Annotated in this window: 49 protein-coding genes and 1 other RNA gene (2 of these 50 cut by a window edge); 32 read left to right on the top strand and 18 right to left on the bottom strand. The window is 45.8% G+C overall.

Annotation, left to right across the window (positions count from 1 at the left end):
- The 4 genes from SHEWANA3_RS13965 to pspF form a co-directional block, all read right to left on the bottom strand.
- Window positions 1–536 carry the 5' portion of an ABC transporter permease subunit gene (locus SHEWANA3_RS13965; RefSeq protein WP_011623240.1) on the bottom strand. It extends 355 nt beyond the left edge of the window, so the window shows 536 of its 891 coding nt (coding positions 1–536); it begins with the start codon at window positions 534–536; the stop codon falls past the left edge of the window.
- On the bottom strand, window positions 523–1,554 hold the full coding sequence (locus SHEWANA3_RS13960) for an ABC transporter permease (protein WP_011623239.1): 1,032 nt from the start codon (window positions 1,552–1,554) through the stop codon (window positions 523–525). Before SHEWANA3_RS13960 ends, SHEWANA3_RS13965 begins: the two co-directional genes overlap by 14 nt.
- Window positions 1,554–3,179 carry an ABC transporter substrate-binding protein SapA gene (sapA, locus tag SHEWANA3_RS13955; protein ID WP_011717541.1) on the bottom strand — a complete coding sequence of 542 codons (1,626 nt, stop codon included), beginning with the start codon at window positions 3,177–3,179 and terminating at the stop codon, window positions 1,554–1,556. Before sapA ends, SHEWANA3_RS13960 begins: the two co-directional genes overlap by 1 nt.
- A 69-nt stretch (window positions 3,180–3,248) precedes the next feature.
- Window positions 3,249–4,337 (bottom strand): phage shock protein operon transcriptional activator, encoded by a 1,089-nt coding sequence (pspF, locus tag SHEWANA3_RS13950; protein WP_011717540.1) that lies wholly within the window; start codon window positions 4,335–4,337, stop codon window positions 3,249–3,251.
- A 177-nt stretch (window positions 4,338–4,514) separates the two neighbouring features.
- Between pspF and pspA the strand changes: the two genes are divergently transcribed.
- From pspA to SHEWANA3_RS13910, 9 genes are all read left to right on the top strand, one after another.
- Entirely contained in the window at window positions 4,515–5,198 is a 684-nt protein-coding gene (pspA, locus tag SHEWANA3_RS13945) for a phage shock protein PspA (protein ID WP_011717539.1), read from the top strand.
- Window positions 5,199–5,215: 17 nt separating this feature from the next.
- The gene (gene pspB / locus SHEWANA3_RS13940) at window positions 5,216–5,455 is read left to right on the top strand and encodes an envelope stress response membrane protein PspB (protein WP_011071929.1); all 240 of its coding nucleotides are present in this window, start codon (window positions 5,216–5,218) and stop codon (window positions 5,453–5,455) included.
- Window positions 5,442–5,828 carry an envelope stress response membrane protein PspC gene (gene pspC, locus SHEWANA3_RS13935; protein ID WP_011717538.1) on the top strand — a complete coding sequence of 129 codons (387 nt, stop codon included), beginning with the start codon at window positions 5,442–5,444 and terminating at the stop codon, window positions 5,826–5,828. Before pspB ends, pspC begins: the two co-directional genes overlap by 14 nt.
- A 94-nt stretch (window positions 5,829–5,922) precedes the next feature.
- On the top strand, window positions 5,923–7,383 hold the full coding sequence (locus tag SHEWANA3_RS13930; protein ID WP_011717537.1) for a YcjX family protein: 1,461 nt from the start codon (window positions 5,923–5,925) through the stop codon (window positions 7,381–7,383).
- Window positions 7,380–8,582 (top strand): TIGR01620 family protein, encoded by a 1,203-nt coding sequence (locus tag SHEWANA3_RS13925; protein WP_011717536.1) that lies wholly within the window; start codon window positions 7,380–7,382, stop codon window positions 8,580–8,582. The genes SHEWANA3_RS13930 and SHEWANA3_RS13925 overlap by 4 nt, the downstream gene beginning before the upstream one ends.
- Window positions 8,583–8,900: 318 nt before the next feature.
- Window positions 8,901–10,094, top strand: coding sequence for a methionine gamma-lyase (megL, locus tag SHEWANA3_RS13920; protein WP_011717535.1), 1,194 nt, complete (start codon window positions 8,901–8,903; stop codon window positions 10,092–10,094).
- 205 nt (window positions 10,095–10,299) lie between these two features.
- A complete protein-coding gene (locus SHEWANA3_RS13915; RefSeq protein ID WP_011717534.1) occupies window positions 10,300–10,665 on the top strand; it encodes a ComEA family DNA-binding protein in 366 nt (121 codons plus the stop codon).
- 224 nt (window positions 10,666–10,889) lie between these two features.
- Window positions 10,890–10,987: signal recognition particle sRNA small type (gene ffs / locus SHEWANA3_RS23040), an RNA gene on the top strand.
- Between the two features lie 86 nt (window positions 10,988–11,073).
- Window positions 11,074–12,330 carry a site-specific integrase gene (locus SHEWANA3_RS13910; RefSeq protein WP_041412674.1) on the top strand — a complete coding sequence of 419 codons (1,257 nt, stop codon included), beginning with the start codon at window positions 11,074–11,076 and terminating at the stop codon, window positions 12,328–12,330.
- Window positions 12,331–12,349: 19 nt separating this feature from the next.
- Here SHEWANA3_RS13910 and SHEWANA3_RS13905 read toward each other — a convergent pair whose 3' ends face one another.
- Together SHEWANA3_RS13905 and SHEWANA3_RS13900 are read right to left on the bottom strand one after the other, a co-directional pair.
- Window positions 12,350–14,698, bottom strand: a complete 2,349-nt coding sequence (locus SHEWANA3_RS13905) for a hypothetical protein (protein ID WP_011717532.1) — start codon at window positions 14,696–14,698, stop codon at window positions 12,350–12,352.
- A gap of 459 nt (window positions 14,699–15,157) precedes the next feature.
- Entirely contained in the window at window positions 15,158–16,771 is a 1,614-nt protein-coding gene (locus SHEWANA3_RS13900) for an IS1634-like element ISShes12 family transposase (protein ID WP_011715680.1), read from the bottom strand.
- Window positions 16,772–16,852: 81 nt separating this feature from the next.
- Between SHEWANA3_RS13900 and SHEWANA3_RS13895 the strand changes: the two genes are divergently transcribed.
- The 3 genes from SHEWANA3_RS13895 (at window position 16,853) to SHEWANA3_RS13885 (ending at window position 21,263) form a co-directional block, all read left to right on the top strand.
- Complete coding sequence (locus SHEWANA3_RS13895; protein WP_011717531.1) at window positions 16,853–18,232, top strand: P-loop NTPase fold protein; 1,380 nt, start codon at window positions 16,853–16,855, stop codon at window positions 18,230–18,232.
- Between the two features lie 272 nt (window positions 18,233–18,504).
- Complete coding sequence (locus SHEWANA3_RS13890; protein ID WP_011717530.1) at window positions 18,505–19,053, top strand: recombinase family protein; 549 nt, start codon at window positions 18,505–18,507, stop codon at window positions 19,051–19,053.
- A gap of 713 nt (window positions 19,054–19,766) precedes the next feature.
- Window positions 19,767–21,263, top strand: a complete 1,497-nt coding sequence (locus tag SHEWANA3_RS13885; RefSeq protein WP_011717529.1) for a hypothetical protein — start codon at window positions 19,767–19,769, stop codon at window positions 21,261–21,263.
- A gap of 846 nt (window positions 21,264–22,109) precedes the next feature.
- On the opposite strand, the gene SHEWANA3_RS13880 is transcribed toward SHEWANA3_RS13885, so the two are convergent.
- From SHEWANA3_RS13880 to dinG, 6 genes are read right to left on the bottom strand one after another with little or no spacing between them, the layout of a single operon-like run.
- On the bottom strand, window positions 22,110–22,397 hold the full coding sequence (locus SHEWANA3_RS13880; protein ID WP_011717528.1) for a late competence development ComFB family protein: 288 nt from the start codon (window positions 22,395–22,397) through the stop codon (window positions 22,110–22,112).
- A 33-nt stretch (window positions 22,398–22,430) separates the two neighbouring features.
- A complete protein-coding gene (locus tag SHEWANA3_RS13875) occupies window positions 22,431–23,333 on the bottom strand; it encodes a histone deacetylase (RefSeq protein ID WP_011717527.1) in 903 nt (300 codons plus the stop codon).
- A 5-nt stretch (window positions 23,334–23,338) separates the two neighbouring features.
- Window positions 23,339–24,031 (bottom strand): DUF2057 domain-containing protein, encoded by a 693-nt coding sequence (locus SHEWANA3_RS13870; RefSeq protein WP_011717526.1) that lies wholly within the window; start codon window positions 24,029–24,031, stop codon window positions 23,339–23,341.
- Between the two features lie 9 nt (window positions 24,032–24,040).
- Entirely contained in the window at window positions 24,041–24,709 is a 669-nt protein-coding gene (locus SHEWANA3_RS13865; RefSeq protein ID WP_011717525.1) for a primosomal replication protein, read from the bottom strand.
- Window positions 24,700–25,473: a TSUP family transporter gene (locus SHEWANA3_RS13860; protein WP_011717524.1), complete on the bottom strand. Its 774-nt coding sequence runs from the start codon at window positions 25,471–25,473 to the stop codon at window positions 24,700–24,702. Before SHEWANA3_RS13860 ends, SHEWANA3_RS13865 begins: the two co-directional genes overlap by 10 nt.
- 9 nt (window positions 25,474–25,482) lie before the next feature.
- The gene (gene dinG, locus SHEWANA3_RS13855; RefSeq protein WP_011717523.1) at window positions 25,483–27,555 is read right to left on the bottom strand and encodes an ATP-dependent DNA helicase DinG; all 2,073 of its coding nucleotides are present in this window, start codon (window positions 27,553–27,555) and stop codon (window positions 25,483–25,485) included.
- A gap of 140 nt (window positions 27,556–27,695) precedes the next feature.
- On the opposite strand from dinG, the gene SHEWANA3_RS13850 reads away from it, so the two are divergent.
- The 9 genes from SHEWANA3_RS13850 to SHEWANA3_RS13810 all read left to right on the top strand — a co-directional run bounded on the left by SHEWANA3_RS13850 (window position 27,696) and on the right by SHEWANA3_RS13810 (window position 40,194).
- Complete coding sequence (locus SHEWANA3_RS13850) at window positions 27,696–30,128, top strand: DNA polymerase II (RefSeq protein WP_011717522.1); 2,433 nt, start codon at window positions 27,696–27,698, stop codon at window positions 30,126–30,128.
- 220 nt (window positions 30,129–30,348) lie between these two features.
- Window positions 30,349–31,557: a porin gene (locus SHEWANA3_RS13845; protein ID WP_011717521.1), complete on the top strand. Its 1,209-nt coding sequence runs from the start codon at window positions 30,349–30,351 to the stop codon at window positions 31,555–31,557.
- A 280-nt stretch (window positions 31,558–31,837) separates the two neighbouring features.
- Window positions 31,838–34,651: a TonB-dependent receptor gene (locus SHEWANA3_RS13840; RefSeq protein WP_011717520.1), complete on the top strand. Its 2,814-nt coding sequence runs from the start codon at window positions 31,838–31,840 to the stop codon at window positions 34,649–34,651.
- Between the two features lie 585 nt (window positions 34,652–35,236).
- Entirely contained in the window at window positions 35,237–36,019 is a 783-nt protein-coding gene (locus SHEWANA3_RS13835; protein ID WP_011717519.1) for a DUF3450 domain-containing protein, read from the top strand.
- Window positions 36,019–37,374, top strand: coding sequence for a MotA/TolQ/ExbB proton channel family protein (locus SHEWANA3_RS13830; RefSeq protein ID WP_011717518.1), 1,356 nt, complete (start codon window positions 36,019–36,021; stop codon window positions 37,372–37,374). The genes SHEWANA3_RS13835 and SHEWANA3_RS13830 overlap by 1 nt, the downstream gene beginning before the upstream one ends.
- Window positions 37,374–37,901 carry a MotA/TolQ/ExbB proton channel family protein gene (locus SHEWANA3_RS13825; protein WP_011626575.1) on the top strand — a complete coding sequence of 176 codons (528 nt, stop codon included), beginning with the start codon at window positions 37,374–37,376 and terminating at the stop codon, window positions 37,899–37,901. Before SHEWANA3_RS13830 ends, SHEWANA3_RS13825 begins: the two co-directional genes overlap by 1 nt.
- A gap of 13 nt (window positions 37,902–37,914) precedes the next feature.
- Window positions 37,915–38,319 (top strand): biopolymer transporter ExbD, encoded by a 405-nt coding sequence (locus SHEWANA3_RS13820; protein ID WP_011623215.1) that lies wholly within the window; start codon window positions 37,915–37,917, stop codon window positions 38,317–38,319.
- 1 nt (window position 38,320) lies between these two features.
- Window positions 38,321–38,944, top strand: coding sequence for a TonB family protein (locus SHEWANA3_RS13815; RefSeq protein WP_011717517.1), 624 nt, complete (start codon window positions 38,321–38,323; stop codon window positions 38,942–38,944).
- 2 nt (window positions 38,945–38,946) lie between these two features.
- Entirely contained in the window at window positions 38,947–40,194 is a 1,248-nt protein-coding gene (locus SHEWANA3_RS13810) for a tetratricopeptide repeat protein (protein ID WP_011717516.1), read from the top strand.
- Between the two features lie 51 nt (window positions 40,195–40,245).
- Here the strand turns inward: SHEWANA3_RS13810 and SHEWANA3_RS13805 are convergent, their stop codons facing one another.
- Window positions 40,246–40,755 carry a diguanylate cyclase gene (locus SHEWANA3_RS13805; protein WP_011717515.1) on the bottom strand — a complete coding sequence of 170 codons (510 nt, stop codon included), beginning with the start codon at window positions 40,753–40,755 and terminating at the stop codon, window positions 40,246–40,248.
- Window positions 40,756–40,835: 80 nt separating this feature from the next.
- Between SHEWANA3_RS13805 and SHEWANA3_RS13800 the strand changes: the two genes are divergently transcribed.
- The 5 genes from SHEWANA3_RS13800 to SHEWANA3_RS13780 all read left to right on the top strand — a co-directional run bounded on the left by SHEWANA3_RS13800 (window position 40,836) and on the right by SHEWANA3_RS13780 (window position 44,450).
- Window positions 40,836–42,671 (top strand): DUF885 domain-containing protein, encoded by a 1,836-nt coding sequence (locus tag SHEWANA3_RS13800; RefSeq protein WP_011717514.1) that lies wholly within the window; start codon window positions 40,836–40,838, stop codon window positions 42,669–42,671.
- Window positions 42,672–42,851: 180 nt separating this feature from the next.
- Window positions 42,852–43,130, top strand: a complete 279-nt coding sequence (locus SHEWANA3_RS13795; protein ID WP_011623210.1) for a peptidylprolyl isomerase — start codon at window positions 42,852–42,854, stop codon at window positions 43,128–43,130.
- 73 nt (window positions 43,131–43,203) lie between these two features.
- Complete coding sequence (locus tag SHEWANA3_RS13790; RefSeq protein ID WP_011717513.1) at window positions 43,204–43,740, top strand: GNAT family N-acetyltransferase; 537 nt, start codon at window positions 43,204–43,206, stop codon at window positions 43,738–43,740.
- Window positions 43,741–43,810: 70 nt separating this feature from the next.
- Complete coding sequence (locus SHEWANA3_RS13785; protein WP_011623208.1) at window positions 43,811–44,041, top strand: RNA-binding S4 domain-containing protein; 231 nt, start codon at window positions 43,811–43,813, stop codon at window positions 44,039–44,041.
- Between the two features lie 22 nt (window positions 44,042–44,063).
- Complete coding sequence (locus tag SHEWANA3_RS13780) at window positions 44,064–44,450, top strand: ribonuclease E inhibitor RraB (protein ID WP_011717512.1); 387 nt, start codon at window positions 44,064–44,066, stop codon at window positions 44,448–44,450.
- Window positions 44,451–44,504: 54 nt separating this feature from the next.
- Here SHEWANA3_RS13780 and SHEWANA3_RS13775 read toward each other — a convergent pair whose 3' ends face one another.
- Window positions 44,505–45,413 (bottom strand): LysR family transcriptional regulator, encoded by a 909-nt coding sequence (locus SHEWANA3_RS13775; protein ID WP_041413081.1) that lies wholly within the window; start codon window positions 45,411–45,413, stop codon window positions 44,505–44,507.
- 141 nt (window positions 45,414–45,554) lie between these two features.
- Between SHEWANA3_RS13775 and SHEWANA3_RS13770 the strand changes: the two genes are divergently transcribed.
- The 4 genes from SHEWANA3_RS13770 to SHEWANA3_RS13755 all read left to right on the top strand — a co-directional run bounded on the left by SHEWANA3_RS13770 (window position 45,555) and on the right by SHEWANA3_RS13755 (window position 52,423).
- The gene (locus SHEWANA3_RS13770) at window positions 45,555–46,325 is read left to right on the top strand and encodes a TSUP family transporter (RefSeq protein ID WP_023267800.1); all 771 of its coding nucleotides are present in this window, start codon (window positions 45,555–45,557) and stop codon (window positions 46,323–46,325) included.
- 280 nt (window positions 46,326–46,605) lie between these two features.
- Window positions 46,606–47,808 carry an exonuclease SbcCD subunit D gene (locus SHEWANA3_RS13765; protein WP_011717510.1) on the top strand — a complete coding sequence of 401 codons (1,203 nt, stop codon included), beginning with the start codon at window positions 46,606–46,608 and terminating at the stop codon, window positions 47,806–47,808.
- Window positions 47,805–50,861 (top strand): SMC family ATPase, encoded by a 3,057-nt coding sequence (locus tag SHEWANA3_RS13760; RefSeq protein ID WP_011717509.1) that lies wholly within the window; start codon window positions 47,805–47,807, stop codon window positions 50,859–50,861. The genes SHEWANA3_RS13765 and SHEWANA3_RS13760 overlap by 4 nt, the downstream gene beginning before the upstream one ends.
- A gap of 266 nt (window positions 50,862–51,127) precedes the next feature.
- The gene (locus tag SHEWANA3_RS13755; protein WP_011717508.1) at window positions 51,128–52,423 is read left to right on the top strand and encodes a peptidoglycan DD-metalloendopeptidase family protein; all 1,296 of its coding nucleotides are present in this window, start codon (window positions 51,128–51,130) and stop codon (window positions 52,421–52,423) included.
- Window positions 52,424–52,774: 351 nt separating this feature from the next.
- Here the strand turns inward: SHEWANA3_RS13755 and SHEWANA3_RS13750 are convergent, their stop codons facing one another.
- The 4 genes from SHEWANA3_RS13750 to SHEWANA3_RS13735 all read right to left on the bottom strand — a co-directional run bounded on the left by SHEWANA3_RS13750 (window position 52,775) and on the right by SHEWANA3_RS13735 (window position 55,811).
- Entirely contained in the window at window positions 52,775–53,233 is a 459-nt protein-coding gene (locus SHEWANA3_RS13750) for a hypothetical protein (protein WP_011717507.1), read from the bottom strand.
- A gap of 125 nt (window positions 53,234–53,358) precedes the next feature.
- Complete coding sequence (locus tag SHEWANA3_RS13745; RefSeq protein ID WP_011717506.1) at window positions 53,359–53,868, bottom strand: YgjP-like metallopeptidase domain-containing protein; 510 nt, start codon at window positions 53,866–53,868, stop codon at window positions 53,359–53,361.
- Between the two features lie 57 nt (window positions 53,869–53,925).
- A complete protein-coding gene (locus SHEWANA3_RS13740) occupies window positions 53,926–54,363 on the bottom strand; it encodes a DUF3010 family protein (protein WP_011623199.1) in 438 nt (145 codons plus the stop codon).
- 98 nt (window positions 54,364–54,461) lie between these two features.
- On the bottom strand, window positions 54,462–55,811 hold the full coding sequence (locus SHEWANA3_RS13735) for a DEAD/DEAH box helicase (protein ID WP_011717505.1): 1,350 nt from the start codon (window positions 55,809–55,811) through the stop codon (window positions 54,462–54,464).
- A gap of 301 nt (window positions 55,812–56,112) precedes the next feature.
- On the opposite strand from SHEWANA3_RS13735, the gene rssA reads away from it, so the two are divergent.
- Together rssA and SHEWANA3_RS13725 are read left to right on the top strand one after the other, a co-directional pair.
- The gene (rssA, locus tag SHEWANA3_RS13730; RefSeq protein ID WP_011717504.1) at window positions 56,113–57,060 is read left to right on the top strand and encodes a patatin-like phospholipase RssA; all 948 of its coding nucleotides are present in this window, start codon (window positions 56,113–56,115) and stop codon (window positions 57,058–57,060) included.
- 164 nt (window positions 57,061–57,224) lie between these two features.
- Window positions 57,225–57,671, top strand: the 5' portion of a protein-coding gene (locus SHEWANA3_RS13725) for a hypothetical protein (protein WP_011717503.1). It continues 249 nt past the right edge of the window; the window shows 447 of its 696 coding nt (coding positions 1–447); it begins with the start codon at window positions 57,225–57,227; the stop codon falls past the right edge of the window.

Genomic DNA, 57,671 nt, shown 5'->3' with positions numbered 1-57,671 from the left:
TGATGAATGGAGCGCACAAACTGCGGTGTTAAGGCAATGCCCACGGCCCAGAAGACGTTTTCAAGCCCTGGCCCCATCACTGCAACCACTAAAATCGCCATTAATAGTGAAGGAATCGACAGCAATGCATCGAGTAAGTGCCCCAAGATACTGGACTTTAAGCCGCGCATCATGCCCGAAAGCGAGCCTATGATGAAACCCATAAACAGCGCGGTGCCGACAATCATTAGCGCCATGCCGAAGGTTAAATGCGCCCCATGCAGTAAGCGGCTAAAAATGTCACGACCCAGATCATCAGTACCTAAAAAGTGCGCCACTGTGCCCGATGGGTCCCAAGAGGGCGGCAACAGTAATGCGCGAGGATCCTGCGCTTCGGGGGAGAAAGGGGCAATCATAGGTCCGAACAGGGTGAGCAGCAGCAGAAAAGCAATGGTCCACAAACCCGCTAAGGCAAAGGGGTTTGCCGAAAAATTCTGCCAGACCCGCATCATCGGCGAGGCGATTTGATCTTCCTGATAAATTTTAATTGGAGGCATAAAGATCTTTTCTGCTCAAGGGATTGAAGACGGTATGCAGCACTTCAATCAAAATACTTAAAAAGATGATCAACAAGGCCACGGCTAAAATCCCGCCTTGGATAACCGTATAATCCCGCTGATAAATACCCGACACCAACCAAGAACCCACACCCGGCCAAGAGAAAATCATTTCAACAACAATCGCATAGCTCGCAAATGCTCCGAGCATTAGCCCTAAGTGCTTCAATACGGGGATCAGCGCGTTGGGTAAGGCGTGGCGCAAAATAATGGTGTTGGTGTGCATGCCTCTGGCTTCGGCGGCGCGGATAAAGGTTTGGTTCATCACATTCATCATCGCCGAGCGCGTGCTGCGTACGACCACGGTAAAAGGGAGCACTGCGAGTGTGGTGGCGGGCAGGACGATATGCAATAAGGCATCTTTAAAGGCCGATATCCGGTATTCCGAATCAGACAGCAAAATGTCGACCAACATAAATCCCGTAACAGGTTTTATCTCATATAAGAGATTGAGTTGCCCTGAAATGGGTAGCCAGCCAAGGTCGACACCAAACCAGAGTGACAAATACAAACCTAACCAGAATACAGGAACGGAATAGCCCGTCAGGGTAATCGCCATAATGGTGTTTTGGGTGAGTTTATGTTGGCTCTGGGAGGCCAACACGCCAAGCGGCACGCCTAAACCAATAGCAATCACGGCCGCCATAACGGCAAGTTCGAAGGAGGCAGGTAGCACAGAGCTTAATTCTTCGGCCACGCTCTGGTGCGAGGTGACGGAGACGCCCAAATTGCCGCTCAGTCTTTGCTGTAAATAAGCAATAAACTGCATGGCCTTATTGCTATCTAACTTATAGTCCTGCTCAATTTGCACCAGTTGACTCTCTGACGGTGCATGGATACCCGTGAGGGCGAAGGTGCGTTCAACAGGAAATAACCCTGTTGCATAAAACAATACGCCGACCATCACGAGCGAAGTGGCAAGAAACAGGTTGAGGCGCCGTAACAGGTATCTGAACATCAGTGTGTCTCCTGCTCAGCTTGACTAGTACGGGCAAATGAGATGCCACCAAAGGGGGTCAACTGCATATCATGGATATTGCTTCGGGAGAGAGCGACTCGCTTGGCATGGGCCAGACTCAACATTGGCACTTGCTCAGCTAAGAAGGCTTCGGCCTCCTGGTAAATCTCCTTGCGCTCGGCCTGAGTCGAGACTTCCCTCGCTCTGTCTAGAATGGCATCAAACTCTTTATTGCACCAGCGAGAGCGATTGTTGTTTGATTGCATCGCCGAGCAACTCAGCAGTGGAGTGAAAAAGTTATCGGGGTCACTGTTATCGGCGTTCCAGCCGATGAGGACTGAGTCATATTCATCTCGGCTCAATCTTTGGCTAAAGACGCTCCAATCGTAACTGATAATATTGACCTTAACACCGATATTGGCCAGATCAGATTGAATTAACTCGGCGGTTTTTAACGCGTTAGGGTTGTAGGCGCGGGCGACGGGCATGGCCCAGATATCGATGCTGAGATGTTTGATTCCCGCTTCTTTTAACAAATCCCGTGCTTTTTGCGGATTGTAATCTAACAGTTTTTTATTGCTGTCGTAGGCCCAAGACGCTGGCGGCAGCACACCTATGGCTTCTATGGCGGTGTTTTGATACACGGCACGTAAGATATTTTGCTTATCTACGGCATAGGCGAGGGCACGGCGCACGCGTACATCATCTAAAGGAGGCTTTTGTGTATTAAAGGCCCAAAAGGCGACGTTAAGACCGGGTTGAGACTCAATGTTCAGCTGTTCATGTTGTTTGATAACGGGTAGTTCCCCCGCCTTGGGCAGGGCGGATACGCTGCAGTCACCGGCGATAAGTTTGGCCAGTCTCACCGTGCTTTTGGGGGTGATATCGTAGACCAGCATATCGACTTTGGCGGGCTCTCCCCAAAAGTCGGGATTGCGGCGATAGCGAATATATTCGTTTTTAGCGTAGTGCACTAAGGTAAAAGGCCCAGTACCAATGGCGAAATGATCGAGATTTTCAGGGTGCCCCAATGCCAGTTGCTGATCGGCATATTCGCTTGAGAGGATAACTGCAAAGTCGGTGGCGAGATTCGATAAAAACGACGCATCTTTGCGCGCTAGGCGAAAGATCACCTCGTGGTCATTAATTTTTTCAACACTTTTAACTTGTTCTGAAAAGCCAATACTTTGGAAAAAGGGATAACCGGTACGTGATACGCCATGGTAAGGGTGATGCTTGTCGATAATTCGATTGAAGGAAAACAGCACATCGTCGGCATTAAAATCGCGACTCGGGGTAAAACGGGATGAATGTTGAAACTTAACATTTTCCCTGAGGGTGAAACGGTAACTTAAGCCATCGTCGCTCTCGGCCCAACTGGTGGCCAGCGCTGGCACGAGCTGGCCTGAGAGCGCATCATAGTCCACTAAGCGGCTATAAATTTGGTGTGAGGTCGCGTCGATAGTGGTGCCTGAGGTCACCAACTGCGGATTAAAAGACTCGGGATTCCCTTCGGAACAATAGACCAAACCAGAAGGGAGTCGTTGGGGGCCACATGCAACCAACAACCCACTCATGCAGAAAACTGCAGTTGATAGGCACAGGCGTCTTATTAGCACACTCATTTATAAATCATTATTTTATCGACTATGAACGGCTATTTTAGCAGTGCATCTCGCCCGTGGGCAATCTGCTTATGCTTTATCGAGCAAATTGTACTTTTTCAGAATGCCGCGCAGCTGGTGATAGCTTAAGCCAAGGATTTCAGCCGTCTTCTTTTGATTGTACTGACTGGCCGACAAGGCTTGCTGGATAAGCTCCATCTCATAACGTTCGGTTTGCTCTTTAAAGTCCAAAGGAAAACTAAACGGATTGGTCATGGACTCTGCAATGGCGGCCGTGTCGGTATCGGTTTTGGCCGACGTGATCACGGGCGCGCTCAGCGGCGCTTCAGGTGCGGAGATTTGGCGCTCACGGGTACGCACTCGCGTTGTGGGGCGATAGGGAGAGGCAAAGGGGTCGAGAATAATCTGCTCAATAGGGTGGTTCTCACCACTATTGCGATACACACTGCGCTCGACCACGTTCTTAAGTTCACGGATATTCCCCGGCCAGTCATGGCTCATCAGCTGATCGACTGCGCTGGCACTGAAGCCACTGAAGAGTTCCAGCTTAAGTTGCCGCGCCATGCCCACGGCAAAGTATTCGGCTAAGGTCATGATATCTTCGGGGCGGCAACGCAGTGGCGGCAAGGTGATCACATCGAACGCTAAGCGGTCGAGCAAGTCGGCCCTAAATTCGCCGGCGTCGGCCAGTGAGGGTAAATCCTCGTTAGCCGCGCAGATAAGGCGCACATCCGCTTGAATGGTTTTACTGCCGCCGACCCGTTCAAATTCACCGTATTCGATGACCCGTAGCAGTTTTTCTTGGATTAATCCCGAGGTGTTGGCTAACTCATCGAGGAATAGAGTGCCACCGTCGGCGCGCTCAAAACGGCCTTCGTGTTTGCCTTTGGCGCCAGTAAAGGCACCTGACTCATGGCCGAATAATTCACTTTCTAGCAAATTTTCACTCAAAGATGAACAATTTAGCTTAATAAAACTTTGATCCCAGCGTTTAGACAGATAATGTAAGCGTTCAGCAATCAGCTCCTTACCCGTACCCCGTTCACCAATAATGAGAACAGGTTTAGAAAGCGGCGCTATCTGTGACACATGCTCTAACACTTCGAGTAGGGCGTTCGATTGGCCGATGAGGTTGTCTTGCTGAAATTTATTATCCACGATATTTTTTAGTCTTTCGCGCTAAATTTTGGTGAAAATGATAATAAGTGGCTTGAGCCATAAAATAAAGAAAAAGTTAAGAATATGTTTATCTTTATGAATTTAAACATAAAATAAAAGTTGGCACACTTAGTGTATTACCCTAAGCGAGACCAACATCAATTTGAGGATAGCATTATGGGAATTTTCTCTCGTTTCGCCGATATCATTAACTCCAATATCAGCGCATTACTCGATAAAGCAGAAGACCCTGAAAAAATGGTTCGTCTGATTATCCAAGAGATGGAAGATACACTGGTAGAAGTTCGTTCAACATCAGCAAAAGTGTTAGCTGAAAAGAAAGAATTAATCCGTCGTATCAGCCGTGTTGAAGAACAAGTTCAAGATTGGCAAGACAAAGCTGAGCTGGCACTGTCGAAGGATCGCGAAGATTTAGCCAAGGCCGCTTTAGTTGAAAAACAAAAAGCCGCGGGTTTAGTGGATACCTTAAACCAAGAGTTGGCAGTGATCGACGAGCACATTGTGCGCTTAAAGGATGAAGTTAGCCTGCTGCAAGAAAAGTTACTGGATGCTAAGGCGCGCCAAAAGACCATTATTTTGCGTAAACAAACCGCCTCATCACGTTTAGAAGTGAAGAAGCAGTTAGACTCAAGCAAAATCGACAACGCTATGCTGAAATTTGAGCAATATGAGCGCCGTGTCGAAGGGTTAGAAGCGCAGGTTGAATCCTACGATCTGGGTAATAAAAAGACCTTAGCCGATGAGTTTGCTGCACTGGAAGCTGAAGATTCAGTGAATGCCGAGCTGGAAGCATTAAAGGCCAAAGTAAAAGGCAAAGCTGCGACTAAGTCAAAAGAATAACAATTCAGAGGTGAGTTATGGATATGGACATACTAATGGCACCAATTATCATCTTTATGATAGTGGTGGCGCCCATATGGTTAGTTCTTCATTATCGCAGTAAGCGACAAGTGAGCCAGGGACTCACTGAGGAAGAGTTTTCACAGCTCAATGATTTGATTGCTAAAGCCGATAAGATGGCTGCGCGCATCGAAACCTTAGAGGCCATTCTGGATTCAGAATCGCCTGAATGGAGGGGCAAACATGAGAGGAACTAGTGGCCGTACTATGTATCGTATTCCCCAGTCAGGTAAAGTCGCAGGTGTGTGTGCGGGGATAGCCGAATACTTTGCAATTGAAACATGGTTAGTGCGAGTACTTGCGGTTTCTATCTTCCTATTAGGTGGTTCGGGCGTCGTGTTTATCATCTATGTTGCGTTATGGGTGATACTCGACATCAAACCCCAAAATAGCACTGTTAGGGATGACATTGAGGTGAAGAAGAAACCTTGGCAATCGGGAGAGCCTGCTAAACAAGCGCTGAGCGATGTGAGCAGGCAATTTAGAAGCCTAGAGGTGAGACTGCAAAACCTTGAACGCCATGTAACATCTGATAACTTTGATTTAAAAAGACAAATCAATAGCTTGTAATCCCTCTAAAGGGCGGCCATGTCCGCCCTTGTTGCTTAATCTCCCGTCAAATCCAGTGTATAGTTAACCTCATTCAACATTTAGGGACATCCTTATGGGAACGCTTGACGTTTCGCTCCATAAATTAACTCAAAAGAGCCAATCCCTGCTCCATAGAACGGCTGACAGGCATTTACGACTCGCGGTAACAGGGTTATCGGGGGCGGGCAAAACCGCATTTATTACCGGATTAGTCAATCAACTACTCAATAGTGGCGCGGCTTCTCAGGTCTCCCATTCCCGCCATGGGAATGCCTTGCCCCTGTGGCAAGTGAGCCGTGAGCAACGTTTGCTCGGGGTGAAGCGGGCGATGCAGCCGGATCTTGAAATTGCCAGCTTCGATTATCAGGGCGCAATGTTAGCGCTTACTTCGACGCCGCCGACTTGGCCTGCATCGACCCGCACGATTTCGGAGCTGCGTTTAGCCATCAAATATCAGCCGCAGAAGGGGCTGCTCGCCAAGTTTGCTGATACCGCTACGCTGTATTTGGATATTGTCGATTATCCCGGTGAGTGGCTATTAGATTTACCTATGCTGCGGCAAAGCTTTATCGAGTGGTGCAGCGCGCAGCAACAACGTGTCGCTGTGTTAAAAAGCTCGCCCCTATATGCTGAATTTCAAACTTCGTTAAGTGCGCTCAATTTAACCGAGGCGGCCGATGAGCTGCAGCTCAAACGCATTGCCGACGAGTATCAGCAGCTATTGCATGATTTAGTGCATGTGCAGGGCTATTATCAGGCGCAACCCGGACGGATGTTATTACCAGGGGAGTGGGAAGGCGCGCCGCTGCTGGCGTTTTTTCCGCTGTTATCGGTGACAGATAATCAGTGGAGCGAGCTTAAACAAAGCGATAAACACAGCGCCTTTCATGTCTTAGAAAAGCGCTATCAAGAATACGTGGCCAAGGTAGTAAAACCTTTCTATAAACAGCATTTTGCGGGGTTTGATCGCCAGTTAGTACTGGTTGATTGCTTCAGCGCCTTAAACCGTGGCAAAACCCAGTTTGAGGATATGGGCGCCGCGCTCAATGCCATTATGGAAAGCTTCCAATACGGCCAATCCAGTTACTTACGCCGATTGTTTGCGCCGCGGATAGACAGATTATTATTTGCCGCCAGTAAGGTTGACCATGTGACGCGGGATCAACAAAGTCATGTGTTATCCCTGCTCACCGATATGCTCAAACACAGCCAGCACTTTGCCAGTTTCGATGGTTGTAAAGTCGAGACTATGGCCATTAGTGCCATTAAGGCGACGCGTCATGGCATGGTGACCACTCAAGAAGGGGATGTGGAAGTTGTGCAGGGGATTGGATTGAACGGCCAAGCCCTGACGCTTTTCCCCGGCGAAGTGCCCACTCGCTTACCCGAGCCCAGCTTTTGGCGCGATCAGGGGTTTCATTTTATGGGGTTTGCTCCGCCAAATAACAGCAATGTGGATCCATCTGCGGTGCATTTTGACCATATCCGTCTCGATCACCTTCTGCAGTACCTTGTGGGGGATAAACTGGAATGAGTTTAGATTCGTTATCAGCTTCAAGTGAGTCAGAGACAAACGGGCTCGATAAGTCAGTGTCTGAAAATACACTTGAAAGCCAACCGCTCAAAAAACAACAAGTATTTGATTCTGACAAGGTCAAACTTCAGTCTGCTTCCGATGAGCTTAAGAGTGCCCAAGCCTTTGCACCACAGACACCCTTAAAAGCGGTGGATGAGGTTGTCGATGATGCCTTAGCGGCCCATCCGCAAGCATTGGATGTGTCGTCCATTCGGCCAACACTGCATCAATCTCGCCGTTGGTCTTGGTTGGCGCGCTTTTCCGTTTTTGGGTTATTGCTACTGGTTTTAGTGCAAACGGGATTAGGATTGCGGGACGCTTGGTTAGCAAGCCCTTGGTTATTTAGCTTTTATGGCGCAGTACTCGGTTTAGTCGGCAGCTGGGCTATGGTCGGAGCCTTGGGCGAATACCGTAAATTAAAACGCCTCAAGCAGGTTGCCGATACGCAAGAGTCCGGCGCAAGACTTGCTCTCAGTATGCAAATGGGGGAGGCCGATGGTTTTATCAATAACATAGTGCGCCATTATCCCGATAGTCAGGGGCTACAGCGGCTGCGTCAGTCGCTCAAAGATGAACACAATGACGCCGAAAAAGTGCTGCTATTTGAGGACTTAGTGCTGACTGAGCGGGATGAACTCGCGAAAAAAATCGTCCGTCGATACGCGGCCGAGTCTGCAGTGTTGCTTGCCGCGAGTCCACTTGCTGCATTGGATATGGCCATTATTCTTTGGCGCAATCAACGCATGCTGCGGGATGTCGCCGCCTGTTACGGGATAGAGTTAGGCTATTGGAGCCGGATTAAACTCATTCGCAGCATCATCATGAACATCATCTATGCCGGTACCAGCGAGTTAGTGACCGATTTGGGTACCCAATTGCTGTCGGTCGAGATGACGGGGAAATTATCCGCACGGCTTGCCCAGGGCTTAGGCGGCGGACTGCTCACGGCACGTTTAGGTTATCAAGCCATGGCGCTGTGTCGACCTATTCAGTTTAGGGAGGAGCAGCGCCCCAAATTGTCCAAAGTTCATCAAGAGTTGTTGATTGAGCTTAAACAGTTTGCCGGTAAGTTATTGACTAAAGACGGACGGGATGCGCTTAAGAGTCAATTAGAGGCAGCGGAGCTTAAAACTGGCTCAACACCCAAAGAGAAATAACCTAGCCGAATGCACAACACTGCGAGTGCACTTTAGGCTAAATGCTAATGCGCTAATGACCCTGTTATTAGCGCATTTTTTATTGCTGATTGTCGGCCAAAAATCCTTGAATGTAACAACTTAGTTACAGCGCCTCTGATGCTATTTTCACCATGGCACTGGTTTCGCCCGCCCGGCGGGGTATGTTAGTGCTTATTCGATAGGGCTAATGTTTCATTAACTTATCAATAGGACTTATCAAGATGCTAAGCATGGTCTCATTCAAACAAACTATGAAACAACAAGCGAATGAGGCACTGCGACAACAAGGAGTGAGCAATGCAAGATGAATCAAGCAAGCAGTGGAAAGCCGCGACCCAAGCTATTCATGCCGGGCATGAGCGAGAAGCTTTTGGTACTTTGGTGACGCCACTTTATCAAACGGCGACTTTTGTTTTTGAGTCGGCGCAGCAAGGCGGCGAGCGATTTGCCGGCAACGAACCCGGTTATATTTATACTCGCCTAGGTAACCCGACCGTTGCCGAGCTGGAACGTAAAATGGCGATTTTAGAAGGCGCTGAAGCGGCGGCAGCAACGGCCTCTGGCATGGGTGCTGTGTCGGCGGCGCTGCTGGCTAACTTGCAGATGGGCGATCATTTAGTGGCTTCCAATGCGGTTTATGGTTGCACCTTTGCCCTTATGACTAGCCAATTTGCCCGCTTCGGTATCGAAGTCACCTTAGTCGATTTTACCGATTTAGCGGCCATTGAACGGGCTATCAAACCCAACACTCGGGTGATTTTTTGCGAAACTCCGGTTAATCCTCATTTACAGGTGTTTGATCTCAAAGGTATCGCCGATATTGCGAAACGGCATCAACTTGTCAGCATTGTCGATAATACTTTTATGACACCGTTACTGCAGCAACCCTTAGCATTCGGTATCGATTTAGTGGTACACAGTGCGACTAAGTATTTGAATGGGCACGGCGATGTAATTGCTGGCGTCGTGTGTGGCAGTGAAGAGCAGCTGCACAGAGTGAAATATGAGATTCTAAAGGATATCGGTGCTGTGATGTCTCCCCACGATGCGTGGCTGATTTTGCGAGGGCTAAAAACCTTAGATGTGCGTTTGCAGCGCCATTGTGACAGTGCGCAGCGTGTCGCCGAGTTTTTGGAGCAACATCCCGCAGTGACTCGGGTGTATTATCCCGGGCTTAAATCCCATTCAGGGCATCGATTTATCGGTGGACAGATGGCGAAAGCTGGTGGCGTGATTGCCTTTGAGTTAGCCGCCTCTCTTGAGCAAGCGATGGCTTTTGTGGGTTACCTTAAGCTGTTTTCAATCGCTGTAAGTTTGGGGGATGCGGAATCCCTTATTCAGCACCCAGCTTCCATGACCCACTCACCCTACACGCCAGAGGCACGCCAGGCAGCGGGAATAAGCGATAATTTACTGCGCATCTCAATCGGTTTAGAGGATTGCGGCGATATCATCGAGGATTTAAACCAAGCTTTGGCGATGCTGGCGTAATGGTTTGTGGTACTTCGCGAAAGGATGCCTTAACGGCGTCCTTTTGGCTTTCTAGAAAGGATTAACCCGCAAGGGAACAGGCTATTTTAGTCATCGATAATATTTATACTTAGGCGTTTGGAAATTCATAAAAGCTTCGTCTATGTTTGATTGAAGGCCACGGAAGTAGGACGAAAGGCCGAATTTCAAGGAGAGAGGAAGCATTATGAAAATAACACATCGTTTACCCGCGATGGTGAGTGCCATTGCATTTTCCTGCCTATTCGCTTTACCTGCGATGGCGGCGGATCCAGCAAAAGATGTTAGCAAAGTGCAAGCGCAAGCTCAGACAGAGGTTAAAAAGGCAACTACCGATGCTAAGCAAGCCATGCCTGATTCGGCTCAGGTGAATATTAATACCGCTTCATCGGAACAGTTGCAGCTGCTTAAGGGCATTGGGGCGGCTAAGGCGCAGGCCATCATCGATTATCGAACGCAAAATGGTAAATTTAAGGCCATTGATGAGCTAGCGAATGTCTCTGGCATTGGCGCTAAGCTGATTGAGCAAAATCGTCATATGATAAAGCTCTAGGGATAAGATGCGTTCAGTCTCTTGCTGCTGAAGCCCTTATAATAAAAGCCTGCAATAGCAGGCTTTTATTATTTTTACTTGGTTGGTTTGCCTATAGATTGTCCAGTTAAACCGGATATTTGCCAAACGGACGGATTAGCACTTGATCCCATAGGAGCCATGGGGGATAATCCGCGTCGTTCAGTGATCATCCACCAAGTGATACACTCGAAGTTATGGTGACCCTAGGGTCCCCCCGCAATGATAACTTGTGAACTCGGCCAGGCCCGGAAGGGAGCAACCGCAGCAAGCGACTCGTGTGCCGGGGTGTCGGCTCTAGGGGAACCTCCAAATCTCCTCATAAATCAATCTCTTATATCAGCAGTTCAGTGAAATTTCATCCGAGTGGTACACTTGGTGGTACATTTCATGGGAAGTCATCTCGATAAATCTCCAGCTTATTTGTTCAAGTCACGACATGGCATTTGGTACGCAAGAATAGTTATTCCCGAAGCAATGCAGTCCACTCTTGGTAAGCGCGAACTTAGAAAGTCTTTAGAGACTAGAGAGCGCTTTGAAGCCGTGAGAAAGTCTTGGCAAGTTCTAATGCAGTTAAAAAGCATTATTGAGGGACACGTTCAGAATGATTCTGAATTTTCTCAAGTAGTTGCAATTACAAGCGCAGTTCACCAAGTTGCACCGATGGCGGCAGCAATCACCTCAAGTCCAATTCAAAGCCCAAAACCTAAACTTCCCAAATTGAGCCAAGTATCTGAAGAGTTCTGTCAGGAAAAGCTTAAGCAAGGTGCTTGGTCAGCGGGTAGTGAGAAAGTTAACCGTCAATCATTTAAAGACTTAATAAACCTCATTGGTGATTTGCATCTGGATGAGTTCACATTGCCCAAAGCTTTGGAGTATAAGCGGCATTTCTCTTCAAAGTCTGAGTTGTCAGTTGCTACGGTAAACAAGCGACTAACCAGAGTGTCAGCACTCATGCAATGGGCTTCAATTCATTACGGTACAAATAATCCGATGACAGGATTGAGCATAAAGGTCTCTGAAAGGGTGAAAGCTTCAAAGGCTAGGGATGCTCTGAGTGATAACCAAATCAAGCAGTTATTTAGAGAAATTCCTCCTGTTACCGAAATCAATTTACCTTATAGAGCTTGGCTGCCTAGATTGGCTGCATACACAGGGGCGAGGATAGGGGAGCTGGCTCAGCTCTACTTGGATGACCTTCAAGTGGTTGATAATCATCCTTGCATACTCATCAGGGCAACCCACAAAGACCAATCTATAAAGACTGCTTCAAGTGAGCGCGTTATCCCAATTCACCCTGAGTTAATAGCTATGGGCTTCCTGAAGTTTGTTGAAAAACAGCAGGAAAAGGGGGGTGAGCGCCTGTTCCCAGAGCTGAGGAAATTGCCAGCTAGAGGCTATTCACATCAAGTCTCAAAGTGGTTTAGTACCTTCAAGGCCAAGTTGGGCTGGGGTGAAAGGGAGACTTTGCACGGTATTAGGCATGCGGTAGCTACCCAGCTAAAGCATAAGGAGTTTAGCTCGGACATGGTTGCAGGATTGCTTGGACATTCTCATGGCTCAATCACCTTCGACAGGTACGGTAAGGATTATAAGATTGAAAATATGCTTAAACTTATTAACGCCTTGGGTTGGTGCCAGAAATGACATGCGCAACTAATGGGAATTAATAATAAATGTGAGCCTTTATCAGGATACTTACAAATCCATCCTTATCTTCAAATTTGAACTCGAAAGCATTCCTTAAATGCTCGTGCATATCGATGTCGTTTAAATTGTTGTGCTCTGAGTAAAGCCGAACCAAAGGGAGTGATGATGCAGTGTTGTAAATATAGTAACTACCTAAAGAGGACTCAGTGTAAACAAGGTGAACTTTAATGCTTGATAGTGCTGATTGGGTTTGCGATTTCGCCCAAGCGTGCCAATCACTGTTACTCACTATGAGTAAATCATCATCTTTAAGCTCAGAGACTTGAAGATTTTTGAGTGGCCGCCCCTCTGTGGTTAAATGCTTTTTAGCAATAGAGTTATGCACAGCCTTTATAATTTCTCTGTTAAAGAAAATCGTCGCAACCCCAGTGTTGTCTAAAAAGGTTTTTCGCGGATATTGGAGCAACCCTACATTGATAGGGTTTTGCTTCTCAGGTACAAGAGTAACCTTGCTTAGCAAGGGGAAAATCTCCACATAATCCTCTGGAATTGTCGTTGCTTCATTAATGTATTTTCGCTTTAGCTCTTCACTTAGTGGTTGGTTTTTAATTAGGTTTAAAAGCTCTTCATTAAGACGTTTGGTGATTTCATCAATCATTCTTATCACCCCTGTATGAAAGCTTTTGGTCTCGTGACTGATATTAAAGTGATTGCAAAGGGTTGTAGAATACTCGGGTGACTTCGAAAAATATCTGACTAGCGTCATATTTGAGAGAGTGTCATTGATTTGCATTATAGTTCTCCCGATAACGCTGAATGAGGATGCTAGGTTGCCCACACCTTCTAATAGGCATTTTTCCGGGTTTTTAATTCTCCAGCAGTATAGATTGTACATAAGCAGGAGTGGCACGGCTTTTTGGTAAGATGAGCGCAACTCTCTCGAGCGTCGCATTGAAATGCTATGAGCCTCGCCTAATTCATGTATCACTGAGCTTAGTGAACTAGGTAAGATGTTAACGCCAAGTAATTGCACGTTGGAACTTGCCGAGGAAAAAATCTCATGACTATCTAGGATGTGTACCCATAAATTTTGCGCGGCAAGCACCCTTATTGCGTATTGAGCAGTGCTTTTTGCGGCATTAGCGGCAATATCTTTAATTAGCTCCTGCATCATGTCTCTTGCATAAATTTTAGCATTTTCTTCAATCTTGCCTATCTGTTCAGTGGATTTAGCGCCTGCCATGGCATCAATCGTATGCTTGCTTAAAAGCTCTTCAAACTGCTCAGATATTTTTTCTGGAGAAGACGATAGATGCTCATTATACCCAGCTTTTAATCCCACTATTTCCTTGAAGTGCTTACCATTATAGTCGCCAAAAAGTGCTGGGAGCTTATGCAGGTCTTCGCAAAAATAGCTATCAAAGCCAATAAGGTTTCTGTATCGGTCAATAATTTCAGGGATGAGTTCTGGCTTCATTTTTACGGAGAAGTCAATTAGATTCCGAACAATTCCGTCAATGAATTTAATTGTTTGCGGGCTCTGAATGTCCCATGTTCTTAAACTAATTAGAAAGTCAGCTTTCATTAACCAGTATTGGTCGGAGCCAAGTTCTTTTATGCACTCTTCATAAAACTCCTCGCTGTATCCATGAAAAATACTAGATTCTTTTAATTTTCTATCAAAAAACATTATCAGATGTTTTGCATAGCACCTTTGTAAGGTTATGTATAAGCCTCTGTCATTGCTGTTTCTTGCAGATGTTAATACCACAGCTAGGCCGCTAATTAACATTTTCGCGGTATCGGCATCAATTGCTCCCGCTTCATCGCTATAAGACTTATTAACTAATGAGAATAACCGTTGCTGAATTGAGTCGGTCGTTGATATTTTTGCGTTTTCAATGTTGTAACATGCAATCTGAATTAGCAGCTCAACCTCCTTCGAGTGATGCTCATTCTTTATCGGGGGCTTGGAAATCATGCTAATTAAATGGTTGGTCACCAATTTGTCGGAGCGAGTCGCTTTGAATACTGTCTTTATGAATTGATATTCCTTATGTAGCAAAAAAAGAACAACAAAGGAAAATAAGTATTCAAAGAGCAAGACCAAGCTCGCCGTAAAATAATGTGGATTCGCTAGCGCAACAAATAGTGAGAACAATATTAGTGACGCTAGTGTAACAATGAGTTCTCGGAACAAAAGGTGAACCTTAAACCCCATTATGTTTTCGATGACTTTCATGTAATGCGAGGAGCCATAGCGGTCTCTGATGCGATTCAAAACATCTAGGGCTATAGGCATTGTAAATGCTGAGAATGCTGTGAGGATGGCCATCAAATGTGTTGTAATACTGAGTCTTTCCATATCTCTGACCGCTCTAATTTCTTATGGCTAAATATTTTTCTGTCTTGAGGTGCTTGTTGGTACTTGCAGTAGCTAATCATTAATCTGTTTTCTAATGATTTAAAATGATTCACCTTCAAAAATAGGAAGTCAATGTATTTAGTACTTTAGCTGTAATAACTTACGAATGTTTAGAAATATCAAAATCCTTGAAATGGCTCAATAGTCCACCTGCTGTGCTGAATCTGGCTTGGTGAAAAGAAGCGCTGTTTGACTAGCTAGCGGGAAACTATTAATGTCCTAAATACGCTTGGTAATCGCAATGCTATAATTTCAAAGGGAAATGATGAAAACGTCAAATCACGCTAGCAAATACGTGGAGTGGAAGGCTGAGTATAACTGGGATACTTGCAAAACAAATAGGAAAGAGTATGGGCAATTTATCGCTCACTTCCTTACAACCGACTTTCCGCACCTGATTTAGGAATAAATTTGCCGATACCGTTCGCCTAACACGTCGAGAATGATCTGCTGGTCCACTGTGAGTCCTGTGACTTGAGGTGGCGCCTCTCCCAACTGGTACTCGTGCACCCCGCCAAAGCGTAAAAAAATCCACCGCGCAGTCGGTTTTTGCGTGGGTTTCTTTTTCATGTCCGCCACACTCCGGTTCTGCTCTACTAAGCCCTGCCGGATCCGGTGCTCCAGCGCCGCATAAATCATCAGGCTACAGGTCATCACCATCAGCAACGCTTCGATACGTTCCGGTTTTTTAAGATATAACGAGGAGGTTAAAAATTCGGGACTTTTCAGAAACCTAAAACCACGCTCGACATTCTGCTGGGCTTTATAGGTAGCCAACAGCTCAGCCATGGTGAGCGTTTCACTGTGATCATTGGTCGCGAGGATGAACACCCCTGTCTGGTTGCGCGCCTCAGCCACCCGCGCCAAGCTACTTGCGGCTAACCCCTTGATGTGAAATTGGTAGTTCACCGGCATTTCACCCTTTTGGGGCCTTCCGCGCCCTGCATAGATAGGTTCACTCACGACTTCTGCTTCTAGTTGCAGCAGATTTAAGCTGACAGCAAAACGGGCTAATTCAGCCTGCGCATCGGTCTCGCAGGCAAAACGCTGGGCACATAATTTGTTGAAGGCTTTCAGTTCACGCGTGCTGTCTTTCAGTAGGTTTTTGGCTAATGTTTGCTGCTCACGGTGGCTGGCCTGTTCGCTGCGCACCAGCAACCAACGCTGCGCGACGTCGGCATAATTGGCGCTTTGCCAACAGCCATGATAGCCATTGCCCAGCGCAACCAGCGACTGGGTGCCAATGGTTGCCACGGCTCGCTTGGCTTCATTGAGGGTGACAGGCACACGAGTCACGAACAACTGTTGCTGTTGTGCCAGTAGTTGCAAGGTGTCGGCGCAATACAGCGCCGCATCGCCGACCAGATAACGACTCTCCTGCGCGGCCTTGAGACTGCTCAAGTGGCGCCGTACCGTCTGGGCAAAGGCCTTGGTATCATTAATATTACCACTCAAGGCTTGCATGTAGATGGGCAGGCCGGCCTGATTTTCACAGATAAGCTCCAGGATAACCTGGTTTAGCTCTGGCCGATGGTCGCGGCTATAGCCCCGTACCAATTGCAACTTACCGAGCTGCTCGCCATCGGCTTGGTCATAGGCGCCATCGACGTGGAAGCTGGTGATATCGAGGTGTACTGCAGTACTTTTGAGCCCCAATCGTTCAACGACCTGCTCCGCCATCACCTGATAAAGCGTGCTGACATCGGCCTCAAAGAGGGCATCAAGGCAGCGGCCGAGCACATCATCATTGAGGTCATCGGCACAGATCCCCGGGCCAATCAGGCGTTCTACAGGCTTGTTGGCAAAGAATTGCGGGAACATGTGCAAGGTCGAACTATGAAAGCCAAGACCGTTCAGTATCATCGCCACCAACGCTTCACCATGTGAGACTTTGTAGGGCGGCGTTTTGGGTAGCACCGCATCAATCATGCGAGCAATGCCGAGTTCTTGGCAAAGTGCAGCGACCAAACCAAGGTGGTCGAGGTTACGGATAGAGATAGCGGGAGCGGCCATGATGAATTACCTGCAAAAGAGAGTAATAGATCAGAATGACCGATCGCCGTCAAGTTTTTTAAATCGAAAATTAGGTGCGGAATGACGGTTACAACTGGAAGCAGGGTGATTAACCTAGATGGTGTATACGGTTCGGGTAAAACCGAGTTTATTCGACGCCTATACATTGAGCTTGCAACAAGGGGGCATCCTGTTGTCTACATTGATGTGTGGGAAAGTGACTTCTCAACAAACCCCCTTGCAGTTATCTGTAGTGAATTACTTCAGCAGATTGAATATGTTTTTAAAGAAAAAACCCAAAATGGCAAGATAGTGGAGCGACGCAAAGCAACAGAGGTATTTGATAAATTAAAATCCAAATTGGGTATTTGTTTGCAATATGCGGCTGCTGGTTTGCAGCTTTACGGAGATACTTCCAGTGCTTCAGAATTGGCTACAGTTGGTGGAATAGTTGCGGGCACACCCGAACTATCAGCCAAGCCAAAGCCAAGGGAACTTGTTGAAATAATACAAAAGAACCACATAGAGGCTGTTCAGGCTATTAAAGAGATAAAAGGGCATATAACATTTTTATCTCATCTAATTAAATCTATCTACGAATTAAACATTCCAATTGTTATTTTTATTGATGAGCTGGATAGGTGTAGGCCTAGTTATGCGATAGAGGTTCTGGAAGTAATAAAGCATTTCTTTGAAACGGAAGGGTGTACATTCCTAGTGGCCACTAACACAGAGGTTTTGGAGCATTCAATTAAAGCTGTATACGGCTCCGAGTTTAATGCGAAATTCTATTTGCGTAGATTCTTTGATAGGAAGGTAAAGTTGCCGCAGGTGTCTGTATTGGATTATCTAATCGCAAGGCAACTGGATTTCGATAAATACAAAAGTGATTACATTCATTTATTTCCATTCACTAAAAATTACAAGAAAAACATCAGTGTATTTGCTGCGCTTTTTGAAAGTAACCGCATTGAGCTGAGAGGTGTGGAGCAAATTCTTAATAGGTTCTTTGCGAGCTTGGAATACGTGGCAAGTACAAGAATGTCTTCAGATGTAGCGATAAATACGATAGTCCTAATGGTCGGCCTTATTGAGCAGCACCTTGAGATGTCAGAGTTGGTGAGGCGACAGAATTCAAGTGATTTGAGCTTTTCGCTAAATCTGGATAACAACACCAACCTCCCCTTGGCTCAAATGGTTGATGTGATGTTTAAGTGCGTTATGCAAAAGAGCGCAAAAAAAGAATACTTAGGTCACAATCAATTCAGGGAGTACTCAACCTTTCAGCCGATGTTGGGCATAAAGTCGATTGATTTTAGGACTATTGATATTTTTAATGGGCAGGATGATGCCGAAATGTTCCGAAGTCTTCTGAGTAAATCTAACGAAGGTAGTGACTGCAATTACTGGATGTGGGAAGACCACAAGAAAATTATTGAGCTATCAGGGCACATCCAATAAGTATTGCTCAGCAAGTTCATTTTTTAGGTTTCAAGCCTAAGTGTGCTTGTGTGAGCATTTACATTAATAGTTCAATATTCAATACATGGGTCTTTAGGCTGCTCAAGCCCTCCCGAATACATCCATAGCAATTTTAAAATCCCTAGAGACATGTCAATAACTATCCCTATAAACCTTACACTGTTAATATTTTAAAAACCAAAGTTATTGACGCCAATAAATCACGCTGCCAATATCTATGTAGTTTTTAACACTCTCATAAGGTGATTTAAATGGCTCTAATTGGCTATGCTAGGGTATCAACTCAAGACCAGTCTCTGGATGCACAAATTGACGCGCTTACCAATGCGGGTTGCGTGAAGATTTATCACGGTAAGCAATCAGGTAAGTCGGATGATAATTGGAAGAAGTTAGATGAGCTTATAGATTACTCTAGGGAAGGGGATGTTGTGGTTGTAACCGCCTTTGACCGACTAGGCCGAAGTCTTAATCAGGTGTTGTCTAAAGTGGATGCTTTAAGTAAGAAAGGGGTTCATATAAAGACTTTAGACGGGCAAATAGACACAAGTAATGGCTCGCCTATGGCTAAGGCATTTACACAGCTTCTAGGGGTGTTTGCGGAGCTTGAGCACTCGATAATTACAGATAGATTGCAGTCTGGAAGGGTGCGAACTGGAAGGCTTGGAGGAAGAACTCCCAAGTTAAGTCCTGAGCAACGAAATCAAGTGAGAACACGCTTAAAGAATGGTGAAAGCAAGCTCAAGCTATCTAAAGAGTTCTTGGTAAGTAGAGCTACCATTCTGAATATTGAGAATGAATAGTGTGTTTAGACTGTGTTTAAAGGGATTTTCAGATAGGGTTAAAGCTGGCTTATCACATGGTGTTATGTGGTTTGCTGCATCAGGTCTTTTAATGCTTTCCTAATGACTTAGAAAGGAATTAAACAAGCCTCAAACAGTAATCGATATAATCACCTTAAATTAACTGGTGTGTTTAGACATTGTTTAAAGGGATTTTCAGATAGGGTTAAATCTGGCTTATCACATTGTGGCTATGTGGGTTGTCTGTTTTAGTTATTTAAAATATGTTTTTAATGACCTTTAAAGGGCTTGAATAAGTCAAAAACAGTAATCGATACAATCACCTTAAATTAACTGGTGTGTTTAGACATTGTTTAAAGGGATTTTCAGATAGGGTTAAAGCTGGCTTATCACATTGTGGCTATGTGGGTTGTCTGCTTTAGTCATTTAAAATATGTTTCTAATGACCTTTAAAGGGCTTGAATAAGTCAAAAACAGTAATCGATATAATCACCTTAGATTAGCTAGTGTGTTTAGACGTTGTTTAGAGGTGTTTTCAACTAGGGTCAAAGCTGGGTTGTCACATTTTGTTATACGACTTTCCTGTATCAGGTCTCCTTCATAATGTATTACTCATATTAAGTTTTTTATGTGAATTAATGATGTACTTTAACCTATATTAATGTAGGCTAGGGTACATTGTTAATTGTGGATGGCATCTTAAGGGTGATTGTATGCTTTTTTATGTAGATGGTGTTTGTGGGTCTGGTAAGACTGTTACGGCTATTCAGAAAATTGCTGCTAGAGTTAAGACTGGTGAAACAATTATTTATGCAACTTCGACTAAGGCCTTGTTAAAGCAGACTATGTCAGGTTTGGAGGAGTTGGGTGTAGAGGTTGACCTGATTATTTCGGACTCTGATTCTGGTTCTGACTCATACTCGTTTCAAGATTCTGTTGAGAAAAGATTGTTAGCTGGAATTTGTGCTTTAGAAGATAATCCAAGGGTGATTTTATGTATAACCAGTTCATTGATAAAAGTTGCCAGTAAAATAACTAATGGTCTTAAATTTCCCTTATTTATTGATGAGGGTTTTGGTGTTGTAGATTCAGGTGAATACAATTCAAAAACTCAGTCTGAGATTCAAGGGGTTATGTATTTTTTAGGATTGAGTGAAAGCAAGCCTGAAGGGTATTCACATCATAGTCAATATGAGCTTCCTGATAAATTAAAAAAGTTAAAATTATATTCAGAAAACCGTTGTTTGTACGAGATTGAGACCAATGTTGGTCAAGCTAAATTTGAATGGGTTGCATATTTAAAGCTGCCTGATTTTCTAGAGTGTTTTTCTGAAGTCACAATGCTTGCAGCGTGCTTTGAAGATACAGTGGATTATTATGCGGCAAAAGCCTTTGGTGTGAAGCTAGTGGCCTTAGATTGGGGATTGGATAAAGAGCACTATTCTAATGGTAAAGTAACTTTGTGTTGGGTGCTAAACAATAATGAATGGAGGACTAACTTTGTTAGAAAGTTAAAGAGTGACCAAATAGAACGCATCGTTGAGGAATATTCTTCCATGGACACTGGTCTCTTTATTTCGGTAAAGAGAATAGGTCAGGATTTAAATCTTGAATTCGATTTCATTGATGATGATGGACACGTTATCCCTAAGCCTGAGAGTGATTCTTTGACAGTGTGCTCTCATGGCTTTAACTCTTTTCTAGATTACAATCGTTTTATTAGCCTTCACTGTCAAATGCCTTTTCCTTTTTTAAATAAGTTTTTGAAAACAAAATTTAAAATGACTGATGAACAAATAAGAAAAGCATTTTATCATTATCTTTGTTATCAGTCAGCAATGAGGATATCGCTTAGAACAAGCTCTAAGAAAGCGCCTATTGATGTTGATACGTCATTCTGTTTCGGTGATAAATCTACAGCTATGTATTTCGAAAGTAAACTCTCGAAGTCAGTAAGGGTTGAACATCATCAGTTAGATATTGGGAAGCGTATTGATAAAAAACAGCCACGTTCAGATAAGGTAAGTGCTAATAGAAAGGAGCAGAATAACAGAATGGCTGATAGGAAAAAGTTGATTGCATTAGGTTTTGAGGAGAAGGGTGAGTTGGCTGACAAGCTGTTAATATTGCGTGATTGGCGTAGGGCTCATGTAGGCAATAGATTAACGGATAAGATTATTAAAGATTTGGTTGGAGCTTCAGTGAAGTAGTAAGTTGGTGGTGGCAAAGTGTTTTATCCAAAGGTGCTTTTATTTTTTAATGGCACCTTGATTAGTTCATTTTATAATAATTCCTTCTATTAAGTGGTTGTAACTAGACTATCTCAGGCTTTATCAATGCTTTACTGGTTGATTTTGGAGCGAGTCTAAGTCCTACTCTTAATTCATTTCAAACTGCTCTAGAAATCGCTCCTATGAGCTTTAAATGGCATCTTTGTATAGGTTCTGCATCACTTCTCTTCAATGCCACCAGCAAGCTATAAATTTGTAAAATCGCTAATTTTCCCCTTAGTAAATCTTGAAGTAACTATTACATGGTTAATCACAGTTATAATATATATTAAAGGGGTAATTATTTGATTTTATATAGTTAAATATTGTTTTTGAGATGATTTAGAACAAATTGGTGAATCTGATGCTGTCTAAGTTTTAGGCAGCGAACTATGCCAAAGATGTGGAGTTTATTGATTAACTGGGCAGGTTGATTGAGTTAAGCGTCAGTGATTGTTAATGAATAAATGCGTGATACAATTGCTCATACATCTTAAACAACCACTGCTCGTTTTTTTTCTGAGTCTGATGGTAAGCGTTATTGATTAAGTCGCTGATACTACTGCTGGCCATGCTTTTAGGGAGCAACCGCAGCAAGCGACTCGTGTGCCGGGGTGTCGGCTCTAGGGGAACCTCCAAATCTCCTCATCATGTTTTAATATTCTTTATCTTCAATCCGAATTCATTATTTCTAACAACTTAAACTCATGTATTTAGCCAATTCTGCTGAATTCACTCGTATAAGCTTGTGACAAATCGATATAGTTATACCAAATACTGCGCGACTTAGCTGTCGGCTTCTTCCTGCTGCATTCTTTTTTGTAGATTCTGTTTAAGAAAGGCGCGAGATTTTTCTAATGCGGCTTGGATTTCTCGTTTCATTTCTTGTAACTCGTTGTAATCCTCAAAGAAATAGGTATCTACTAGGTGGCGAATATAGCGTACTGGCAGTTGATTAAGAGTAACACAGCAGAGATCGGCTAAATAATCCTCCGGCAATTCATCCATCAGGCCTTCATCGGATAACATTTCCATTAAGAGAACTTCGTAATAGTTACGGATTTCGAGTTGCATCGCTGTGCTCCATGATGATTTTTATTGAGTTTGCTACCACAAATGGTTGGCTGCAATAAAAAGTTGGCTATGTCTTTGGCTTAATTGTAGTTCGTCTCGGCTGTAGCCGCCGCCAATTACCGCTGCAACAGGAATATTTGCTGCTTTTGCCATAGATAACACGGTTAAATCACGTTGATACAATCCCTGCTTGCTGATCATTAGGTGCCCTAAGTCGTCATCTTGGTGGATATCGACGCCAGCGTCATACAGGATGAGATCCGGTTGATGGAGGCGAATCAGCAGCTCGAGAGTCTGCTCGACGGTTTCCTGATAGGCACTATCATCCGAACCCTTAGTCAATTCAATATCATAGTGTGACTGCTGTTTGCGGCTCGGGAAATTCTCTTTGCCGTGGATGGAGCAACTGATAATGCCTTGATGCCTGTGGCTAAGGGTGGCGGTGCCATCGCCTTGGTGCACATCACAATCAAAAATCAGCACTTTATGTAGCTGTTGCTCGGCCATCAGTTTGCGAGCGGCAATAATTAAATCATTGAAAATACAGTAACCACTGCCAAAGTCATAATGAGCATGGTGATAACCGCCAGTTAAGTGAAGGGCGATACCCGCTTGTAGCGCCAAGCTTGCGGTCAAACTCGTCCCCGATACCGAGTGCAAGGTGCGCTCAACCAAGGCTTCACTCCATGGAAAGCCGATGCGTCTTAAGGCCGCACAGGCTAATCTGCCTTGGATAAATTGTTCGACATAATCTTGCTGATGCACCTGCATTACATCTTCAGCCGTCATGGGTGAGGGAGTATGAAATTGAGCCGGTACAGCCAGTTGATTATCGAGCAGATATTGGTAAAGACGCGCGTATTTGGTCGTGGGAAAGCGGTGGTGGGAGGGTAACGCCAGCTTGGAATAGCTGGCGTGATGAACCAATGGGATCATCTTGATTAGAGCTGAGAAATCGCCCAGCTCATAAATTCTTTACGTGTTTTCTCATCGGCCTGTAACCACCAGTATTGCAGCATTTGCTGTGGATTCGCCCCCGCTGCTTTAGATGTATCAACTGGAGCGGTTAATGAGGTGGCGTTAACGGCTGCCTGCGCCGAAGTGGGTGCTGGCGCGGCAACAACCGCCGCTGTGCCTGCTGCGCCCGTTGCTGCGGCGGCAGTACCTGACACATCTACCGCTTGATTACCGCTAAAGAGACGGGAGACAAAGCTCTCTTCTTCAATATCGGTGTTTGTCACTTGGTAATTCACCTGACCTTTATCAGCACGGGTTAACACCACTTGTGGGTTTTGAGCGAAGGTTTTAGGCTTTTTAACGACCTTGCCCTCTGCGGCTTGCAAATAATATTGATGATCGCCGTCCACTTCTAAGGTCACGATAAAAGGCGATGACTTAACGAAGGTCTGGCTGTCACTGAAATCGTCTTCAACCATCTCATGGTAACGGATCGCGATTTTGTGAGTGCCGGGCGCCAACTCTAAGCTGCTTTTATGGTTGAATACACTGGACTCGACTTTTTTGCCATCGAGGGCAAGGTATTCGAAGGACATAGGGATATTCAGATCTGCGGCAAAGGCTGAGGCAGAGCCGAGTAGCACTAGCAGGCTGCTGATTGGCAAAAGTGATTTCATTGTTGCTCCTTAACGATTATGGCTCTGATGCGGACGTTCGAATGCTTGAATGCGATCTTCAATATAACTGATGGCTTGCCTGCATTTACCCAAACGACGATGCATCAAAAGGATGTCATTTTGCAAACGGATTTTGTCAGCACTATGACAGTTTTCAAGTTTTGACTCCATTTCTGCAATTTTTTGTTCAAATTTCTTCGCCCAATTCAGATGCTTGTTTAATTCGGCATAGATTTCGTGGCTATTTTGTAACACATTGCTGGCAATCCAAGCAAACCCGCTGGCTTGGTGCGACTGTGCCTGTTGCTGGGCAAAACGCGCGCGCTTACTGGCACGTTGTTGATTTTTAGACTTTATATCGATTGAGGTCGTCAGTAGCGCCCGTTTAACCGCGGTAAAGCGGTCTTGAATACGCTCACAGCTTAAGGCGATGGTTTGCGGCGCGAGTTTTAGGGCGATCTGTTTCTCTAACTGACCGATACTATTACGTATTTGTTCAATGCAGGGGATCAGCTGAGCGCCATTTTGAATAAACAGCGACTGATTAAAGCGCTCAATATCCTGCAGGAGTTTGCGCTGACTCGGCGCAAGGTGACTGTCGTGTTGCAGCACTTCTTGCTCAAGGGTTGTTAGCTGATTTTTCAACGTGCTGATTAGCTGCGAAGTGTTCAAAACCATGCGCTCCACGCCAGATTAGCGGCAATTGACAGGACAATTAATATAAACAAAGGCCGAATAAAAGGCATACCAAATTTTATCGCGCAGCGGGCGCCGATAAAGGAGCCGAGCATCATAGATAACCCCATCCACAGGCCGATTTGCCAATGGACTTGCCCAAGAAAGCCAAAGATCGCCAGCGCCGTCAAGTTACTGGTAAAGGTCATGGCTTTGGCAAGCGCGCAGCTATGCAACAGCGGTAATTTGTATAAAGCACCGGAACTCACAGTCCAAAAGGCGCCAATGCCTGGGCCTGCAAAACCATCATAAGCACCCAGCAAGAGCCCTTGCAGACTTTGTTTGAGTTTAGATTGGGCTTTTGTCGGTGCCTGGCAATCGGTATCCGAGATGGCATTTGGGCTCAGCAAGCTGTATATCGCGATGCCAATAATGAGCAGTGGTAAGGCTTTTTCAAGCCACTGGGCATTTAATAAGTACACAAACACACTGCCAAGTACCGCGCCAATAAAGGTGGCGATAAACGCCATATACCAAAAACTGGGTTTGAGCAGATGCTGGCGATAATAGGTCCAAGCTGCCATGGAGGAGCCAAAACTGGCGGCAAATTTATTGGTACCTAAGGCGGTATGCGGTGGGATCCCGAGGGTGAGCAGGGCTGGAATAGAGAGCAGGCCTCCACCACCGACCACTGCATCGATAAAACCTGCAATTAAGCCAATGACAGCCAACAGGGCCCAATTACTGGGCTCGAGTAACAACTCCAAATCTTAATCCTACTCAATGACTCGTCTAAAGGGGGGCAGAGCGTCTAGCAAGGATTTGCCGTAACGTTTGGTCACTAATCGTCTATCTAGGATCGTGACTCGGCCGTAATCCTGCTCTTTACGCAGTAATCTACCACAACTTTGGATAAGCTTTCGCGATGCATCTGGAATGGTGAGTTGCAGAAACGGATTTCCGCCCTTTATTTTCACATACTCGGCATGGGCTTGCTCGACGGGCGACGTCGGCACGGCAAAGGGCAGTTTAGTGACGATGAGGTTGGTGAGGTAATCCCCAGGTAAGTCTAAGCCTTCAGAAAAACTGCCGGTGCCGAACAAGATACTCGGCTCACCTTTGTCGCACTTGGCTTTGTGGGTCTCAAGCAATTGTTGGCGCGGGGCATTACCTTGAATAAGAATTTCCTGCGTGAGTTTGCCCTCAAGCAGCTCGGCGACTTTCTCCATTTGCCAGTAAGACGCAAACAATACTAAGGTGGCCATTTCGCCTTCAATCAGCTCCAAAATATGTTCGGCAAGCTCAGCGGTATAGGCATCGTCCGTCGGCTCGGTTTTCATCTTAGGTAAGTAGAGCGTGGCGTTATTCGGATAATCGAAGGGGGATTGCAGGGCGAGATAACGACTGCCGTCCTTTACCGATAATCCCACCTGATGGGCGAAATGGTCGAAGTTATTCAGCGCCCGCAGCGTTGCGCTACATAGCACGACACCAGCCGCCTTTTGCCACAGCATAGACTCAAGCATAAACCCGACTTCAATCGGCGAGGCGCTAAACAGATAATCGACCTGTTTGCCCGTGAGCAATTCAATCCAGCGGGCGAGGGGCGCGCCTTTCGTGGAATCTTCCTTTGCCATCATTTTCCAGAGCTTTTGCAGGTTTTCGAGTCGCTGCAGCATAAAGCCCATTTCGGCCTGTAGCGCTTCCGCTTGATGCTTAGGAATATCGCCATCTTTTATCGCCTCGGCCAGCAATAATTGCATCTTGTTAAATTGCTTGAGGGCAAGATTGGAGGTGGCCGCGAGATTCTCTGCTGGGATTTTTAGTGCATCGGGCAATTTACCGTGTTCGAACCGATAGCGGCTCTCGGGATTGGCAAACTGTTTGGTTTGAGTGTCACAAAAGTGGGCGACTTGATTGAGCTGAGCGATTAAGTCACCGATATGATCCTGCATCGCCTGCGCAGGGGCGATAATATTGTTGCTCTTTATCTGATTTTGTAATTTTGCGCTGGTCTTCCCGACTTTTTCGAGCCAGTCGGCGGCTCCCCTAAGCGTTGCCTGTGCGCTAGAAAAGTCCCGCGCGACGATAGGTAAGTGGTGGGCTTCGTCAATGACGTAAAATACGTCTTCGGGATCGGGTAAAATGACCCCGCCACCGAGCTCTAAGTCGGCGAGCAGCAAACTGTGGTTGGCGATCAGTACATCCCAGGTATCCACATCCTCGCGGGCCTTGTGAAACGGGCAATTACGATGACTGGCGAGTTGCCGATGACAACTGTGTTTATCGCAGGCGATTTGCTGCCAGAGATGGTCCGGTATCGGTGTCGATAGCGTATCGATTTCACCATTCCAGCGGCCTTCATTATAGTCGCTGAGTAGCTCCTGCAGCATGGCAATTTGGCTGTTATCCGGCTTTGTTTGCCACATGGCCATTTGGGTACTGTTATCATCGCCGATCAGCATGGCAAGTTTAGATAAACAGACATAACGCTGGCGTCCTTTTACCAGACCAAAGCGAAAGTTTAACCCTGACTGTTCGAGAAAAAACGGTAAGTCTTTGTGCAGTAACTGCTCCTGCAGTGCCACGGTCGCCGTGGCGATACAGACCTTTTTCTTACTCGCGAGTGCAAGCGGAATAGTGCCCAAGATATAAGACAATGATTTACCAATCCCCGTACCCGCTTCGACCACTATGATGCGTCTATCTTTGTCATAGTCGCCAGCTAGGGTCTTAGAGATTTCTGCCACCATAAAATTTTGCTCGCGGCGTGGCCTAAAATTAGGCAAAGCGGCGGCAATATCTTTATAGATAGCGCGGATCTGGTTTTTTACGTTGTCAGGTAACATGCGGCACTACTTTATCGAATTAATGCTGTACATAATAACAGTGATTGCATAGCCTAAGAAACTTTTCTGCCATTTTATGGCAATTTTATTCTGTGTCCCGAGAATCAATAAACAGCGAGAGCCTTAGAGTGAAACCGCAGTTGAATCCCCCCGAGAGTCTGACGCATGACACGGCTGCGCCTGTGAGTGTACAGGGACGCGTCCTCACGCGCCATGCTATTACACGCGGTGCAACGCTTGTGTTGCAGTATTATCTCGCCACCGTTTCAGGCCCTGTGCTGGTGGAGTTACCAGACTCTGAGTACATTTGTTTTTGTCATCAAAGCGATATGGCGGCATTGCAGTTACAAACGCCGGGGCTGGCGCTGCGCTTTGTGCCGCTTACACTTAAAAGCTTTAAAAGACAAAGCGTGGCGGCGATTTATGCTCCATCGAGTAGTGTGTTTCGTCACTTACAGCGGATAGCGACAGATGCGGGGATCCCCTTATTTGAGGCGGATATCCGTCCCGAGCAGCGCTTTTTAATCGAGCGCTTTGTGGCGCTCGATGTGGCATTTTTAGGGCATTTTGTCGGCAAAGCAGGCATAGATGGACAGTTGTCTGTTTTTAGCGCCATCCGCGCCAAAGCGGTTGCGCCGCAGTCTGCAATTAAACTGCGCTCTATCTCCCTCGATTTTGAATGCAGTTTTGACGGTTTACTCTATTCCGTGGCCCTTTATGGACGCGATGCGCAATCTCAGCCCTATGAAAAAGTCATTATGGTGGGCGAGGCGCAGCCAGATGCTGCAATCTATATCGAATGGGTGAACGATGAGGCCGCACTTATCCATCGTCTCATCACCTGGTTTACAGAGTTTGATCCCGATGTGATCATTGGTTGGTCGGTGGTGACCTTTGACTTGGCCCTGCTATATCGACGTGCGTTACTGCACCGGATCCCGCTGCGTATTGGTCGAGGTGGCGCGCTCCTTGAGTGGAAAGTTGAGAATAAATTTCGGCCAGAAACCTTAAGTTTGCCAGGGCGTGTGGTGCTCGATGGTATCGATTGGTTAAAGGCGGCCTTTTATCAATTCGAGCGTTTCTCCTTGGAGTTTGTCGCTCAAGCGTTGCTGGGCGAAGGCAAAGCGATTCATGATGTAGAAAATCGAGCGCAAGAGATTGATTCGTTATTTGCCGAAAATAAACAAGGGCTTGCTCACTATAACCTGACTGATAGTCGCTTAGTGTGGGATATTTTTGAACATACGCAATTGTGGGATTTTGCCCTCGCTCGCGCCGAGTTAACGGGGTTAGAACTGGGGCGCGTAGGCGCCTCGGTCGCCGCATTCAACCACTTGTATCTACCGCATTTACATAGAGCGGGTTTCGTCGCGCCCGCTGAGCCTGCCAGTCAAGGGATTGAAAGCCCAGGCGGTTATGTTATGGATTCTGTCCCTGGTTTTTATCAGCATATTTTAGTATTTGACTTTAAAAGCCTTTATCCATCGATTATCCGAACTTTTTTGATTGATCCTAAGGGGTTGATTGAAGGTTTAGATAATGAGGACGGATCTGCATTAGATGAGCCTGAAACTGTTCCGGGTTTTTTGGGCGCGCGTTTTAATCGGCATCAACCTATTCTGCCCAAACTCATCCAAAATCTCTCAGAGCAACGTGAGAAAGCTAAGCGGGAGGCGAATGCGCCTTTATCGCAAGCGATTAAAATCATTATGAATTCGCTATATGGGGTTTTAGGCTCCCAAGGCTGTGTGTTCCACGATGCGAAACTGGCAAGCTCCATCACCATGCGCGGTCATCAAATTATGAAACAAACCCGCGCGTGGATTGAGGAGATGGGCTACCAAGTCATTTATGGGGATACGGACTCCACCTTCGTCTATTTAGGCCCAGAACCCGATCTCAGTGATATTAATGCCTTAGGTAAGCAGATTGCCGCGCGAATGAATCAGCAATGGCAAAGTAAAATTGCGCAGGAGTTTCAGCTAGAAAGTTTTCTCGAGCTGCAATTTGAGCGCCACTACGAACAGTTTTTTATGCCGACCCTGCGGGGCTCGGAGGAGGGGAGTAAGAAGCGCTATGTTGGAGCATGGCGTAACAATAGCGGAGCGTTAGAAATCACTTTTAAGGGAATGGAGCAGGTTCGTAGCGATTGGAGCCCCTTAGCCCGCAAGGTGCAGGCTGAACTCTATGAGCGCATGTTTAACCAACGGGATATTAGTGGTTATTTGGCTGATGTTATCGGCGAACTTCAAGCGGGAAAGCGCGATGATGAGTTAGTGTTTAGTAAACGTATGCGCCGTAATTTAGATGAATACACGGCTAAGTCTTCTCCCCATGTGAAAGTCGCGCGCCAGCTTTGTGAGTTAACAGGAAAGTCATCCTTTGGCAAGCGAGGGGCGCAGATTGATTATGTAATTACTGTAAACGGTCCTGAACCCGTTTCGCATAGATCGTCTACAATTGATTATCAGTACTACATTGATAAGCAAATTGGCCCTATTGCAGAGCCTGTTTTTTCAATAATGAAACTAAATTACACTAGCATTACGTCGAATCAGCTGTTGTTAATTTAGTGTTTCCATTGTGTGTTTTGTGTTTTGTTTGCTGGTCTTTGTAGTGTTTTAACCTGTTTTATAGAGGTTAAACACGCTGTTTTTGTGATGTTTCTCTACATAATCTTTAGGTTTCGCTTGGAGAGTGTAATGAAAATTTGCTACTCTCACCGGGAAATTGTAAGGAAATATAACAACGGAATGACGTTGATAAAACATAAACGAAAAGGTTAAGCACCAAATGAACAAAACGTTAGTAGCAACTGCGCTAGCAGCACTCTTTCTCGCCCCAACTGTATCTGCAATCGAAATCTACAAAGATGATAAAAATGCGGTAGAAATCGGTGGCTTTATCGATGCGCGTGTAATCAACACTCAAGGTGAAACTGAGGTTGTTAATGGTGCTTCTCGAATTAATTTTGGTTTCAGCCGTGAGTTAACCCACGGTTGGAACGCCTTTGCTAAATTGGAATGGGGTGTGAACCCTGTTGGCAGCAGCGATATTGTCTATAACAATCGCTTCGAATCTGTACAAGATGAGTTCTTCTATAACCGTTTAGGTTACGCGGGCATTAGCCACGATGAGTACGGCACTATCACTATTGGTAAGCAATGGGGTGCTTGGTATGACGTGGTTTACAACACCAACTACGGTTTTGTATGGGATGGTAACGCGGCTGGTGTTTACACTTTTAACAAAGACGACGGTGCAGTAAACGGCGTCGGTCGTGGTGACAAAGTTGTTCAATACCGTAACAGCATTGGTGACGTGAGTTTTGCGGTTCAGGCGCAATTAAAAAACAGCAGCTTCTATACCTGTGATATCGAAAACATCACAGAAGAAGCCTGTGAAGTGGAATGGAACGCAGGTAAGAAAGAAGCGCAACAAGTCACCTATGATTACACCTATGGCGGTTCTGTAACTTATAAAGCGGCAGATAAGCTAAGCTTGATGGTGGGTATTAACCGCGGTGAATTTGATATTGCCTATGGCAATGGCGACCAAAAAACTGCTGTTGATCTGATCTACGGCGTGGGCGCAACTTGGGGCGACTTCGATAAAGATGGCTTATATGTAGCTGCCAACGTTCACAAAGAAGAAAACCATGATACCGATAACATTGGCCGCTTGATCAAAGATGCCTATGGTGTTGAAACTTTAGTTTCTTACAAGTTTGATAACGGTTTACGTCCATTTGTGTCTTACAACATTCTGGATGCTGGTAAAGATTATGTTATTCAACCTAACTTTAACGCCGATCCTAATGATGTGTTCAAGCGTCAGTTTGTAGTCGTAGGTTTACACTTTGTTTGGGATCCAAACACGGTTCTGTATGTTGAAGCACGTAAAGACTACAGCGACTTTACCAGCTCAGATCAAGCGCAAGAAGCCAGAATGTCATTGTCAGAAGACGACGGCATCGCCATTGGTATCCGCTATACGCTTTAAGCCTCAGTTGTTTATCTAGAAACTAGATAACTAAAAATTAACAAAAAACGCCAGTCAGCAATGACTGGCGTTTCTTGTTTTTACCGACGCTTCTCCAGTTTTACTATGATTGCCTTGTCTTCATTTTGTTTTATTTGTTTATTTTATGTTGATTAAAGGTTTTATATGTGATTTTATTGTTTTCGCTGAGTGCTCCGTATTTTCGTAGTACTCCTGTTTGAAACTGCTTATTAAATAAGCGGATTATAATAAAGACATAATATGTCCAGGGAGATAGACAATGCATAAGAATAACTTTTTAGCCAAGTCTGTGCGTTTCGCATTGATTGGTGGTGTGGCTGCAACAGCCCTAAACGTGCCATTGGTAGTGGCTGCTGATGAAGCTAGCGCCGAGAAAGTAGAACGTATTGAAGTAACTGGTTCACGTATTAAACGCACTGATATGGAAGCTGCAAGCCCTGTATTGGTAATGAACCGTGATGAAATCGCTGCAACAGGCCTAGTGAGCTTAGGTGATATTTTACAAACTATTCCTTCTGCAGGTGCAGCACTTAATACCGCGTTTAACAACGGCGGTAACGGTTCTACTAACATGGACCTGCGTAATCTAGGTGCTCAACGTCTGTTGGTTTTAGTGAATGGTCGCCGTTGGATTTCATCTCTAGGTTCAACCGTAGATATGAATACAATTCCAACAGCGGCTGTAGAACGTATTGAAGTTTTGAAAGACGGTGCTTCAGCGGTATACGGTTCAGATGCTATAGCTGGTGTGGTTAACATCATTACTCGAAAAGATTTCGAAGGCGTTGAAGTTTCAGTTTATGGTGGTGAAAACTTAAGTGAAGGCGACGGTCGTCAATATACAGCTGACCTTACTTTTGGTGTCTCTGGTGAAAAAGGTGGCTTGTTATTTAACATGAGCCATGTAACTCAACAGCCAATTTGGGCTGGCGACCGCGATATATCTTCAGTTGGTACTAGTAGTACTACGGAAAATACTCGTTTGAGAGTTGATCCCACGACTTTAAATCAAGCAAACCAAGATGCTTTAGCGGCTGCTGGCTACACGATTAGAAGCAACGGATTGTATGATCTTATGTCTTTACCTGGTACAGGTGCTGATGTTGGCTTAGATAAGTTCCGTAACCGTGCGGGAGATGTTTATAACTATGCTCCTGATAACTATCTGGTAACACCTCAAAATCGTAACGCATTTTATGTTCAAGGTTATTACGACCTTGCTGATAATTTACGTTTAGTGAGTGACTTTATGATGACAAACCGTAAGTCATCTCAAGAACTTGCACCAATGCCTGTTACGCTAGGTGCATCTTTTGGTGCTGCAGCTAGCCGCGTAGATATACATGCTGATAATATTTACAATCCGTTTGGTGAAACTTTATATGGTGACAGTGCTAGAGCTGTTGCAAACGGAGTTGTAAGCGATCCTTTAGATTACACTCCATATGCTCTACAACGTCGTATGTTAGAGGCTGGACCACGTCGCTATGAACAAAACGATATGACTTATCGTGCGATGGTTGGTCTAGAGGGAAACATAACTGATAGTTGGAGTTGGAGTGCACATTATATTTACGGTCAAAACAGCCAAGATGAGTTAACAACTGGCTTATTAAATTTAACCCGTATTAACCAAGCTCTCGGTGCTAATTGTAACGCAAGCACTGCTTGTACACCTTTAAACCTTTTTGGTGGTCCAGGAAGCATCACCAACGACATGATTGATTACATTACTTTCGATTCAGTTGGTCGTTCCGGTCTGACGATGAAAGATTATGCATTCAACATTTCAGGTGATCTTTTCGACTTACCAGCTGGTAGCTTAGGTGTCGCAATTGGTTTAGAGCGTCGTGAAGAGACTGGTTATGATACACCAGACCCATTAACTGTAACTGGAGAGTCTTCTGGTAACCAACGTGACGCAACTGCTGGTGGTTTCAGATTAGATGAGGCATATGTTGAACTCTCAATCCCTGTGCTAGAAAGTTTAACTATCACGCCTGCAACGCGTTTCTCAGACCATGATGTATATGGTAATAACACTAGTTCAAAAGTGGGTGCAGAGTTCCGCCCTATGGATGACTTGTTATTACGTGCAACCTGGGCTGAGGGATATCGTGCTCCTTCTATTTCGGATCTATATGCAGGTAATGCGGATTCATACCCAAGCTGGACTGACCCTTGTAATACTCGTGATGATGAAGGTAATGTATTAGATATTTCTGGTAAACCTGGATGTTCTGCTGTACCAGATGGGTATCGTCAAGCGAATACGCAGATCCGTATTACACAAGTATCTTCTCCAGATTTAAAACCAGAAACGTCTGAATCTGTAACTGCTGGTTTTGTATATAACCCATCTTGGTTAGAAGGAGCTGAGTTAACTTTAGATTATTATAACATTAAAGTTAAAGATGCAATTGGTCGCTATGGATACACTCGTATCGCAACAGAATGTGCTGAAGGTACGAATCCATCATCTTGTAATGCCATTGACCGCGATCCATTAGGTAACATCGTTGATTTACGCAATTATTTATTAAATGCAAACAACTATGATGTTAGTGGTATCGACATGTATACTGGCTACCGTTTTGAAACAGGTTTTGGAAGTTTTAAAACCTCTCTTGACATGGCCTATGTCATCGAGAACAACTTTAACGGTTATGATCAAGTCGGGCAGCAATATGGCGATGGTGGTTATCCTCGCATTAAAGCAAACTTCTATATTGATTGGGCTATGGGAGATTGGGATGCCCATTGGAAAACCCGTTATGTACACAGCATGATGAGCAATTACTATGTTGATGGTGTGTATGACTATTACGGTATACCTGAAAGCGATTATACCAAAGAGTTTGATGCTTATATGGTGCACAATATTTCTGTCGGATATTCATTTGCTGAATATAATACTAACGTAAGTTTAGGTATTAATAACTTATTTGCGGAGAAACCCGAATCAGAATACATCAACAATGACTTAGCTATGTCTACAAACAACTTCTCTGTAACTGAGTATGATGTAAACATGGATCGCTTTGTTTACTTACGTGCAACTGTGAAGTTTTAATGTTAATACAAAAGATTAATTCTTAGTTTGACAAGACCAACATATAAAAAGGCTTACTATGTAGTAAGCCTTTTTTTCGGTAGATTCAGTAGGAATTATTCACCTGATAAGTGCTTCATATTAAGGTTATATATTGATTACCTGAGCTCCCTATAGAGACGATATTCATACTGACTCTAGTTCATTTTTGGTTCAAAAAATATTCCTGCTAGCGATTAAAACATGTCCACTTTGCATAAAAAAATATAATTGGATACACCTAAACATACCTATTAATTATAATTTCCTCACACCTTAGAAGGTCAGATCTTCTATGTGTGCTCAAAAAAACACCTTTCGTAAAAAAATTCATAACTAAGACTTCTTTACACTAGTTTTTACGTGTCCCGAATGTTGACACAGGTCAACATTTTGTGAAATGATGCCAGCGGGTCTATGCCTGTAAAGGCATAGGAAAGGGAAGAAAAAACTAAGAATCACAAGAGAAAGATGGACTTACAGTAAGCATTTACTAAAGTAAGTCTTGCTTAAAGTGATGTTGCTGTTAAGTTAACTTTTTTATTCACTTCAAATTGGTTGGGAACTATGTCCAAGGTAAGCAATAGAACAAAAATCGCTACTGCACTTGTTGGCGTGCTGGCATTAGCGAGCAGCAACTTAGTAGTTGCAGATCCTCTTACCGACGTGCAAAAAGCGGATAGTATGATCCATGCTGATGCTGCTGCGTCGCAAAAGAATGTTGATAAGTATTTCGATCAAGCACAAGACATGCTTTTTGAGTATGGTTCTGTTGCTGATGAGCGTGAATCACTGAAGTCCTATAACGATTACGTTGCCAGCTTAGTCGCTGATCAACAAAAAACGATGGACGCGATTCAAACTGACATTAACGGCGTAGATAAACTGCGTCAGGGCGTTGTGCCTTTAATGTTTAAAATGGTTGAGTCTTTAGAACAGTTCGTTCAATTAGATCTGCCATTTAACTCTGAAGTTCGCGCTAACCGCGTTAAAGAGTTAAAAACACTGTTAAACACTGCTGAAGTAACTTTAGCTGAAAAATACCGTTTGATTCTGGATGCGTACAGCATCGAGCGTGAATACGGTAGTGCTGTTGCAGTTAACCAAGGTAAATTGACCTTAGATGGTAAAGAAGTATTAGTAGACTTCTTTAACTTAGGTCGCGTAGCTCTTTATGCTCAGAGCTTAGATCAAAAGACTGGCTGGATGTACAACCCAGAATCTAAGGGTTGGGATAAGTTAGATGACAGCTATTTGCGTGAACTGACAAAAGGTATCCGCATTGCCCGTAAACAAGGCGCTCTAGATCTATTCGCGTTACCAATTCCTGCTGCGGAGACTGCACAATAATGAAGAAGTTAATTACTACAGCTGTATTAGCTGCAAGTTTTTCTTTAACTGCTGGTATGGCTAGCGCTGCTGATGCGCCTAAGACCATCGATCAATTATTGCAGCAAGTTAAAGTTGATCGCGCTGCTGAAGGCAAAGTTAACAGCAAACGTGAACAAGAGTTCCAAGCTGAGCGTGGCGATAAAGCGGCTTTGTTAAAGCGTGAAAAAGATGCTTTAGCGGCTGAGAAGCAACGCGGTAAAGACCTAAACCAAGCTTTCTTAGACAACGAGCGTAAAATTGCTCAGTTAGAAGAAGACCTGAAAACTGCTCAAGGTGACTTGGGTGAGATGTTCGGTGTGGTTAAAGGTGAAGCGGGCGATTTCGCTGGTAAATTAGCGAGCTCAAACGTCAGTGCTCAATACCCAAATCGCGATAAGTTCATCGCTGATTTAGGTGCGCGTAAGCAATTACCAAAAATCGAAGAGTTAGAGCAATTCTGGCAAGAACAATTATTCGAAATGGCACAATCTGGTAAGGTTGTTAAATTCGAAGGTTCTGTAACCGGTATCGACGGTAGCGTTAAAAACACCACGATTCACCGCATTGGTACTTACAACTTAACTGCTGATGGCAAGTATGTTGTTTACAACCCTGAATTAGGTTTAATTCAAGAGTTATCACAACAGCCAGAAGGCTACCAAGTTAGTGCAGTAGGTAAGTGGGAACAAACTACTTCTGGTACTGCGCCATTCTACATCGACCCAGCTCGTGGCGTTCTGTTAAACATCTTCACTAACAAAGCAAGCTTTGAAGATCGTTTAGAAGCGGGTGGTACAATCGGTTACATCATTATCGCTCTGTTAGCATTAGGTCTGTTGATCTCTATCGAACGTTTAGTGACTATGACTATCATCGGCGCTCGTGTGAACAGCCAACGTAAGAACATTGATAAGCCAGGTAACAACGCCTTAGGTCGTATCCTGAAAGTGTATCAAGAGAACAAAGACGTTGACGTTGAAACATTAGAGCTGAAACTTGACGAAGCGATTCTGAAAGAAACGCCAGCGTTAGAGTCTCGCATTTCAATCATCAAAGTTCTGGCTGCTATCGCACCTATGATGGGTCTGTTAGGTACAGTAACCGGTATGATTGCAACCTTCCAAAGTATCCAATTGTTCGGTACTGGCGATCCAAAACTGATGGCTGGCGGTATTTCTATGGCGCTGATCACTACAGTTCAAGGTCTGGTTGCGGCTCTGCCTCTGATGTTAATGCACGCAGTTGTTGTTGCTCGTAGCAAGTCAATCGTGCAAGTTCTGGAAGAGCAAAGTGCTGGTATCATCGCAGCGCACGCTGAGAAGAGGGCTGACTAATGATGATTCACCTGATGGACATATGGGATTCCGTCAGGGGCTTCATGGCCTCCGGAGGCGACGTCCTCTGGTTAGTAGCGTTTGTGCTGTTCTTAATGTGGGTATTGATGCTTGAGCGTTACTGGTATCTTAATTGGATATCACCAAAGCAACATAAAGCAATCATAGCTGCATGGGATGCTAGAGAGGAAACTACCTCTTGGTATGCACACCGTATCCGTGAAGCTTGGCTGTCCCAAGCGAAGCAAGATTTGAATGCACGTATGCTGGTCATTAAAACCTTAGTAGCGATTTGTCCTATGATAGGTTTGTTAGGTACTGTTACCGGTATGATTTCAGTGTTCGATGTGATGGCAGTTCAGGGGACGAGTAATGCTCGTTTAATGGCGGCTGGTATTTCAATGGCAACAATGCCCACTATGGCGGGGATGGTTGCAGCATTATCGGGAGTATTCTTCAGTACTCGCCTTGATGCCAAAATGAAAATCAGCTTAGAAAAGCTAAAAGACAGCATGCCGCACCACTAGAGAGAGATTGAACATGGCACGTAAAAAGCATTCCAGTGTAGACGAGGAAGCGCAAATTGATATGACACCGATGCTCGACATCGTGTTCATCATGCTGATCTTCTTCATTGTAACAACGTCATTCGTGAAACCATCTGGTTTGGACTATAACAAACCAAAAGCTTCACAAGCGACTTCTAAGCCTTCGGCCAACATCTTTATCGGCGTCAGCAAAACTGGCGTGATCATGATGGAAAACCGTCAGGTTGATATCGAGCGTGTAACTGCAAACGTTGAGCGTATGCTAGCTGAAGCGCCTGAAGCAGCTGTGCTTATCCAGGCCGACAAAGATACGCAACACGGCTTAGTTGTTAAAGTTCTAGACCAAGTCAAAGCGGCTGGTATAGATAAGATTTCGGTATCTGCGGGGAACGATTAATATGCTAAGAGCACTAGTATCAATCATTATTGGTGCTGCTGTGACTTTTGGTCTGTTCGCTTTTATGGCGTTCTTGGTCGGTGGTGGGGCGCAACGCGCTGAAACATCGGCCGAGACCCCTGTAATTGAAATCACCATGGATAGACAGGATGCAAAAGCACAGAATAAGCCAAGGGTAGTGCCTAAGCCGCCACCACCACCAGAGCAACCACAGAAGCCTGATACTACGCCACCAGACACTTCATCAAATATTGATACGTCTATGTCGTTCAATATGGGTGGGGTTGAAGCCGGTGGTCACAGTGCCGGTGGTTTCAAATTGGGTAACATGATGACACGTGACGGTGATGCAACACCTATCGTCCGTATCGAACCACAATATCCAATTGCTGCGGCGCGTGACGGTAAAGAAGGTTGGGTACAATTACGCTTTACGATTAACGAATTAGGTGGTGTAGATGACGTTGAAGTTATCCAAGCTGAACCTAAACGTTTATTCGATAAAGAAGCAATCCGTGCACTGAAAAAGTGGAAGTACAAGCCTAAGATTGTTGATGGCAAGCCACTTAAACAACCAGGCATGACAGTACAACTAGACTTCACTTTAGATAAAGGAGGCAAATAACAATGCGTAATGCAAATAAAATCGCAGTTGCGTTATTACTGTCTCTTTGTGGTGGCGCCTTATCTGTTTCTTCAGCTGTTGCAGCTGAGAAATGTGAAATCGATAAGCGCCAATCTAAAGCGGTAGGTGAAAGTGCTGCGAAGAAGGTTCAGAAATCCTTTGAAGCTTACACCAATGGCCAGCTTGATGAAGCGATTGCCGTATTGTTGGAAGCCAACCCAAAGAACGATTTCGATAAAGCGTATGTTGCGCGTATGCTCGGTAACTTCTATGCCGAAAAAGGCAAGATGGATACTGCGATCAAGTACCTGAAACAAGCCGTTGAAGCGGATATTTTAGGTGGAACAGATCACGCGGCAACACTGCGCCTCTATGCCGACTTGTTGTTACAAGAGAAGAAGTTTAAGGAAGCGATTCCTTACTATTACAAGTGGATGGACTTCACTTGTAAGGCTGACTCTCAAATGTATCGTCGTATCGGTATTGCTTACACAGAACTGAAACAGTGGGACAAAGTGATTGAAGTGGCTGATAAAGGTCTTTCACTCGCCGAAGCTCCTGATAAAGGTCTGTATCAGATGAAACTGACGTCTTACTTCAACCAGAAGAAGTATAAAAAAGCCGTTGGTGTGTTAGAAGTCATGGTGCCGTTATTCCCGGATGATGGCAGATTATGGGTTCAGTTAGCACAGTTTTATCTGATGGTAGAAGACTATGATAAGTCGCTAGCGACTTATGATTTGGCTTACCGTAATGGTTTCTTGGATTCTGGAGCTAACATCACTCGTTTAGCTCAGCTGATGGCACAGAAAGGTGCGCCATATCAAGCAGCTAAAGTATTCCAAAAGAACATGAAGTCGGGCCTCATCACTGAAGATGCAAAATCTTATGAGATTTTGGCTGGTTTCTACCAAAACGCGAAAGAGTTCAAAGAAGCTGCTGAGTTTTATGGAAAAGCGGCTGCTATCAATAACGATGGCAAGCTGTACCTGAAACAAGGTCGTTTACTGAGCTTGAATGAGAAATACTCTGAAGCGATTCCAGTGCTTGAGAAAGCCATCTCTTTAGGTATTGAACATCCTGGTGAAGCAAACTTCGAATTGGCGCTAGCCCATTTAAGTTTGAAACAGTACAAGTCAGCTTATAACCGCGCTGTACTAGCCGCGAAGGATAAGAAGACTGAGAAGAGTGCAAACAGCTATATCGCTTATATCAAAGAAAAAGCGCGTATGCACAACGTCGAACTGTAATTCACTGTATTCGCGATACAGATCTAAAAAGCCCCGTAAGGGGCTTTTTCTTTATTGAAGCTTTACTAACACCTGCGATTGTTGCTGGTTGCGTTCGAGTTCGAGTGACAGCTTTGAGACATTGTTAAATAAGGATTCAATACGCTTTTCTTGGGTCGGTAAGCACAGGCAGGCAGCGAGTTTATAATCGATTTTCAGTTTGTGATTTTTACCAAATTCTTGATTAAATTCCTGAATATGTTGCTCTATACGCTTTAACACCACCTCAGTACCTTCCTCATCAATATTGAAAAGTCCTAACGCAAAATGGTTGTGATCTAACCTTGCAATCAGATCTGTCGCCCGTAGCAGTGCTTCTTGTACCTGTTTAGTAAAGAATTCGAGTAAATGGGGTTGTTTGACGGTTTCATGAATGTGAGGGCACAGATACAATAACGCCAAGCTTTGTTGCTCACGTATGTGCCTGTGCCACTCTCGGTTGAATACTTCCATGAAATAGGTTTGGTTATAGACCCCTGTTTCAGGATCCCTAAAACCTGAGTTACGAAATGAGTAGATCATAGATGAATCCCGTAAGCAGACTTTGAACTAAGTATAGGAAGAGTTTGGCTATCACGGACCCAAAAGGAGAAATATAAAAGATGAAATTAAGTTTATTAGCGGGAACGATAGCGTTAGTGTTTGCTTTACAAGGCTGCTCAAAGCCTGAGACAACGGCTGCGGTACAGGAAGGTTCGGCTCCATCAGCACCCGCCCAAGCTCAAACTGAAACTCAAACCGCAGAGTCTAAATACGCAGCCTTAGTTGATGCCTATTTTAAAGATTACTTAAAGTTAGAGCCGATTTACGCCACTTTTGTCGGTGTTAATGATTACAACGCGCAGTTTGGTGGAGACTTAACCGAGGAATATCTTAAGGCGCGTCATGATCTTAATACCCGTTATTTAGCGCAAGTGAGAGCGATTGACCTTGAGCAATTGCCAGCCGATTTACAACTCAGCTATGCGCTGTTTGTTTATGACCGCGAAATGGCTCTAGTGGACGAAACCTTCCCATCACGCTTTATGCCGATCAGCCAATTCTACAGCACAGTGATCACTATGGTGCAACTGGGGAGCGGTGAGAGTGCGCAGCCCTTTAACACAGTACAGGATTATCGCAACTGGGAGCAGCGTGTTAACGGCTTTATCGATTGGATCCAATTGGCCGAGAATCGCATGAATGAAGGTATTGCCAGTAAAGTGGTGTTACCGCGCGTGTTAGTTGAGCGGATTATTCCACAGCTTGATGCCATGCTTACTACGGATGCTAGCCAAAGCATTTTCTATTCACCGATTAATCACTTCCCAGAAGCGTTTTCGGATCAAGATAAGGCTGAGTTAACAGCAAGTTATCAGGCGATGATTAATGAGCGTTTAGTGCCTGCATTAACGGGGCTGCGCGATTACTTCAAGCAGACTTACTTACCTAAGTCCCGCGCGACGGACGGTTGGTCTGGTCTACCAAACGGTAAAGCTTGGTATCAGCATTTAGCCAATTCCCATACCACCACGACCATGCCGGTGGATGAAATTCATCAAATCGGTCTGAATGAGGTCGCGCGCATTCTTTCTGAGATGGACAAAGTCCGTGAGCAAGTGGGTTTTAAAGGGGATTTAAAAGCCTTTTTCGCCTCCTTATCGTCTGAACCACAATACTTCTATAACGATCGCCAAGGCCTAATCGATGGCTACATGGTGTTAAAAGATAAGATTAACCAAGTATTGCCACAGTATTTTAATGTGATGCCAAAGGCCGACTATGTGGTTAAACCGGTTGAAAGCTTTAGAGAACAATCGGCAGCGGGCGCATCCTATGAATCGCCGGCTGTGGATGGTAGTCGTCCAGGGGTGTTTTATATCAACACCTATAACCTAAAAGCTCAGCCGAAATGGGGCATGACGACGTTATCATTACATGAGGCCGCGCCTGGGCACCATTTCCAAATCGCCATTAAGCAAGAGCTAACAGGCGTGCCTGAGTTCCAACGTTTCAGTGGCTATACAGCCTTCGAAGAGGGCTGGGCGTTGTATGCTGAATACTTAGGCATCGAAATGGGGCTCTTTAGCGACCCTTATCAATACTTTGGTAAGCTGTCAGACGAAATGCTGCGTGCGATGCGTTTGGTGGTGGATACGGGATTACATGCCAAAGGCTGGAGCCGCGAGCAAGCGATTCAATATATGAAGGACAATTCGCCCATGGCCGAGTCGGATATTATTGCTGAAGTTGAACGTTATATGGCGATTCCGGGTCAAGCGCTCTCCTATAAAGTAGGTCAGCTAAAAATCCTAGCCCTACGTGAACGTGCTGAAAAAGCCCTAGGTGATAAGTTTGACCTAAAAGCCTTCCATGATCAGATCCTCACCTCTGGCTCACTACCTATGGCGGTGATGGAGCAGAAGATCGACCGCTGGATTGCGGCGACTAAGGCTTAATACCGAGTCAATTATGCTGCGCCGTTATCGATTACAAAATTAATGACGGCGCAGTTTAAGACTTTTTAATTAAACAGAATGTTTTTATACTCAACATTCACATCCCGTTTAGATGTCATATAAACGGGAACCATATGATATTTGGGGCAAATGTCTCAGGATTATTCAGGGAGTTTTACCATGGTTCAGGCTACAGCAAGACATTTGTTAGTGAGCAGCGAAGAGCAGTGCCAAGCACTTAAACAACAGATCCTCGATGGTGCCGATTTTGCGCAAATCGCCCGCGCCCATTCCTCATGCCCATCGGGTGCACAGGGGGGTGAATTAGGTTCATTCGGCCCAGGCATGATGGTGCGTGAATTTGATGAAGTAGTGTTTAGTGCGCCATTAAACGTGGTTCAAGGTCCAGTTAAAACCCAGTTTGGATACCACTTACTCGAAGTCACCAGCCGCGGTTAATCATCTCCTTGCCGAGACAATGGCAGCGTTTAGCTGCCATTTTTTTAGTTCGTCCATCCATTGGGGAGCCGCTATGCTTGAACTCTATACCGACAGATTAAGACTTCGCAGTTTACAAGAGCAGGATTGGCCACACTTCTTGGCATTACATCAAGATCCTGACATCAATCGCTATGTGCGCATTCCTGAAGCTCCCGAAGTGATCCGGCAAAAGTTTGAACAGCGCTCAGCCACCTGGGACTATGCCTCTGGCGATTGGCTTACACTGGTGATTGAAACCCTTGATAGCGGTGAGTTTATTGGTTTAACCGGTCTTCATTGTCAAAGTGTGGAGGAGCAACGTGCCGAGGTCGGCTATTTGCTGGCGCACGCGGGGCACGGTAAAGGCTATGCCACTGAGAGTTTACAGGCGGTTGTCGATTGGGCCTGTTTGAGTTTGTCTGTTCATAAATTGGTTGGGCACTGCGCCAAAGACAACATCGGCTCTGCCCGGGTGATGGAGAAATGTGGCTTTCAACTCGAAGGCGTATTTCGGCAGCATTTTAAGATAGGTGATGAGTGGCAGGATGAATGTGCCTATGGGCTGCTCGCCGATGAAAGGCAAAGATAAGTTAAATTATCTGCATCCCATGGGACATGCTGCTATAATGCCGCAGGTTTATTTTTTGAGGCGTGTTTAAGTGGCGCAAATTAATCAGTTAGCTTTGTATCCTGGCGAAGATTTTATTGAATTGTACAAAGTATTAAAGGTACAAGGCATGTCGAATGCTGGTGGCGAAGCAAAGCATGTTATTGATGAAGGTTTGGTTACCGTCAATGGCGAAGTAGAAACGCGCAAACGTAAAAAAGTCGTTGCGGGTGACATCGTCAGCTTTAATGGTGAATCGGTTCAAATCATTGCGGCTGAATAAGCCAGATACTGTGGAGTAGGATATGCAATTTCCAGACGACGATAATGGCAAAATGCTGGCTGCGATGGCCGAAGCCGGAATTGACCTCACTAAAGCCCTCGATGTTGATTTCTTTTTAGTTTTCGATGATCAGCGTGATGCTGAATCTGCACTCGAAGAGTTAGCCAACTCCGATTTAGAAGGCGAAGTCGAGCTGAACCTTAACGATGAACTCGGCAAGTGGGAAATCATCGTATGCATCAACATGGTGCCAGACTACGATGACTTGGTTGAGCAAGAAACCATTCTTAATGATTTTGCGGCCGAGTTCGGCGGCATGACCGATGGATGGGGCGTAATGCAACATCAAGAAGGTGATGATGAGTTTATGGATGACGACCATGTTCACGATGAACATTGCCATCACTAAGCCTATCTCCGGATAAGCCGTTAAAAAACCACCGCTCAGGTGGTTTTTTACTCTCTAGGCTCTGTCGTTATCTGACGATTGCCGATATGGGGAAAATAACTCGAGCATCCAATCGATAAAGGCTTGTACTTTTAGCGGTAGGCTAGGGGATTTGGGCGTGAGTAAGTAATAGGCGTATGGGCTGGTAAAAGGCGCTTCAAACGGGATCACCAAGCTGCCATTGGCCAATTGTTCTTCGATAAAAAAACGTGGGATCAGCGCTGCGCCCATGCCACTGGCTGCGGCTTGACTCAACATATAAAAATGCTCGACGCCAAAGGTTTGTGCCTGCGTGAGTACCAGTCCCACTTTATCCGCCCAATATTCCCAAAGCTCTGGCCGTGTGGTGTGTTTCAGCAGCGTAACTTGATTGATGTCTTCGATGCTTTTGAGCTTAGGCGCGAGTGACGGCGCGCACACTAAGCACAAGTCTTCATCCATCAGTTTGATGTAATTAACACCTCTGGGGAGTTGAGTGCTGCTGCGAATGGCAATGTCATAACGGCCTTGGCTGAAATCGACGGCAAAGTCACCAATCGAGAGATCCACATACAAATGCGGATGCCGAGATTTAAATTGCTCCATCCGGGGGATTAACCAGTTGATGGTTAGACTGGGTAACACATTGATCGCTAAAGTTTGTGGCCGCGAGCCTTGGCTACGTAAATCGGCGGTGGCACTGGACAAAGTTTGCAGAGCCGCTTGCACATGGGGCAAGTAGCGCTTGGCTTCGTTCGTGAGTGCGACTTTTTTATGCAGACGCACGAAGAGGGCAAAACCTAAGAATTCTTCTAATACCCGGATTTGTTTACTGATGGCGCCGTGGGTGACATGCAGTTCTTTGCTGGCAAGAGTCATGCTTTGCAAGCGGGCGGCAGACTCGAAAGCCCGTAATGCATTGAGGGGCGGCAAGGAAGTAAACATAGGCGTATCCGAATCGAGTAAATGATAAGGGCATTTAGTGTGAGCTTTGCTCACGCTAGCGCGACAATAACTCCTTTGCGTTTATAAGGCAAACGCAGTCTAATGCGAAGCCTTAGCTCCTATTACTCAATAATAACAATCATGGAATTTGAACTGACTCTACAAATTGCGGCATTACTCTTTGGCGTGGCTATGGTGGCGGGGTTTATCGACTCTATCGCTGGCGGCGGGGGATTGCTGACTATCCCTGCGTTAATGTGGGCGGGTTTACCGCCGGCGGTGGCACTCGGGACTAACAAATTACAGGCCTGCGGTGGCAGCTTTTTTGCGAGCTTGTACTTTGTGCGTAAGGGATTGGTCGATTTGAAGGCCGTTAAACTGTCCCTTATCTGTGCCTTTGCGGGCGCCGCCTTAGGCACGATTCTGGTGCAGTTGGTCGATGCCAAAGTGCTGGAGTTAGTCTTACCCTTTTTAATCCTCGCGATTGGTTGTTATTTCTTGTTTTCGAAAAAGATTTCGGAAGATGACCGTCACCAAGTGTTAACGCCTACCGCCTTTGCCTTTACCGCCGCGCTCGGTGTGGGTTTGTACGATGGCTTTTTTGGCCCTGGCACAGGGAGTTTCTTCGCGCTGGCCTTTGTGACCTTGGCCGGTTTTGGTCTGGCAAAGGCGACGGCACACGCCAAGGTGTTAAACTTCTCGACCAATATTGCTTCGCTTATCTTCTTTACCTTAGGTGGCAAAGTGATTTGGGTGCTCGGTTTAGTGATGCTTGCTGGGCAGGCTATCGGCGCCACCTTAGGTTCGCGCTTAGTCGTGACCAAGGGCACTAAGATCATTAAGCCATTAGTGGTGACTATGTCCTTGGCCATGAGCGTGAAGCTGTTAGCCAGCCAATATCACCTGTTTTGATATAGCCTCTCTCATATTTAACTCTCCCTAGTAAGGCCGATTGTCTATTTGTGCTGCATAGTCCATGAGCACAGTTTTCGGCCTTATTGCTGCAAATCTCTTCACTCCCTTGGTATTCGCTATACTCCGCAGTCATGTTTAGGATAACCTAGCATTTTTAAAGCGTTTTTAGGGTCAATTGACTGTGTTATTGCCAAGTGTTTGCACCGGAACTTCGCAAGTTAAACGGTAAGCGCCAGTGCGATAGAATCGGCTTAGTATCCATTAAGGTTTAACAACGATGAGATTTATCCATACCTCGGACTGGCACATTGGCCGCCAGTTACACAATCAATCACTCTTAGAAGACCAAGCCTATGTGCTTGATCAGATTGTGACATTGGCAGAGCAGCACTCTGTCGATGCGGTGATTATTGCCGGGGATATTTACGATAGGTCGATTCCACCTGCCAGCGCCGTGGCTTTGCTCGATGAGGTGCTTAATCGCCTTATCACAGAGTTAGGGTTACAAGTACTGCTGATTGCCGGTAACCACGACGGGCACGAACGCTTAGGCTTTGCGGCCAAACAAATGGCGGCAAGTGGTTTGCACATTATTGGGCCACTGCAGGCTGATTTAACGCCGATCCGCTTAACCAGCCCAAGTGGCGATGCTTACTTTTATCTGCTGCCTTACGCCGAACCTGCAACCGTGCGCCAAGTATTTGAGGCGGAAGCTAATGGGCTTAGCGTATCCAGTCATGAAGAGGCGATGACGCTACTGTTAGAACTAGTCCGCAGCCACGACAGCCAAGGGTTACCTAAAGTCGTGGTTAGTCATTGCTTTTTAGATGGCGGCAGTGAGTCCGAGTCCGAGCGGCCATTGAATATTGGTGGTGCCGATAAAATCTCCCCACGGCTTTTTAGTGAGTTTGACTATGTGGCCCTCGGCCACTTACACGGACCGCAATATAAAGGTTGCGAGCATGTACGTTATTCCGGCTCGATTTTGAAATATTCCTTTAGCGAACAGCATCAACACAAGTCAGTCACTTTAGTGGACGTTGCAGCGCAAACTCCGGCGCAAATCCAACTCTTGCCCTTAACGGCGCTGCGCGATGTGCGGATTATCGAAGGGGAATTGGCGCATTTATTAGATCTTGGGAAAACCGATGCTAAGCGTGAGGATTATCTGATGGTCAGACTCCTCGATAAACACGCCATTTTAGATGCCATGGGCAAACTGCGCAGTGTCTATCCCAATGTGCTGCATCTAGAACGCACAGGATTAATGGCGGGCGAGCAGGCCGTCACACTCAATCGTGACCATATCAAAAAAGGCGAAATGGCCATGTTCCGTGATTTTTTCAGCCAAGTCTCTGGCGAGGCGCTGAGTGATGCGCAGCAAGCGGTTATGGATGAGATTTTAACTAAGCTTCACAGGGATGAAGGGGATAGCGTTGGATCTACTCGCGTTAAAGCCAAAGGGGAGCAATCCGCATGAAGCCACTCACGCTGTCAATGTCGGCCTTTGGCCCCTTTGCCTCGACTCAAACCATTGATTTTACCGAACTGGGGGATAACCCCTTATTCCTGATCAACGGGCCAACTGGTGCGGGCAAGACTACATTGCTCGACGGAATTTGTTTTGCGCTCTACGGCAAAACCACTGGTAACGAGCGCGAAGGCAGTCAGATGCGCTGCGATATGGCCGATGATAACTTGCTTACCGAGGTGACTTTTAGTTTTCAATTAGGCAGTACGAGTTATCGTATTCGCCGCGTCCCCGAGCAGGAAAGATTAAAGAAAAGCGGTGATGGCTCAACGGTACAAAAGAGTGAGGCGCAGCTGTATAAGATTGCCCCAGATGGCAGTGAAACCCTTATCGTCGCCAGTAAAGTGTCAGACGCCACGGCCGAAATCGAGGCATTAACCGGCTTAGATGTGGAGCAGTTCCGTCAAGTAATGGTGCTCCCGCAGGGGAAATTTCGCGAATTGCTGATGGCCGACTCTAAGGCGCGTGAGCAAATTTTTAGCCAGCTATTTCAAACTCATATTTATAAACGCATCGAAGATACCCTAAAAGCCAAGGCGGCGGATATTCGCAACCTTGTCAAAGAACAGCGCGCCCGCCGCGACGGTATTTTGCAAACCGCAGCATTAACATCCGATGACGAACTTGCCGCAGAGTTTAGCCGCATTGAACCCGAATTCGCGGCGGCGACGGCGGCAAAGGAGCAGAGCGTTGCGGCGCATTTAGCGGCATTAAAACAGCGTGATAGCGCGCAGCAACTCTTTGCTGAATTTACTCGCTTACAGGAATTGCAGGCTGAGGCGCTTAGCCTTAATGAGCAGCAAGCGCAGATTGCAACCCAAACGGCGCGGCTTGACGTCGCCAAGCAAGCAATACGGGTAAAACCCTTATTAGATAATGTCTTGTCGCGGGAGCAAGAAGCGAGTCTCGCCGCCGCTCAGCGCGATAGTGTGCAGTCGACACACGATGCCGCTAAGATCGCACTCGCACAAGCTGAAACAGCGGCCCAGGAAATCATTCCCCTCGAACATAAGCTGCGCGACCTTGAGCAGCAACACAGTCATCTCAGTGCCTTAGTGCCACAGCTGGCAGAGTTTGCCAGCCTTGAACAAGCTTTAGCGCAGGCTAAAGAGATACTGCAACACACCAAGTTGCAGGGGCAGGAGAGTAAAAATGCGCTTGCAGCTTTAGTTGAGCAGCGCAGCCATTGTGAGAATCAACAGCCAGCCTTGCAACAGCAAAGTGAGCAGCAACTTGCCACTGCGCAGGCGCTGCAGCAGTACCGTCATATGCTCGAGCAGTTCAAGCAGTGGCAACAAATATGTGCCAAAGTCGCGCACACTCAAGGGATTCTTGAGCAGGTCGGCTCACAAGGAAAAGCACTTAATACCCAATATCAAGGAGCCTCAACGGCTTACAAGTCTTTGCAGCTGACATGGTTTCAAGGTCAGGCTGCTATTTTAGCTAGAGAGTTAAAACCCCATGAGCCATGCCCAGTTTGTGGCAGTTCGGCCCATCCTCAACCCGCGGTGAGCCATGAGGAGTTGCCAACGGATCTACAATTGCAAGCGGCGCAGGATGCCGAGGCCTTGGCGCTCGATAATCTCAATAAAGCGCGGACAGAATATCGCGGGCTGCAAAAGCAATTAGAAGCACAGCAACAGCAGGCGAATGAGCTGGCAACAGCCCTTGGTGATAAGGTTGAGTTGTCGCTTGAATCCCATCGCCAAACGTTAGACGAACTGACACTGCAAGCCAAACAGGCAGACGCTGCGGCGCAAGCGCTACAGCAGTTACAGGAACAGATCAAAACCTTGCAACAGCAAGAGTCGACATTGACGCAGCAATTAGAACTTGAGCGTGAGCGTTACCGTGAACAAGAAGGTAAAGTCGAGCGCTTATCGGGTCAATTTGCGGAAAAAGCGCTGCGGATCCCAGAGGAATACCGAACACTGGAGGTATTGAATCAAGCGATTGCAGATAATCAGCAGCAACTCGAGCAGATAAAACGTCAGATTGATGCGCTCAGAGCCGCGCAGCAGCAGGCGGCGCAGCAGAGTGTGGCGGCGCAAACGGCATTGTCGGCGGCGATAGAGCATTGTAATGGCGCGGCAGATCTGCAGGTGCAAGCACAGCAGGCACTATTAGCGGCGCTGGATAATGCAGGCTTTACCGATAGAGATGCATTGCGCGAGGCCTTATTAACGGATGAGCAAATGCAGGCGCTAGCTGAGGGCATAGAGACCTATCATAGGCAGTGCTCCTTAAATCAGTCGCAACTGACTCAGCTTAAAACCAAGTTGAGCGAGTCGACATCACCCGATCTTGATGCTTTAGAGGCCTTGCTCACGGAGCGACTCGCACAGCTTAAAACGGCGGAAGAGGTATGGAGTCAACTCAACACTCGGCTCACCCTACTTAACAATACCCAAACTCAGCTGGCGATTGTTGATCAAAAGGCCAAATCCCTTGAGGATGAATACGCTGTGATTGGCACTTTGGCCGATGTTGCCAATGGTAATACCGGCAACAAAATTTCCCTGCAACGCTTTGTACTCAGCGTATTGCTCGACGATGTGTTACTTGCGGCAACGCAGAGGCTGCATTTAATGAGTAAAGGGCGCTACCGATTATTGCGCAAGGAAGACAGAGCTAAGGGCAATAAGGCTTCAGGGCTGGAGCTTGAAGTCGAGGATGCCTACACCTCTAAAGTGCGTCCCGTGGCGACCTTAAGTGGTGGTGAGAGTTTTATGGCGGCCTTGTCGATGGCCTTGGGCTTATCGGATGTGGTTCAAGCCTACGCTGGGGGGATAAAACTCGATACCTTATTTATCGACGAAGGCTTTGGTAGCTTAGATCAGGACTCACTCGAACTTGCCATTCGAACCCTAATGGATTTGCAGTCGGCGGGCAGGATGATTGGGGTGATTTCCCATGTGTCTGAAATGAAAGAGCAGATAGGCACCCGAATTGATATCTTGAAAACCTCCCATGGGAGTGAAATCAAGGTGATTTTGCCTTAGTGTGACTTAAGTGGAGAAGTATTAGCTTAACACTTTGTTTTTATTGAAATGATAAATGATATTTTGCGCTATTTAACATCTATATACAGAACACACAATCGGTTTAAAGTGCTAACTGACGCATGTTTTTAGTAAATAGTGCTATAAAAGTGCAAAATAGCGTTTGTCATAATCGGTTTTTTGGGATAAGTTGGCAAAATTCGGGCTTCCCCCTGTGGGACTGGTTCAAAAATATAACGCAATAACGATAACAAAAGGTGAAAGCGTTGCAGACAGGTAAACCCAATTTGGCTAATTTTCCGCAAATTCGTTTGCAGAATTTATCTTCAGCCCATAAAAATATTCTCCTAGTTGGTGGTTTATTAATCGGTGCGGCGATGTTAATGCCGAATGCCAACCATGTGGTTCCTACTGCTCAACGTATTCCCGTCGCGCTCGATCTTGAGACGATTTTGCCACAGGTTTCTGAGCCTGTTGAAACGGCTCCAATTGTCGATAATACCCCTCATTTTGAACGTGTCATTGCCTCCGGCGATACCTTAAGTGCTTTATTTTCTAAAGCCGGTGTTGACCAACAAACCATGTATAAAGTACTAGAGGCCGACTTAAACATTCTGGCGCTCGATACCTTATTACCCGGTAACCGTATTCAATTTTGGCTGGATAATGAAGGCCAACTGCAAAAGTTAGAACTGTATTTTAACGCTGCCCGCCAAGTAGTATTTACCCGTTACGAAGATGGTAGCTTTAACGTAGAAGAAATTAACGTTGAAGGCGTATGGCAAAACCGTATCGTTACTGGCGATATTAAAGGCTCATTCTATGTCTCGGCACAAAAAATGGGTTTAGCGGCGGCCGATATTCAGCGGATTGAAGATTTACTCAAAGAGAAAGTGAATTTTGCTCGGGATTTACGTGTGGGTGATAAATTTTCTGTTTTGGTAAATGATCAATATGTTGAGGGCGAAGCAACCGGAAGCAGCCAAATATTAGGCGTGAGTATTAAAACGGGCCGCTCTGAAATTAGTGCATTTCAACATACCGATGGCAGTTATTACGATGCGAAAGGCCAAAGCTTAGTGCGTGCCTTCCAACGTATTCCATTGGCTAAACAACCACGCATGAGTTCTCGTTTTAACCCGACGCGTAAACATCCAATTACTGGCCGTATTTCACCCCATAACGGTACCGACTTTTCAGTGCCTATTGGTACTAAAGTTATTGCCCCTGGCGATGGTGTCGTAAGCTTAGTCACCGATCACCAATTCGCGGGTAAATATATTGTGATTGAACACGGTGGTAAGTACCGTACACGTTATTTACACCTTTCTAAGGCATTAGTGCGCAAAGGTCAACGCGTCACTCGTGGCCAAGTAATTGCTTTATCAGGTAATACCGGACGTTCTACTGGTCCACATTTACATTATGAATTCCATGTCAACGGTAAGCCAGTGGATCCTATGAGAGCCGATATCCCAATGGCAAGCCAATTAGCGAACCAAGAATTACGTACCTTCAGCAATATCGTGAAGAGCCGCCAAGCATTAATGAATTTAGGCTAATCTATTCATTAATCCGCGCGAACCGAATATAAAAACGCCGATGAATCTGACCTCATCGGCGTTTTTATTTGCGCTGCGTTTAGTATAACCGCTGGAAAATGCTGTGTTCATCAACATACAAGCTTAATAGGGTTGATATTGGGACGAATACGGATTGAGCTTTACTGCTTTAATAAGTGATGGAGAGAGTGAAGTAGGCCGAATTAACACGCATATACACAACTGAAAGGATAAAAGTAGATATCGGCTTAGAGATGTGTCAGTGCCGAAATAAGCGAGTCACATGCTTGCGCTAGCTAGTGTGTATTGAGTTTGATGGATTACGGCTAATAAGTCGTTAACTCAAATGAATTAACTGGCTTGACGTTTCTGCATTGCCTTTAATGCACATTTACACAGACGACCTTTTAAAGCAGGGCAACCTCCGCAGGGGGATTTTTTAAAGGGACGAAGTGCAAAACTGCGTTCAGTGGGTAATGGACGGATACGCTTAATAACGGCGGATGATAAAAATTTAGCATCATTCGCTGCACTAAAATGGGCTTTAGCTAATTTAAGTTGTTTTTTGCGGGCAGTCTTATCGAGGGTTTGGATCTGCTGTTTTGCCAGATATTCGGACAATAATTGGCTTAAGTGTTTACGCTGCTGTTTTTTATTTTGAGCGTGAGTCGTATGCATAATTGGCGTATTTGCCGAATAAAGGTTTTGAAATTCAACAGGGCGATTGGATTTTGCCTGCTGTTTTTGCAGTTTCTTGGCCTGTTTGTTACACCACTTTTCTAGCTTTTTACCAATCTTTTGCTTTTTCATACGACTTTTACACGACTGTAGTGCGGTAACGGATAAGACAGATTCATTCTAAATGAAAATTATTATCAGTCAACTGTGCGTGATAAATCGATGAGTAAAATGCGAGCCTAGTCGAATAAGTTTGTTTAGTTTGAATAGGGTGATTGATTAGCGTCGATACAGGTTAGCAGTAAACGCAGATCGAATTCGAATTGATGGTAATCGGGCTCCATATAAGTACACAACTTATAGAAAGCTTTATTATGATCCTTCTCTTTTAAGTGGGCGAGTTCGTGTACAACCACCATTCTGAGCAAGGATTCGGGGACGCGCTTTAAACGTGAAGAGATACGGATTTCGTTCTTAGCCTTGATTTTATTCCCTTGCACTCTGGAGACGTAAGAATGTAAGCCAAGTGCATGATGACTCATGCTAATTTTGTCATCGAAGATCACTTTCGACAGGGGAGAGGATTGGCGTAAAAACTGATTTTTTATCCCTTGGGTATAGTCATAGAGGGCTTTGTCGCTGCGGATCTCGTGGACTGTGGGATGACGGCGCAGCAAAACATCCGCAAGCTTTCCACCTTCGAGTAGTTGCTGAACTTGGCGTTGGATATCCGGACTATAACCGCTTAAATATTTTAAGGTTTGCATTGTTTTGAGCTGTGGGGAAACGAGCTTAGCGCTACAGCCGCGCTAAGCTCACAGGCTTTAAGCTTTACCGAAGATACGGCGATTTTGCTGAGCGTAGGCGGCCTCAAAGGCGGGTTGTTGGACGCGTTTGAGATCTAAGCTGTCAAAATCAACTTGAGGCGGATTACGCTTGTTTTGTTCCTTGATCGCAACAGGCGATAACAAGGTCACCGGCAGATCGCCGAGTTGAATTGCGGCTTCGAGTTTAAAGCTGGTGGCAGAGCCTGCCAGTTTGCCTTTTTGCTCGCGCTCGATAACGACGATTTCATCGACCTTATAATCTTCCATTAACTTATGGAAAGCGAAGTGAAATTCACGGATAGTTTCCGCTGAGGCTGATTGAGCGACGCTAAAAGACACTTTACGGCAGCTTGGTACGTTGAAGGTTTCACCTTCGTAGCTCAGCAGACTGATAATGGCTTCGCCGCCTTTTAATTCAACACCACAAATTCGCATGTTACACCTTTAAATATCAACATTTCTTACATATGGCAGGAGCATATTCCCACCCGTAATGTCGAGAGTCTGCACTATGGACTCTCGCGAGTAAATCATTAACGCTCGTCGTCATGATCCTGCAGCAGAGGCGCCGCAGGTTTTTTACGCATGGGCGCATCACCCACATCAACCCCAGTGATAAAGCGTTTGTCACGGGAGGCGGCCGTTTTAACCGTTTTTGATTTGGTTTTCGCTTTGGTTTTTGTACCAGCCTTAGTGACCGCTTTAGTTGCGGCAGTCTTTGGCTTGTCTTTTAATCCACTAAATTTAGCTTCGAGGCCCTGAATGACACTGATCTCAAAGGTCTTTCTGAGGAAGAGTTGTACTTTCTTAAAGTTATCCCAATCCTTAGGGCCAACGAGGGAGATTGCATCACCTTTTGCGCCCGCGCGGCCGGTACGACCGATACGGTGGACATATTCTTCGGCAAATTTGGGCATGTCGAAGTTAATGACGAGGGAGACATTGAGTAAGTCTAAGCCACGGGATGCCACATCTGTGGTCACCAGAATCTGCTGCTGACCGCGGGCAAATTGATCCATGATTTGATTACGGGCCGCCTGCTTCAGCTCGCCGCTTAACGCCGCGGTGGCAAAACCTTGCGCCGAGAGTTTGCTGGCTAAGCGCTCGGTATCGGCGCGGGTGGCGGTAAAAATAATCACTTGCTTGTGGGTTTCGTCACTGAGCAAACGCGTGAGCAGGGCTTCTTTGTGATCTAAATGATCACACAGATAAATCCGTTGGGTAATGTCCTGATGCTCAGTGTGGGCAGCGCCAATCGCCACATGTGATGGATTTTTGAGTAATGCGGCGGCAATCTCATTGATTTCACTGTGATCTAAGGTGGCCGAAAACATTAAGGTTTGACGGCGCTTATGATCTGCAGCGGCGTTAATGGCTTTTAATTGCGGCGCAAAACCCAGATCCAGCATACGGTCGGCTTCATCGAGGACAAGCAGTTCTAATCCATTGAGGAAGAGGTTTTTTTGCTCTAAATGATCGGCGATACGTCCCGGCGTTGCCACGATAAAATGCGGCTCTTTTGCCAGCGCCTTGGCTTGATCGTTAAAGTTCTCACCGCCCAACACGCTAATGGCTTTGTACTGAGTGTTGGCAACTAGCAAACGTAGCTGGCTATACACTTGGTGGGCCAATTCGCGGGTTGGTAATAAAATCAGTACTCTAGGATCGCGCTTGGTTAAGGCGCGGGTGGAGATAACCCTTTGCATCGCTGGCAACAAAAACGCTAAGGTCTTACCCGATCCTGTTTTTGATGACGCCATTAAATCTTTACCTGCCAATGCGATAGGCAGTGCTTGTTCCTGGATGGCGGTTGGGGTCGCAATCCCCATATGCTTTAAGCTTTGTAACAGACGCTGGTCCAGAGAAAAATCAGTAAACTGCAAAGGTATATCCCCTAAATCTGAGTGAGGGCAGATTATAGCCTTAAATCACTATGCTCAGCTATCTTGATTGGTCATTATCTTACTGAATCCGTTAAATCGCCGCAGATATGGCTAGCCGCTATTGGTTCTTCACTCTCGTCATGCAGAACCGTTCCATAGGTTCGTTAGGTAGGCTGATTGTTCAAATACTCTTTAATGCCGCCCATTACCGAGTTAACGAATAATCATGCATTAATCATTGACAGTGTTCAGAACGGAACTTAGCTTATTCAAATCATAGAGTTGTTAAGGGAAATATATTATGGGCAAGGGAACAAAACCCACCATTGGCATCGCTCTTGGAAGCGGAGCCGCCAAGGGCTGGGCTCACATCGGTGTACTCAATGGCCTTGCCGCCATGGGAGTCAAACCCGATAAAGTGGCCGGATGTTCAATCGGCGCGCTCGTCGGGGCGGCCTATGCCCATAATCATTTGACTGAGCTTGAGGAATGGGTGCGCAGTTTTTCGAGCTGGGATGTCCTCGGGTTAATGGATATTCGTTGGCGTAAGGGCGGTTTGATCGGCGGTGAGAAAGTCTTCGATGTGCTGCAATCGCGCATCGGTGATATCAATATTGAAGACTTAGAGCGACCCTTTGCAGCAATCGCGACGGACTTGTATTCGGGGCAAGAAATCTGGTTTCGCCATGGCGATTTACGCCAAGCTGTGCGCGCCTCTTGCTCAATGCCGGGAATATTAGCCCCCGTTCGTCAAGGAGACCGTTGGTTAGTCGATGGCGCTGTGGTGAACCCTGTGCCTGTGTCAGTGAGCCGCGCGATGGGCGTCGATATTGTGATTGCCGTGGATTTGCATGGGTTTCATTCTGGGCGGCTGCAAGTATTGCCCGTCAATATGACCAGCCATAAGGCGCCGAAGGAAGAAACCGAAATGCCCGCGCGCCAAGAAACTGGCTTTATGGATTTATTTGCTAGGGGGCGGGAGTATGTCAGCAGTTTAACCGACAAGTTCTCCCTCGGCACTAAATCCAACCCCGGCATGATTGCGGTGATGTCTCAATCGATGGGGATTTTAGAGCAGCGCCATAAACGGGCGCGTTTGATGGGAGATCCGCCCGATGTCTTGGTTGTGCCCGAAGTCGCCAATATCGGCACCATGGAATTTCACCGCGCCGATGAGGCCATAGCGGCGGGGGAGGCGGCTGTCGCTAAAGTGGCGCACTTGATTGAAGCCGCGATCTGGAAAGGCTAAGTCGCGAGGATACTTAGGGCGTGTTGACGTTTCGAGATTAGATTTTGTTCGTTCTGGCAAGCTCGTGCTCGCGAAACGAATAATAATTTAGGCAAGTGACTGTTTGATTGGCTTATTTTTTGCTTTAACCCCATCACACAGTGTTAGATGCCGAATTATTGACGATGAATCCTCTTTTAAATGCCTTAAATCTGAACCGTAGCAGTGTTGCCGATGCCTATGGCCTGAACAGCAAGAAGACGGACACGAGTAAGACTGACGCAAGTAAGACAAAGCCCAGCACGGATGCCAACTCATCCACCAAGGATACGCCTAAAACTGAAGCGAAACCGAGTGATGAGATTGCCTTGTCACCCCGTGCGCTTCGGGCACAAAAAATCCAAGCCATGTCGAAGGACTTTTTTGCCGATGGCCAGTTTAGTGTGTCAGATATTCCGGCCCTAGTGTCTCGGCTGCAAAAGGACGGCATTTTGTCCGATGCACAGGTTGAGCGACTGTCACAAAACGGCATTAATTTGCCGAGCCAAAAGCCGAGCAAGCAATCCCTGCAAGACTTTATCGATGACGAGCTGAAGTCCTTAGCGGAAAAGTCACCCAACAGTCCGATGATC

The organism is Shewanella sp. ANA-3 (genome assembly GCF_000203935.1).
Lineage (GTDB): Bacteria > Pseudomonadota > Gammaproteobacteria > Enterobacterales > Shewanellaceae > Shewanella.
The sequence above is the reverse complement of the archived record's forward strand: the minus strand, read 5'-3'. Positions and strand labels throughout refer to the sequence as shown.

Coding starts and splice junctions, on each gene's coding strand:
- SHEWANA3_RS13960 (WP_011623239.1), bottom strand. CDS start 1,554: ATGTTCAGATACCTGTTACGGCGCCTCAACCTGTTTCTTGCCACTTCG.
- sapA (WP_011717541.1), bottom strand. CDS start 3,179: ATGAGTGTGCTAATAAGACGCCTGTGCCTATCAACTGCAGTTTTCTGC.
- pspA (WP_011717539.1), top strand. CDS start 4,515: ATGGGAATTTTCTCTCGTTTCGCCGATATCATTAACTCCAATATCAGC.
- pspB (WP_011071929.1), top strand. CDS start 5,216: ATGGATATGGACATACTAATGGCACCAATTATCATCTTTATGATAGTG.
- pspC (WP_011717538.1), top strand. CDS start 5,442: ATGAGAGGAACTAGTGGCCGTACTATGTATCGTATTCCCCAGTCAGGT.
- SHEWANA3_RS13930 (WP_011717537.1), top strand. CDS start 5,923: ATGGGAACGCTTGACGTTTCGCTCCATAAATTAACTCAAAAGAGCCAA.
- SHEWANA3_RS13925 (WP_011717536.1), top strand. CDS start 7,380: ATGAGTTTAGATTCGTTATCAGCTTCAAGTGAGTCAGAGACAAACGGG.
- megL (WP_011717535.1), top strand. CDS start 8,901: ATGCAAGATGAATCAAGCAAGCAGTGGAAAGCCGCGACCCAAGCTATT.
- SHEWANA3_RS13915 (WP_011717534.1), top strand. CDS start 10,300: ATGAAAATAACACATCGTTTACCCGCGATGGTGAGTGCCATTGCATTT.
- SHEWANA3_RS13910 (WP_041412674.1), top strand. CDS start 11,074: ATGGGAAGTCATCTCGATAAATCTCCAGCTTATTTGTTCAAGTCACGA.
- SHEWANA3_RS13905 (WP_011717532.1), bottom strand. CDS start 14,698: ATGGAAAGACTCAGTATTACAACACATTTGATGGCCATCCTCACAGCA.
- SHEWANA3_RS13900 (WP_011715680.1), bottom strand. CDS start 16,771: ATGGCCGCTCCCGCTATCTCTATCCGTAACCTCGACCACCTTGGTTTG.
- SHEWANA3_RS13895 (WP_011717531.1), top strand. CDS start 16,853: ATGACGGTTACAACTGGAAGCAGGGTGATTAACCTAGATGGTGTATAC.
- SHEWANA3_RS13890 (WP_011717530.1), top strand. CDS start 18,505: ATGGCTCTAATTGGCTATGCTAGGGTATCAACTCAAGACCAGTCTCTG.
- SHEWANA3_RS13885 (WP_011717529.1), top strand. CDS start 19,767: ATGCTTTTTTATGTAGATGGTGTTTGTGGGTCTGGTAAGACTGTTACG.
- SHEWANA3_RS13880 (WP_011717528.1), bottom strand. CDS start 22,397: ATGCAACTCGAAATCCGTAACTATTACGAAGTTCTCTTAATGGAAATG.
- SHEWANA3_RS13875 (WP_011717527.1), bottom strand. CDS start 23,333: ATGATCCCATTGGTTCATCACGCCAGCTATTCCAAGCTGGCGTTACCC.
- SHEWANA3_RS13870 (WP_011717526.1), bottom strand. CDS start 24,031: ATGAAATCACTTTTGCCAATCAGCAGCCTGCTAGTGCTACTCGGCTCT.
- SHEWANA3_RS13865 (WP_011717525.1), bottom strand. CDS start 24,709: ATGGTTTTGAACACTTCGCAGCTAATCAGCACGTTGAAAAATCAGCTA.
- dinG (WP_011717523.1), bottom strand. CDS start 27,555: ATGTTACCTGACAACGTAAAAAACCAGATCCGCGCTATCTATAAAGAT.
- SHEWANA3_RS13845 (WP_011717521.1), top strand. CDS start 30,349: ATGAACAAAACGTTAGTAGCAACTGCGCTAGCAGCACTCTTTCTCGCC.
- SHEWANA3_RS13840 (WP_011717520.1), top strand. CDS start 31,838: ATGCATAAGAATAACTTTTTAGCCAAGTCTGTGCGTTTCGCATTGATT.
- SHEWANA3_RS13835 (WP_011717519.1), top strand. CDS start 35,237: ATGTCCAAGGTAAGCAATAGAACAAAAATCGCTACTGCACTTGTTGGC.
- SHEWANA3_RS13830 (WP_011717518.1), top strand. CDS start 36,019: ATGAAGAAGTTAATTACTACAGCTGTATTAGCTGCAAGTTTTTCTTTA.
- SHEWANA3_RS13825 (WP_011626575.1), top strand. CDS start 37,374: ATGATGATTCACCTGATGGACATATGGGATTCCGTCAGGGGCTTCATG.
- SHEWANA3_RS13820 (WP_011623215.1), top strand. CDS start 37,915: ATGGCACGTAAAAAGCATTCCAGTGTAGACGAGGAAGCGCAAATTGAT.
- SHEWANA3_RS13815 (WP_011717517.1), top strand. CDS start 38,321: ATGCTAAGAGCACTAGTATCAATCATTATTGGTGCTGCTGTGACTTTT.
- SHEWANA3_RS13810 (WP_011717516.1), top strand. CDS start 38,947: ATGCGTAATGCAAATAAAATCGCAGTTGCGTTATTACTGTCTCTTTGT.
- SHEWANA3_RS13805 (WP_011717515.1), bottom strand. CDS start 40,755: ATGATCTACTCATTTCGTAACTCAGGTTTTAGGGATCCTGAAACAGGG.
- SHEWANA3_RS13800 (WP_011717514.1), top strand. CDS start 40,836: ATGAAATTAAGTTTATTAGCGGGAACGATAGCGTTAGTGTTTGCTTTA.
- SHEWANA3_RS13795 (WP_011623210.1), top strand. CDS start 42,852: ATGGTTCAGGCTACAGCAAGACATTTGTTAGTGAGCAGCGAAGAGCAG.
- SHEWANA3_RS13790 (WP_011717513.1), top strand. CDS start 43,204: ATGCTTGAACTCTATACCGACAGATTAAGACTTCGCAGTTTACAAGAG.
- SHEWANA3_RS13780 (WP_011717512.1), top strand. CDS start 44,064: ATGCAATTTCCAGACGACGATAATGGCAAAATGCTGGCTGCGATGGCC.
- SHEWANA3_RS13775 (WP_041413081.1), bottom strand. CDS start 45,413: ATGTTTACTTCCTTGCCGCCCCTCAATGCATTACGGGCTTTCGAGTCT.
- SHEWANA3_RS13770 (WP_023267800.1), top strand. CDS start 45,555: ATGGAATTTGAACTGACTCTACAAATTGCGGCATTACTCTTTGGCGTG.
- SHEWANA3_RS13765 (WP_011717510.1), top strand. CDS start 46,606: ATGAGATTTATCCATACCTCGGACTGGCACATTGGCCGCCAGTTACAC.
- SHEWANA3_RS13760 (WP_011717509.1), top strand. CDS start 47,805: ATGAAGCCACTCACGCTGTCAATGTCGGCCTTTGGCCCCTTTGCCTCG.
- SHEWANA3_RS13750 (WP_011717507.1), bottom strand. CDS start 53,233: ATGAAAAAGCAAAAGATTGGTAAAAAGCTAGAAAAGTGGTGTAACAAA.
- SHEWANA3_RS13745 (WP_011717506.1), bottom strand. CDS start 53,868: ATGCAAACCTTAAAATATTTAAGCGGTTATAGTCCGGATATCCAACGC.
- SHEWANA3_RS13740 (WP_011623199.1), bottom strand. CDS start 54,363: ATGCGAATTTGTGGTGTTGAATTAAAAGGCGGCGAAGCCATTATCAGT.
- rssA (WP_011717504.1), top strand. CDS start 56,113: ATGGGCAAGGGAACAAAACCCACCATTGGCATCGCTCTTGGAAGCGGA.